50 protein-coding genes and 1 pseudogene (1 of these 51 only partly in view) are annotated in these 56,043 nt (G+C 72.5%); 24 read left to right on the top strand and 27 right to left on the bottom strand.

Annotation, left to right across the window (positions count from 1 at the left end; genetic code table 11):
* The 4 genes from BMY61_RS26235 to BMY61_RS26220 form a co-directional block, all read left to right on the top strand.
* Positions 1-659 carry the 3' portion of an ABC transporter ATP-binding protein gene (locus BMY61_RS26235; RefSeq protein ID WP_042455445.1) on the top strand. The gene continues 52 nt to the left of window position 1, outside the view, so the window shows 659 of its 711 coding nt (coding positions 53-711); its start codon lies off the left edge, out of view; it ends in the stop codon at positions 657-659.
* The gene (locus BMY61_RS26230; RefSeq protein WP_042455442.1) at positions 656-3,031 is read left to right on the top strand and encodes an ABC transporter permease; all 2,376 of its coding nucleotides are present in this window, start codon (positions 656-658) and stop codon (positions 3,029-3,031) included. The genes BMY61_RS26235 and BMY61_RS26230 overlap by 4 nt, the downstream gene beginning before the upstream one ends.
* Before the next feature lie 125 nt (positions 3,032-3,156).
* Positions 3,157-4,605 carry a WGR domain-containing protein gene (locus tag BMY61_RS26225; RefSeq protein ID WP_042455439.1) on the top strand — a complete coding sequence of 483 codons (1,449 nt, stop codon included), beginning with the start codon at positions 3,157-3,159 and terminating at the stop codon, positions 4,603-4,605.
* A gap of 156 nt (positions 4,606-4,761) precedes the next feature.
* Positions 4,762-5,550, top strand: coding sequence for an SGNH/GDSL hydrolase family protein (locus tag BMY61_RS26220; RefSeq protein WP_042455436.1), 789 nt, complete (start codon positions 4,762-4,764; stop codon positions 5,548-5,550).
* Between the two features lie 12 nt (positions 5,551-5,562).
* Here BMY61_RS26220 and BMY61_RS26215 read toward each other — a convergent pair whose 3' ends face one another.
* Positions 5,563-6,219, bottom strand: coding sequence for a CBS domain-containing protein (locus BMY61_RS26215; protein WP_042455433.1), 657 nt, complete (start codon positions 6,217-6,219; stop codon positions 5,563-5,565).
* 188 nt (positions 6,220-6,407) lie between these two features.
* Between BMY61_RS26215 and BMY61_RS26210 the strand changes: the two genes are divergently transcribed.
* Positions 6,408-7,535 carry an NADH:flavin oxidoreductase gene (locus BMY61_RS26210; RefSeq protein WP_042455429.1) on the top strand — a complete coding sequence of 376 codons (1,128 nt, stop codon included), beginning with the start codon at positions 6,408-6,410 and terminating at the stop codon, positions 7,533-7,535.
* A gap of 45 nt (positions 7,536-7,580) precedes the next feature.
* On the opposite strand, the gene BMY61_RS26205 is transcribed toward BMY61_RS26210, so the two are convergent.
* The 5 genes from BMY61_RS26205 to BMY61_RS26185 all read right to left on the bottom strand — a co-directional run bounded on the left by BMY61_RS26205 (position 7,581) and on the right by BMY61_RS26185 (position 13,478).
* The gene (locus tag BMY61_RS26205; protein ID WP_052439223.1) at positions 7,581-8,225 is read right to left on the bottom strand and encodes a hemerythrin domain-containing protein; all 645 of its coding nucleotides are present in this window, start codon (positions 8,223-8,225) and stop codon (positions 7,581-7,583) included.
* Positions 8,226-8,327: 102 nt separating this feature from the next.
* On the bottom strand, positions 8,328-9,713 hold the full coding sequence (locus BMY61_RS26200) for a vWA domain-containing protein (protein WP_082015453.1): 1,386 nt from the start codon (positions 9,711-9,713) through the stop codon (positions 8,328-8,330).
* A complete protein-coding gene (locus BMY61_RS26195) occupies positions 9,710-11,008 on the bottom strand; it encodes an AAA family ATPase (RefSeq protein ID WP_042455423.1) in 1,299 nt (432 codons plus the stop codon). The genes BMY61_RS26200 and BMY61_RS26195 overlap by 4 nt, the downstream gene beginning before the upstream one ends.
* Positions 11,009-11,160: 152 nt before the next feature.
* A complete protein-coding gene (locus tag BMY61_RS26190) occupies positions 11,161-12,504 on the bottom strand; it encodes a hypothetical protein (protein ID WP_042455548.1) in 1,344 nt (447 codons plus the stop codon).
* 74 nt (positions 12,505-12,578) lie between these two features.
* Positions 12,579-13,478, bottom strand: a complete 900-nt coding sequence (locus tag BMY61_RS26185; RefSeq protein WP_042455420.1) for an EamA family transporter — start codon at positions 13,476-13,478, stop codon at positions 12,579-12,581.
* Between the two features lie 68 nt (positions 13,479-13,546).
* Here BMY61_RS26185 and BMY61_RS26180 point away from each other — a divergent pair, with 68 nt between their 5' ends.
* The gene (locus tag BMY61_RS26180) at positions 13,547-14,431 is read left to right on the top strand and encodes a LysR family transcriptional regulator (RefSeq protein WP_042455418.1); all 885 of its coding nucleotides are present in this window, start codon (positions 13,547-13,549) and stop codon (positions 14,429-14,431) included.
* Here the strand turns inward: BMY61_RS26180 and BMY61_RS26175 are convergent.
* The 3 genes from BMY61_RS26175 to BMY61_RS26165 all read right to left on the bottom strand — a co-directional run bounded on the left by BMY61_RS26175 (position 14,386) and on the right by BMY61_RS26165 (position 16,721).
* The gene (locus BMY61_RS26175; protein ID WP_042455416.1) at positions 14,386-15,081 is read right to left on the bottom strand and encodes a GNAT family N-acetyltransferase; all 696 of its coding nucleotides are present in this window, start codon (positions 15,079-15,081) and stop codon (positions 14,386-14,388) included. The genes BMY61_RS26180 and BMY61_RS26175 overlap by 46 nt on opposite strands.
* A gap of 61 nt (positions 15,082-15,142) precedes the next feature.
* Complete coding sequence (locus BMY61_RS26170; RefSeq protein ID WP_042455413.1) at positions 15,143-16,225, bottom strand: hypothetical protein; 1,083 nt, start codon at positions 16,223-16,225, stop codon at positions 15,143-15,145.
* 154 nt (positions 16,226-16,379) lie between these two features.
* A complete protein-coding gene (locus BMY61_RS26165) occupies positions 16,380-16,721 on the bottom strand; it encodes a putative quinol monooxygenase (protein ID WP_052439222.1) in 342 nt (113 codons plus the stop codon).
* A 113-nt stretch (positions 16,722-16,834) separates the two neighbouring features.
* Here BMY61_RS26165 and BMY61_RS26160 point away from each other — a divergent pair, with 113 nt between their 5' ends.
* Positions 16,835-17,803, top strand: a complete 969-nt coding sequence (locus tag BMY61_RS26160) for a GlxA family transcriptional regulator (protein ID WP_042455410.1) — start codon at positions 16,835-16,837, stop codon at positions 17,801-17,803.
* A gap of 92 nt (positions 17,804-17,895) precedes the next feature.
* On the top strand, positions 17,896-19,299 hold the full coding sequence (locus tag BMY61_RS26155; protein WP_075004074.1) for a GNAT family N-acetyltransferase: 1,404 nt from the start codon (positions 17,896-17,898) through the stop codon (positions 19,297-19,299).
* Positions 19,300-19,366: 67 nt separating this feature from the next.
* Here the strand turns inward: BMY61_RS26155 and glmS are convergent, their stop codons facing one another.
* From glmS to lnt, 3 genes are all read right to left on the bottom strand, one after another.
* On the bottom strand, positions 19,367-21,193 hold the full coding sequence (glmS, locus tag BMY61_RS26150) for a glutamine--fructose-6-phosphate transaminase (isomerizing) (RefSeq protein WP_042455405.1): 1,827 nt from the start codon (positions 21,191-21,193) through the stop codon (positions 19,367-19,369).
* 44 nt (positions 21,194-21,237) lie between these two features.
* A complete protein-coding gene (locus BMY61_RS26145; protein ID WP_042455401.1) occupies positions 21,238-21,513 on the bottom strand; it encodes a hypothetical protein in 276 nt (91 codons plus the stop codon).
* 114 nt (positions 21,514-21,627) lie between these two features.
* Positions 21,628-23,220 (bottom strand): apolipoprotein N-acyltransferase, encoded by a 1,593-nt coding sequence (lnt, locus tag BMY61_RS26140; protein ID WP_425314708.1) that lies wholly within the window; start codon positions 23,218-23,220, stop codon positions 21,628-21,630.
* Between the two features lie 122 nt (positions 23,221-23,342).
* Between lnt and BMY61_RS26135 the strand changes: the two genes are divergently transcribed.
* Positions 23,343-23,714 carry a hypothetical protein gene (locus BMY61_RS26135; RefSeq protein WP_075004073.1) on the top strand — a complete coding sequence of 124 codons (372 nt, stop codon included), beginning with the start codon at positions 23,343-23,345 and terminating at the stop codon, positions 23,712-23,714.
* A 276-nt stretch (positions 23,715-23,990) separates the two neighbouring features.
* The gene (locus BMY61_RS26130) at positions 23,991-25,409 is read left to right on the top strand and encodes a pyridoxal phosphate-dependent decarboxylase family protein (RefSeq protein ID WP_042455396.1); all 1,419 of its coding nucleotides are present in this window, start codon (positions 23,991-23,993) and stop codon (positions 25,407-25,409) included.
* Positions 25,410-25,433: 24 nt separating this feature from the next.
* Here BMY61_RS26130 and BMY61_RS26125 read toward each other — a convergent pair whose 3' ends face one another.
* Entirely contained in the window at positions 25,434-27,020 is a 1,587-nt protein-coding gene (locus tag BMY61_RS26125) for a multicopper oxidase family protein (protein WP_042455393.1), read from the bottom strand.
* Positions 27,017-27,463, bottom strand: coding sequence for a hypothetical protein (locus BMY61_RS26120; RefSeq protein ID WP_143094529.1), 447 nt, complete (start codon positions 27,461-27,463; stop codon positions 27,017-27,019). Before BMY61_RS26120 ends, BMY61_RS26125 begins: the two co-directional genes overlap by 4 nt.
* Before the next feature lie 93 nt (positions 27,464-27,556).
* On the opposite strand from BMY61_RS26120, the gene BMY61_RS26115 reads away from it, so the two are divergent.
* A complete protein-coding gene (locus tag BMY61_RS26115; RefSeq protein WP_052439220.1) occupies positions 27,557-28,012 on the top strand; it encodes a MarR family winged helix-turn-helix transcriptional regulator in 456 nt (151 codons plus the stop codon).
* A gap of 44 nt (positions 28,013-28,056) precedes the next feature.
* Here the strand turns inward: BMY61_RS26115 and BMY61_RS26110 are convergent, their stop codons facing one another.
* From BMY61_RS26110 to BMY61_RS26100, 3 genes are all read right to left on the bottom strand, one after another.
* A complete protein-coding gene (locus BMY61_RS26110) occupies positions 28,057-28,953 on the bottom strand; it encodes an SDR family oxidoreductase (protein ID WP_042455390.1) in 897 nt (298 codons plus the stop codon).
* Positions 28,954-28,968: 15 nt separating this feature from the next.
* A complete protein-coding gene (locus tag BMY61_RS26105) occupies positions 28,969-30,468 on the bottom strand; it encodes a flavin-containing monooxygenase (RefSeq protein ID WP_042455380.1) in 1,500 nt (499 codons plus the stop codon).
* A gap of 98 nt (positions 30,469-30,566) precedes the next feature.
* Positions 30,567-31,220 carry a TetR/AcrR family transcriptional regulator gene (locus BMY61_RS26100; RefSeq protein ID WP_042455377.1) on the bottom strand — a complete coding sequence of 218 codons (654 nt, stop codon included), beginning with the start codon at positions 31,218-31,220 and terminating at the stop codon, positions 30,567-30,569.
* A 79-nt stretch (positions 31,221-31,299) separates the two neighbouring features.
* On the opposite strand from BMY61_RS26100, the gene hpnH reads away from it, so the two are divergent.
* From hpnH to BMY61_RS26085, 3 genes are all read left to right on the top strand, one after another.
* Entirely contained in the window at positions 31,300-32,304 is a 1,005-nt protein-coding gene (gene hpnH, locus BMY61_RS26095; protein ID WP_042455374.1) for an adenosyl-hopene transferase HpnH, read from the top strand.
* Between the two features lie 139 nt (positions 32,305-32,443).
* Positions 32,444-33,229: a hypothetical protein gene (locus BMY61_RS26090; RefSeq protein ID WP_042455370.1), complete on the top strand. Its 786-nt coding sequence runs from the start codon at positions 32,444-32,446 to the stop codon at positions 33,227-33,229.
* A 164-nt stretch (positions 33,230-33,393) separates the two neighbouring features.
* The gene (locus tag BMY61_RS26085; RefSeq protein ID WP_236656560.1) at positions 33,394-34,416 is read left to right on the top strand and encodes a hypothetical protein; all 1,023 of its coding nucleotides are present in this window, start codon (positions 33,394-33,396) and stop codon (positions 34,414-34,416) included.
* 6 nt (positions 34,417-34,422) lie between these two features.
* On the opposite strand, the gene BMY61_RS26080 is transcribed toward BMY61_RS26085, so the two are convergent.
* Positions 34,423-35,412, bottom strand: coding sequence for a sigma-70 family RNA polymerase sigma factor (locus BMY61_RS26080; protein WP_042455368.1), 990 nt, complete (start codon positions 35,410-35,412; stop codon positions 34,423-34,425).
* Positions 35,413-35,547: 135 nt separating this feature from the next.
* On the opposite strand from BMY61_RS26080, the gene BMY61_RS26075 reads away from it, so the two are divergent.
* On the top strand, positions 35,548-36,339 hold the full coding sequence (locus BMY61_RS26075) for an SDR family NAD(P)-dependent oxidoreductase (protein WP_042455365.1): 792 nt from the start codon (positions 35,548-35,550) through the stop codon (positions 36,337-36,339).
* A gap of 66 nt (positions 36,340-36,405) precedes the next feature.
* On the opposite strand, the gene BMY61_RS26070 is transcribed toward BMY61_RS26075, so the two are convergent.
* Positions 36,406-37,995: an MDR family MFS transporter gene (locus BMY61_RS26070; protein WP_042455363.1), complete on the bottom strand. Its 1,590-nt coding sequence runs from the start codon at positions 37,993-37,995 to the stop codon at positions 36,406-36,408.
* A 208-nt stretch (positions 37,996-38,203) separates the two neighbouring features.
* Here BMY61_RS26070 and BMY61_RS26065 point away from each other — a divergent pair, with 208 nt between their 5' ends.
* The gene (locus BMY61_RS26065; protein WP_063773354.1) at positions 38,204-39,121 is read left to right on the top strand and encodes a TrmB family transcriptional regulator; all 918 of its coding nucleotides are present in this window, start codon (positions 38,204-38,206) and stop codon (positions 39,119-39,121) included.
* On the opposite strand, the gene BMY61_RS26060 is transcribed toward BMY61_RS26065, so the two are convergent.
* From BMY61_RS26060 to BMY61_RS26035, 5 genes are all read right to left on the bottom strand, one after another.
* Positions 39,022-40,821, bottom strand: coding sequence for an AMP-binding protein (locus tag BMY61_RS26060; RefSeq protein ID WP_063773353.1), 1,800 nt, complete (start codon positions 40,819-40,821; stop codon positions 39,022-39,024). The two genes, BMY61_RS26065 and BMY61_RS26060, sit on opposite strands and share 100 nt — an antisense overlap.
* A 247-nt stretch (positions 40,822-41,068) precedes the next feature.
* Positions 41,069-41,824 (bottom strand): aggregation-promoting factor C-terminal-like domain-containing protein, encoded by a 756-nt coding sequence (locus BMY61_RS26055; protein ID WP_042455359.1) that lies wholly within the window; start codon positions 41,822-41,824, stop codon positions 41,069-41,071.
* 401 nt (positions 41,825-42,225) lie between these two features.
* Positions 42,226-42,471 carry a LapA family protein gene (locus tag BMY61_RS26050; protein WP_042455355.1) on the bottom strand — a complete coding sequence of 82 codons (246 nt, stop codon included), beginning with the start codon at positions 42,469-42,471 and terminating at the stop codon, positions 42,226-42,228.
* A 66-nt stretch (positions 42,472-42,537) separates the two neighbouring features.
* On the bottom strand, positions 42,538-43,443 hold the full coding sequence (locus BMY61_RS48660) for a MarR family winged helix-turn-helix transcriptional regulator (protein ID WP_082015451.1): 906 nt from the start codon (positions 43,441-43,443) through the stop codon (positions 42,538-42,540).
* Between the two features lie 231 nt (positions 43,444-43,674).
* On the bottom strand, positions 43,675-44,268 hold the full coding sequence (locus BMY61_RS26035; RefSeq protein ID WP_042455352.1) for a TetR/AcrR family transcriptional regulator: 594 nt from the start codon (positions 44,266-44,268) through the stop codon (positions 43,675-43,677).
* A 107-nt stretch (positions 44,269-44,375) separates the two neighbouring features.
* On the opposite strand from BMY61_RS26035, the gene BMY61_RS26030 reads away from it, so the two are divergent.
* The 8 genes from BMY61_RS26030 (at position 44,376) to BMY61_RS25995 (ending at position 52,339) form a co-directional block, all read left to right on the top strand.
* The gene (locus BMY61_RS26030; protein ID WP_042455349.1) at positions 44,376-45,392 is read left to right on the top strand and encodes a phosphotransferase family protein; all 1,017 of its coding nucleotides are present in this window, start codon (positions 44,376-44,378) and stop codon (positions 45,390-45,392) included.
* Positions 45,392-46,606, top strand: a complete 1,215-nt coding sequence (locus BMY61_RS26025) for an acyl-CoA dehydrogenase family protein (protein WP_042455346.1) — start codon at positions 45,392-45,394, stop codon at positions 46,604-46,606. The genes BMY61_RS26030 and BMY61_RS26025 overlap by 1 nt, the downstream gene beginning before the upstream one ends.
* Positions 46,607-46,646: 40 nt before the next feature.
* Complete coding sequence (gene fabG / locus BMY61_RS26020; RefSeq protein ID WP_042455343.1) at positions 46,647-47,405, top strand: 3-oxoacyl-ACP reductase FabG; 759 nt, start codon at positions 46,647-46,649, stop codon at positions 47,403-47,405.
* A 164-nt stretch (positions 47,406-47,569) separates the two neighbouring features.
* A complete protein-coding gene (locus BMY61_RS26015; RefSeq protein WP_042455340.1) occupies positions 47,570-48,751 on the top strand; it encodes an acyl-CoA dehydrogenase family protein in 1,182 nt (393 codons plus the stop codon).
* Positions 48,730-49,836, top strand: a complete 1,107-nt coding sequence (locus BMY61_RS26010) for an acyl-CoA dehydrogenase family protein (RefSeq protein WP_236656552.1) — start codon at positions 48,730-48,732, stop codon at positions 49,834-49,836. The genes BMY61_RS26015 and BMY61_RS26010 overlap by 22 nt, the downstream gene beginning before the upstream one ends.
* 149 nt (positions 49,837-49,985) lie before the next feature.
* The gene (locus BMY61_RS26005; RefSeq protein WP_042455334.1) at positions 49,986-50,726 is read left to right on the top strand and encodes an SDR family oxidoreductase; all 741 of its coding nucleotides are present in this window, start codon (positions 49,986-49,988) and stop codon (positions 50,724-50,726) included.
* Positions 50,727-51,000: 274 nt separating this feature from the next.
* The gene (locus BMY61_RS26000) at positions 51,001-51,921 is read left to right on the top strand and encodes a phosphatase PAP2 family protein (protein WP_052439219.1); all 921 of its coding nucleotides are present in this window, start codon (positions 51,001-51,003) and stop codon (positions 51,919-51,921) included.
* 43 nt (positions 51,922-51,964) lie between these two features.
* Positions 51,965-52,339 (top strand): hypothetical protein, encoded by a 375-nt coding sequence (locus BMY61_RS25995; protein ID WP_042455331.1) that lies wholly within the window; start codon positions 51,965-51,967, stop codon positions 52,337-52,339.
* A gap of 48 nt (positions 52,340-52,387) precedes the next feature.
* Here the strand turns inward: BMY61_RS25995 and BMY61_RS25990 are convergent, their stop codons facing one another.
* From BMY61_RS25990 to BMY61_RS25980, 3 genes and pseudogenes are all read right to left on the bottom strand, one after another.
* Positions 52,388-53,803, bottom strand: coding sequence for an aspartate aminotransferase family protein (locus BMY61_RS25990; RefSeq protein ID WP_042455329.1), 1,416 nt, complete (start codon positions 53,801-53,803; stop codon positions 52,388-52,390).
* Complete coding sequence (dxs, locus tag BMY61_RS25985; protein WP_042455326.1) at positions 53,793-55,742, bottom strand: 1-deoxy-D-xylulose-5-phosphate synthase; 1,950 nt, start codon at positions 55,740-55,742, stop codon at positions 53,793-53,795. Before dxs ends, BMY61_RS25990 begins: the two co-directional genes overlap by 11 nt.
* A gap of 13 nt (positions 55,743-55,755) precedes the next feature.
* A pseudogene (locus BMY61_RS25980) lies at positions 55,756-56,043 on the bottom strand (flavodoxin-dependent (E)-4-hydroxy-3-methylbut-2-enyl-diphosphate synthase); the annotation flags it as partial.

Here is a 56,043-nt window from a genome sequence, read left to right as displayed (position 1 = left end):
CCGACGCCGCCCGCCCCGCTCTGGCCGACTTCTCCCTGGAGGTCGCGGCCGGCGAGGCGCTCGCGGTACTGGGGCCGTCCGGCAGTGGCAAGTCGACGCTGCTCAACCTGATCGCCGGGCTGGACCGGCCGGACCGGGGTGTGGTGCGCATCGCCGGCACGCCCGTGCACGAACTGGGCGAGGCTGCGCTGGCCGGCTACCGGCGTGAGCGCATCGGCATGGTCTTCCAGTTCTTCAACCTGCTCGACGACCTGACCGTCGAGGACAACGTGCTGATCCCCGCCCAGCTGGCCGGCACCGGCCGTGTCGAGGCGCGGGAGCGCGCGAACGAGCTGCTCACCCGCCTCGGCATCGCCCGGTTCGCCCGCGCCTACCCCGGCACGCTCTCCGGCGGCCAGCGCCAGCGCGTCGCCGTGGCGCGGGCCCTGATGAACAACCCGCCGCTGCTGCTCGCCGACGAGCCGACCGGCGCGCTGGACAGCGAGTCCGCGGCGGAGGTGCGCGAGCTCCTCGGCGCCCTGGTCGCCGAGGGTCGCACGCTGGTGCTGGTCACCCACGACACCGGCCTGGCCGCGCAGTGCGCGACCCGCATCATCGAGCTCGTCGACGGCAGGCTCGCCCGCGACGTCCGCAACACCCCGCTGGCGGTGGCCCGATGAGCCGGAAGGGCAACAATCCGCTGGGCCGGATCGTCCGCGCGGGCGTCAGCCGTAAGCGGGTGCAGACGCTGGTGATGACGCTGACGACGATGACCGCCGTCACCGCGTCCGTCCTCGCGAGCGGGTTGCTGGTCGACTCGCAGGGCCCTTACCAGCGCGCCTTCGCCGCCGAGCACGGCGCGCACCTCTCCGTCGACGTCTCGGGCACGGCCGTCGACGCCGGGCAGTTGGCCGCGACTGCGCACGTGGCCGGGGTGACCGGGACCGCCGGGCCCTACCCGACGCTGACGCTCCACCCGCGTGTCGCCCCGGGCAACAGGTTCATGCCGGCAGGTGACCCGATGGAGGCCACGACCGTCGTCGGCCGCCCGATCGACGGCCCGCTGGACGACCTGCACGTGACCGAGGGCCACTGGCTCACCGGCCCCGGGCAGATCGTGCTCCCGGACGGCCACTCGCCGATGGCCATCGGCGACCGGATGGTCGTCCCCGACGCGCCGGGCCACCCCGTCCTCACCGTGGTGGGCCTCGCCGCTTCCGTCACCGGCACCGCCGACGGCTGGGTCGCGCCGCAGGAGATCCCCGCACTGACGCCACCGGGCACCGTCCCCGACGAGCAGATGCTCTACCGCTTCGCCCACGCCGACTCCCAGGCCGAGGTCGCGGCCGACCGGGCCGCCGTCGCGGCCGTGCTGCCGGCGGGCGCGACGCTCGGCTCCACCTCCTACCTGGACGCCGAGCAGGAGGCCGACCGCAACTCCGCGACGTTCGTGCCGTTCCTGGTCGCCTTCGGGGCACTCGGGCTCTTCATGTCGCTGCTGGTCATCGGCGTCGTGGTGTCCGGCGCGGTCACGGCCGGGCGACGCCGGATCGGCATCCTCAAGGCGATCGGCTTCTCCCCGGCCCAGGTCGTGCGCGCCTACCTCGGCCAGGCGCTGATCCCCGCCACGACCGGGGCGGTCCTCGGCGTGGTGCTGGGCAACCTGCTGTCCATCCCGGTCATGGGCATCGCCGACAAGGCGCTGCGCAGCGTGACCCTGGGCATCCCATTCTGGCTCGACCTGGCGGTGCCGCTGGTGACGCTGGCGGCGGTCACCGGCGCCGCGCTGGTGCCCGCCCGGCGGGCCGGAGGGCTGCGCACCGTCGAGGCGCTGGCCGTGGGCCGCACCGAACAGGCCGGGCGCTTCGGCCGGTCCGCCCACAGCCGCGCCTCGCGGCTGCCGCTGCCGCGCTGGGCCACCCTCGGCCTCGCGCTGCCGTTCGGACGGCCCGCCCGTTCGGCGATCACCATGGCGGCGGTGCTGCTCGGCACCGTCGGCGTCACCTTCGGCGTCGGCCTCGCGCTGTCGCTGAACCAGGTCGCCCAGGGGCTCAGCCACGATCGGCCGGGGGCCGTGCAGGTACTGCCGTTCCCGCCGCTCGGCAGCGGCGTCAAGGCACGCCTGGTCAACGCAGCCGACCTGGACGCCGCGGGGAGCGCCATCGCGGCGCAGCCCGGCACCGCCGGCTCGGTCGAGATCACCACCGCCCGCACGGCCGTCGCCGGGAAGCCGGGACAGACCCAGGTCATCGGCTACCGGGGCGACTCGGGGTGGGCCTCGATGCAGATCGTCTCCGGCCGCTGGTTCGCCGCCCCCGGCGAGGCCGTCGCGCCCAAGGCGTTCCTGAGCGCGTACGACGTCCACGTGGGCGACACCGTGACGCTGAGCGAGAACGGCCGCAGCGCACCGGTGAAGCTCGTCGGCGAGGTGCTGTCCGTCGACAACGAGCTGCTGACCGACGCGGGTTCGCTCACCCCGCTGGCGCTGCCGCTGGTGCCCGACTCGGTCACCTTCGCGATCGAGCTGAAGCCCGGCACGGACCCGGACGCCTACATCAGCAGCCTGACCCACGCGCTGGCCCCGTACGGCCTGAGCGCGATCCCCAGCGGCGGGAACATCAACATCACCGTGCTCGCCATGGACAGCCTGGCCACGATCCTGACGCTGATGCTGGTGACCGTCGCGGGCCTGGGCGTGCTGAACACCGTGCTGCTGGACACCCGGGAGCGGGTCCACGACCTGGGCGTGCTGAAGTCGCTCGGCCTGAAGCCGCGACAGACCGTGGGCATGGTGCTGGCCTCGGTCTCCGTCACCGGGCTGGTGGCCGGCGCGGTGGGCGTCCCGATCGGCATCCTGTTGCAGCGCACCGTGCTGCCCGCGATGGCGGGCGCGGCAGGCACCGAGGTCCCCGGCGCCGACCTCGACGTCTTCCACGCGCCGCTGCTGCTCGCGCTGCTGGCCGGCGGCCTGGTGCTGGCCACGCTCGGTGCCCTCGCGCCGGCGACCTGGGCGGCCCGCGCCCGGACGGCGACGGCGCTGCGGACGGAGTGACGGACCGTCCGTCCGGGCAAGGGCCGTTGTCAGTGCCCCCGCGTAGTGTCGAAGACATCACCGGGGGCGCCGGCAACGGTCTTTCGCGCCTCTCCCCTTACCTGACGTCAGCCCTGGAGGGCCTCATGTCCCCTGCCGTCTCCGCCGTCGGTTCGACCACGTACCTCGAGCTGTCCGAGGAGGGCGAGGGCGCCCACAAGTTCTACGAGGTGCGGCACGAGGGCCTGCAGGTCACCATCTCCTTCGGCCGGATCGGCGAGCAGGGGCAGGTGCGCTCCAGCAGCTACCCGAGCACGGAGAAGGCCGCCGCGGCGGCCGCGAGGAAGATCGGCGAGAAGGTTCGCAAGGGCTACGCCCCGGCAGTGCGCGGGGTGCGTCAGCGCCGGGCGGTGACGCGGCGCCAGATCGTCAGCGCCGCGTCGACGGCTCGTCAGGCGGCGGTGCTGTGGCGGTTCCGCTCCGGGGCTTCCGCGTTCGGCGTCTTCGTCGGCGAGGAGCACGCCTGGGTCGGCAACCAGAAGGGCGACGTCTTCACCCTCACCCACGACGGCGAGGTCACCGGCCGCTTCGGTCTGCCCGACGGCGTCAAGTGCATCGTCGCGGACGACTTCTGGATCTACGCGGGCTGCGACGACGGCCGCGTCTACGACCTCAGTGGCAAGGTGCCGCGTGTCGCCTACGAGATAGCCGAGGACGTCGACATCTTCTGGCTCGACATCCACGACGGCGTGCTCGGCGTCTCCGACGCGAACGGCGGGGTGACCAGCATCGACCACGAGGACGAGTTCCAGTGGCGCCGCAAGGGCGCCGGCACCTCGGCCTGGATGGTCCGCTGCGACGCCGAGGGCGTCTATCACGGCGACTCGGCGGGCGTCGCCCGCTACGGCGCCGACGGCGCGCCGCGCTGGTCCACGCCGACGGAGGGCGCGGTCCTCTTCGGCTGGCAGGAGCCGCGCGAGGTCTTCGCCGGAACCAGCCGCGGCTGGGTCTACCGCCTCGCCAAGTCCGACGGCTCACTTCTCACCCGCTACCGCTGCGACGCGGCGGTCTTCTCCTGCGCCGCATCCCCCGACGGCCGGTACGTCTTCGCCGGGGACAACCACTCCTCCGTCTACTGCTTCGCCGCGGACGGCACGCGGCTGTGGAAGCTCGGCACGGGCTGCGGCTCCGCGTACTCCATGCAGTACCGCGACGAACGCCTCTACCTGGTCACCACGGACGGCTCCCTCGCCTGCCTCGACGTGAGCGAGGCCGCGGTCCGCGCGGCGGAGGGCGGCACGGTGCCGCAGCCCGCGGACATCAAGGCCACGGGCTGGGAGCGGGTCGTCCCCTCCGAGGAGGTCACCGTCGTGACGACGGCCCCGACGAACGGCATCGTCGTGGAGTGCGTCCAGTCCGGCCCGGCCGGCCGCATGCGCATGCGCGTCGTCTCCCCTGGCTACGACCCGACCTGGCGGGTCCAGTTCCCCAAGGCGATCCGCGTCCCGGGGGCGCGGTACGTGGTCACGGAGATCCACGAGGCCGCGCAAGGCGGTTTCTACCGCACCCGGGGAGACATTCAGCGCTTGCTCTAGTTGCAACCCCAGGGGCGCGAGGAACTGCGCGACAAGCCACCCTGTGCGGATGGTCCTCAATGTGCAGGGCCATCCGCACAGGGTGGTTCCTCGCGCAGTTCCTCGCGCCCCTGGAGGTGCAGCCGCACCAACTGCCTCACCTAGAATCGTTGCACTATGAACCAGCTTCCCCGCTACCGCAGCATGGTCGCCCTCGGCGACTCCTTCACCGAAGGCATGTGCGACGACGTCCTCCCGGACGGGCACTACCGTGGCTGGGCCGATCGCGTCGCCGCCCGGCTCGCCGTCGATGCCGAGGGCGGCGACTTCCGGTACGCGAACCTCGCCGTACGCGGCAAGCTGATCGGGCAGATCGCCGATGAGCAGGGTGACGCCGCCGTCGCGCTCGGCGGGGAGCTGGTGACGCTCGCGGGCGGGCTGAACGACGTGATGCGGCCGGGCTGCGACATCGACCACGTCGAGCGCACGCTCGGCGCCCTCGCGGAGCGCCTCGCGAAGGGTGCGACGCGAGTCGTGATGTTCTTCAGCGTCGACCCGAGTCGACGGATGCGCGGCAGCGCCCGGCTGATGCCGCAGATCCTGCGACTGCAGGGCTTCGTGCGCGACTTCGCCGCCGCGCACGACAACATCGTCGTCGTCGACCTGTTCCACGTGCCGGCCTTCGACGACGCCCGGATGTGGGCCGAGGACCGCCTGCACTTCTCGGCCGAGGGTCACCGCCGCGTCGCCGAGGGGGTGCTCCAGGCGCTCGGGTACCCGGCCTCCTTCGACTGGCGTGAGCCCCTGCCGCCCGCACCGGCGACGCCGCGGCTGACCAGGCTCCGCGCCGACCTGCGCTGGGTCCGCATCCACGTGCTGCCGTGGATCGGGCGGCGGCTCACCGGAAAGTCCAGTGGTGACAACCGCCCGGCCAAGCGCCCCGCCCTGGACGCCTACCCGGGCTGAACCAAAAGGTCTTCACCGCCCGAGGGCGAACGACACGTCCACGACGCCGTCGACGCCCCGCACGGTGTCGGCGACCAGCGGGATCCGGGCCGAGTCCGCCAGTGCGCCGCCGACGGTGACCACGCCGTCGGCGACGTCGACGGTCAGGCCTGCGCAGTCCGCCGCGCCCAGCGCGCGGGTGAGGGCGCCGCGCACGTCGTCGGCCAGGGAGTCGTCGTCGCGCAGGAAGACCTTCAGCACGTCGGCCCGGCTGACGATGCCGAGGAGCACGCCGGAGTCGTCCACGACGGGCAGTCGCTTCACCCGGCGCCGGATCATCACGCGGGCCGCGTCGGCCACGGCCTCGTCGGGGCCGATCGTGACCGCCGGGGCCGTCATCAGATCGGTGGCCCGCAGGGCCGCGATCCTGGTGGCCTCGTCCGGGTCGAGCAGGGCGGACCGCATGCCCAGCCGGCGCTGCCGGTCGGCCTCCTTCAGCAGCAGGTCCGCCTCGGAGACGACGCCGAGCACCCGCCGGCCGGGGTCCAGCACGGGCAGCGCGCTGATCCGGTGCTCCTCCAGCAGCCGGACCAGGTCCTTGAACGGGGTCGCGCTCGACGCGGTCACCACCTCGGCGCTCATCACGTCCCGGACCGTCTGCGCGATCCGTCGCGGCTGCGTCGTCACCATCGGCCTCCTCCTGCTCCCCTGCCGCCGCCCTCAGCCTCGCCGAGAACCACGGGCGTCGCCACCGCACGACTGTGGCCGGGATCACACGCCGCTCGCCCCGCGTCGTGAAATGCCTCCCGCGTCGTCTCGGTTGTGACGTTCGCGCCTCACCGCGCACCGCACACCCGCACGGCACCCCGAGGAAGCCCATGACCACCGCAGCGTCCGCCGTCTCCCGCGCGGCCGAGATCCTCTCCCGGCCCCTCGCGATCAACGGGCTGACCGTCCCCAACCGCATCGCGATGGCGCCGATGACCCGCATGTTCTCCCCGGGCGGCGTCCCCGGCGAGGACGTGCGCTCGTACTACGCGCGCCGCGCGGCGGCGAACGTCGGGCTGATCGTCACGGAGGGCACCTACGTCGGCCACGACTCCGCCGGGCAGAGCGACCGCGTGCCGCGCTTCCACGGCGAGGAGCAGCTCGCCGGTTGGGCGCAGGTCGCCGACGCGGTGCACGCCGCGGGTGGCCGGATCGTGCCGCAGCTGTGGCACATCGGCATGGTGCGCCAGCAGGGCCAGCCGCCGTACGCCGAGGCCCCGGCGGTGGGCCCCTCCGGGCTGCGCATCGACGGCACCGAGGGCACCGGCCGGGCGATGACCCAAGCCGACCTGGACGAGGTGATCGGCGCGTTCGCGCAGGCCGCAGCGGACGCGGAGCGGATCGGCTTCGACGGTGTGGAGCTGCACGGCGCCCACGGCTACCTGGTGGACCAGTTCCTGTGGGCGGGCACCAACCGCCGCACCGACGCCTACGGCGGCGACCCGGTCGCCCGCACGCGCTTCGCCGCCGAGATCGTGGCCGCGGTCCGCGAGCGGGTCTCGCCCGAGTTCCCGGTGATCTTCCGCTACTCGCAGTGGAAGCAGGAGGCGTACGACGCGCGCCTGGCCGAGACCCCGGAGCAGTTGGAGGCCGTCCTCGCCCCGCTGGCCGCGGCGGGCGTCGACGCGTTCCACGCCTCCACCCGCCGCTACTGGCTGCCGGAGTTCGACGGCTCGGACCTGAACCTGGCCGGCTGGACGAAGAAGCTCACCGGCCGTCCGACGATCACCGTCGGCTCGGTCGGCCTGGACGGCGACTTCATCGGCGCGTTCATGGGCGAGGGCTCGCCCATCCAGGCCCTGGACAACCTCCTGGACCGGATGGAGAACGAGGAGTTCGACATGGTCGCCGTGGGCCGCGCCCTGCTGCAGGACCCGCAGTGGGCGGCCAAGGTGCTCGCCGGCCGCTTCGACGAGCTGGCGCCCTACGACGCGGCCTCGCTGAAGACGCTGAGCTGAGTCCTTAGGACGGCGCCCTTCGGAGGCGGGGTCGGCCCGCGTCGCTCAGTGCGGACGGAGCTGGCCCCAGCCGCCGGCCGGGGTGAACCGGTCGTGCAGGCGCTGCCGCAGGCCCGTCTCGGGCTCCGGGAAGCGGTCCTGCGGCGGTTGGGTGCCGGGCGGAGGCTTGGGCGAGGTCCGGGCCCGGCGCCTGGCGTCCCGCGCCCGGTCACCGGCGGCGTCCAGCTCGGTCTGGCTGCAGGCCTCCCGCAGCAGCGGGAACAGCCGCGCCTCCTCCCAGTTGTCGTGGCCCGTGACGTGCTCGTGCAGCACGGCGACGAGGTGGTCGAACTCGGGGTCGGTGGCCTTGTGCAGTCCGATCAGGTGCAGCGACGCCTCGGTCCGGGCGTGGTCGTCCACTCCGTGGCCGGACAACTCGCCGCCCGCGTCCTCGGGGAGTCTGCGCACCAGCGGGTACAGGCACTCCTCCTCGATCACCCCGTGCCGGACGAGGCGGGGCGTGATCTGGTCGAGCAGCGCCTTGCGTTCCGGATCGCCCAGCGGGGTGCCGAGCACGGCGCTGAACAGCATGCGCATCTCCCAGTGCTCGGAGGTGAGCTGCACCAGCAGGTCGCCGCTGTCGGCGGGGTCGAGCGCGCCGGCGTAGTCGGCGGTGGCCGTCCGGTCGGACCGGGTCTGGATGTCGGTCATGGGCTTGCCTCGTGTTCCTGGGGATCCCCCACGGTTCAGGTGCCCGTTTCCGGGCCGGGCATGCCTCGCCCGGCACTCGGATCCCGTCTCGGCCCACCCGCCTCAGGAACGGATCTCGACCACCCGCGCCCAGGCGGGCGGCCGGTCCGGCCGGTACTCGGTGGACTGCTCGTCGTCGCGGGGGCGGGGAAACAGACCCACGACCGTGCGGCACGGCGGCCGGCTCTCCGGCCAGGGGGTCTGCCCGTCGGTGAGCGCGACGACGACGTCCGGTCGGGGCTGGGAACGCAGGGCGCGGGCGAAGCCGGCACGCAGGTCCGTGCCGCCACCGCCGAGCAGTGGGATGTCCTCGGCCCGGCAGAGCGGGGCGCTGATCTGCGCCGCCGCGTCGCAGGGCACGACGGTGACCAGGTCGCGCCGCCCGCCGACGGCCCGGCAGATGGCCGCGACCTCGCGCAGCGCACTGCCGAGCTCGATGTCGCTGACCGAACCGGAGGTGTCGATGACGACGCTGACGCGCGGCGGGGTGCGACGCAGGCTGGGCAGCACGATCCCGGGCAGGCTGGTCGCACGGCGGGCCGGACGGCCGTAGCGGTAGTCGCCGCCCGCGCCGCCGGAGGTGACTGCGGAGCGCACTGCGGCGCCGAGCAACTCGCGCCAGTGCTGCGGTGGTTGGAATGCGTCCTCGGCCCAGCGGCGCCAACCTGCGGGCGCGGTTCCGGGTCGGCCGTTGATCGCCTGCGCAACCTTGAACCGGACGGCGTCGCGCTCCTGGTCGGTCAGTCCGTGCGCGCCGTCCGGGCCGAGGTCCCAGGGCCGCTCGACGCCGTCGGCGCCGCTGCCGCAGTCCAGCCAGGCCATCGCTTCCGGGGCGAGGCGCAGGTGGCACAGGTAGTCCTCCATCAGCCACCCCTCGGGCAACTTCGCCATCTGCGGCCGGACCGCGAGCTCGCCGCGCACGAGGCCGTCCCCGTAGATGTCGTCGTTGATCTCGAAGTCGGCGGCGATGTTCATCCGCAGTCGCTCGGACGGGCCGACCAGGCCGTTCACGCGGGCATACCGGTCGCTGCGGCCGTGGTGATCGCGCAGCAGGTGGGACACCTCGTGCACCCACACCCCCGCGAGCTCCTCGACGGGCGTGCGGGCGACGAAAGCGGGTGAGACGTAGCAGCGCCAGTGGCGGTCGACGGCCATGGTCGGGGTGCGTCGCGACTCCACCGGGTGCAGCGCGAAGAGGGCCGTGGCGAGGTAGGGGCGGGCGCGGACGGCCTGCAGGCGCGCGGCGTAGAGCTTGTCGCGGTCGAGGGGGAGCGCGGCCTCGGCGGCCGTCGCCGCCTGCCATGACCGCGGCGTCAGGTCGGGCTTGCGTGCCGTCAGCGGACGGATCGGCGGCCGGGGCCTCGCGGGCAGCGACGGCTGTGCGACCGGCACACTCGACGTCGCGGGCGGGCCCGGCGTCGGGGTCGGGGTCGGGGTCGGGGCCCTCATCGGGGAAGCCGGGCCGGGGCCGGGTGCAGCAATGGCGTGCTCGGGCGGGCGCCGCGCTCGCGGGCCTCGGCGCGTGCCGACGCCTGGTCCGCCTGCTGCGAGAGCGAGACCGCGCCCGCCAGCTCCTCGATCGACGGCGGCACGTCCCATCCCTCCTGGCGCAGCGAGGCGAGCGTCATCGCGGGGACCACGACCAGGTCCGGTGCCCCGGTCTCGACCGCGCGGACCAGCAGCGTCCACGCGGCGTCCCAGCGCGCGCGTTCCGGGCGGGCCCGCACCGCCGCGACGACCCCGTCGAGGACCGCCTGGCGCAGGTCGCCGCGGTCGGGCAGGACGGCGGTGGCCGGGGCGGCGAGCAGGGACTCCGGGTCGGGCAGGTCCATCCGGTCCAGGCTCGCCAGCAGTTCGAGGCCGGGGCCGTCCCCGACGGTGCCGCGGACCAGCAGCGACAGCACGTCACGGGAAGAGCCTGCGGCGGTGGCGAAGGCGACCAGCCGCAGCGTCATCTCCCAGCTGCGCGGCGAGGGCCAGGCGCCGCCGCGCCGCGTCTCGTTGTCCGGCAGCCGGTGCACCAGGGCAGGCCGGACGGCGAGCAGACCGCAGACGCCGCGGCGCGCGAAGTCGACGGCGTCGGCAAGCCTGGCCGGGTCCAGGCGCGGCAGGACGGCGCGCGGCCAGGTCCCGCCCAGGCCGCGGACCACGACCTCGTGCTCGTGGATCCACTGGAGGTGGACGAAGCGGTTGGCCAGCGGCGGGCTGAGCTCCCAGCCGTCGGCGGCCGAGGCACGCGGGTTTGCTGCGGCCACGATCCTGACGCCGGGCGGCAGTTGCAGGGCGCCGATGCGCCGTTCCAGCACCAGGCGGAGCAGGGCGGCCTGGACGGCGGGCGGCGCGGTGGAGAGCTCGTCGAGGAAGAGCAGCCCCTTGCCGGCCCGGACCAGCCGCACGGCCCAGTCCGGCGGCGCCAGCGGCACGCCCTGCCGGGCGGGGTCGTCGCCGACGACGGGCAGCCCGGAGAAGTCGGACGGCTCGTGGACGCTGGCGATGACGGTGGTCAACGGCAGGTCGAGGGCCTCGGCGAGCTGGTTGAGCGCGGCGGTCTTGCCGATGCCGGGCTCGCCCCACAGCAGCACGGGGAGGTCCGCCGCGACCGCGAGGGTCAGCGCCTCCAGCTGCTGGTCGGCGCGGGGTTCGGTGTCGGAGGCGCGGAGCAGGGCCAGCAGCTCGCCGGCGACGTCGAGTTGGGGACGGTCGGTGAGTTCGGGCGGCTCGGTGAGCAGGGTGGCGGAAGTCATGAGGCATCACCTGTGTGGTCGAGGAGAGAGCGGTGGGAGCGGAGAGAGCGGTGGGAGCGGAGAGAGCGGTGGGAGCGGAGAGAGCGGTGGGAGCGGAGAGAGCGGTGGGAGCGGAGAGAGCGGTGGGAGCGGTGAAGGAGCGTCAGAAAGGGTCAGCGGGCGCTTCCGGCACCGGGCCGGGAACTCCGCCGGTGCGCGGACCGGCCGACCCCGGCGGCCGGATGCGGCTTGGTGACGGGAGACAGTCCGGCCCGGTAGAGGCCGTGATCGATCCGCCGCAGCGCGAGTGAGCGCAGCTCGTCGCGGAGCGGGCCGGCGGGCAGCTCGGCGTCCGGGCCGAGGAGCGCCTCGATGACGGTCCGGGCGCCGGCGAGGTCGCCGTGGTCCAGCCGTCCGCGCACCTCGTCCAGTTGCTGCGGACTGCGATAGGCCCGGTCCACGGCCCGCAGACAGGGCAGCGGCGTGCCGCTGAGCGCGGCGAGCAGTTGCTCGCGACGCAGTTGCCCGGGGTCGTGGTCGAGCGGCGCCAGGGTGCCGTCGACCAGGCCGATCCGGTGCTGTTCGCCACGGCAGTCGACGAGCAGGACGCGCGCGGAGGGGCGCGCCGTCTCCTCCGGCGCCGGTCCCTCGCCCGGCACGTGCCCGGGGACGAGCGCGACCGCGACGAGCGGGTGCAGCGCGTCGGGCTCGACGAGCCCGGCCCGCAGCATCTCGACATCCGGTGGAAGAAACGTCGCCGCGTCGGGGAGCAGCAGGAGTTCAGGACTCCCGTCGGCCTCCGAGGGGACGACGGCACCGCACTCGTCGATGTCCAGGACCAGGGTGTGTCGCCCGTCGAGCCGCACCCCGACGCGGCCCGACGGGCGGCCCTCGGCCCGCAGCAGCAGGCCGGCCTCGGCCGCCCACCGGTCGACCGCCCAACTTCCGTGATCCGATGGCCCGGTGAGGTCGGCCGCGCCGCACCGCACGGGCAGTTCCGGACTGCGTCGGGCGTCCCACAGGTGCCGGTGCAGGTCGAGCCGGAAACGTCGGCTCGGGTGGGGGTGCGGGTGCCGGTCCGCGGTCACCGAGGGGCGGGCCGGATCCCACAGCGCGAGGCCGATCCGCTGGCCCGCGTCCGCCCAAGCGGGTGGGGTCCTGGCCACCAGGTGCAGCGCAGGGGCCCCGTCGGCGCGCCCGTAGCGGGCGAGGGTGAGGGTGAGCCCGGGACGCAGCAGGCCGTCAGGTGCGATCCGTGGCAGGTGCCAGCGCAGCAGGTCCGGGGCCAGGTGACGGAGGTCGGCCCGCAGGGCGGTGGCGAGCTCACGGCCGTGTCGGGCGGCAACGGCCCGCAGGTCGAGATCGACGGTGACGCGGGCGGCGGCGCAGGCACCGGCCCAGTCGCCGACGGCCCGACGGGCGGTCGCGGCGTCGATCATGGGCTGCGGCACGGCGAACTCGCGCACGCGCCGCCACATCTGGAGACGAGGATCCCCGTCCGCGGTTCGGGCGGCCATCAGCACGCACCGCTTGCGGACAGGACCCCCGTTTCGCTTCGAGGAGTCGTCATCGCGGGGAGCGTAATCCCGCCTCAGTTCCCGGCGCCAGCGGTTTTCGCGGCCGTCTGCCGCGCGCTGACGGTGTTGGCGGCCACGATCGCGCCGATCGCCGCCCAGTCGACGACCGGCAGCCGCTGCCCCAGCACGACCCAGCCGACCAGCGCGGCGCTCACCGGGTGGACGCTCATGAAGACGCCGAAGAACCGGGTCGGCACGCGGCGCAACGCGAGCATGTCGGCCAGGAACGGCACCGCCGAGGAGAGCAGCCCGGCCGCCGCCGCGCAGGCCAGCGCCCGTGCGGTCAGCGCATGGTGGGCGAAGACGAAGGCACCGACGGGCAGGTAGAGCAGCGCGGAGAGCGCGGCCGCCGCACCCGAGCCCTCGGCGCCCGGCAGGCGCGCGCCGATCACGCGGTTGAGCAGGATGTACGCGGCCCAGCAGGCCGCCGCGCACAGCCCGAGCGCGAGCCCAACGTCGTCGGTCGTGGGCCTCGGACGGAGCAGCGCCAGCACCGCGGCGCCGGCCACCAGCGCGCAGAGCAGATCGACCCTGCGGCGCGAGGCGGCCAGCGCGACGGTGAGCGGCCCGAGGAACTCCAGCGTCACCGCCAGCCCGAGGCCGATCCGGCTGATGGCGGTGTAGAGCGTCAGGTTCATCGTCGCGAACACCAGCGCCAGGCAGAGCACCGGCCACCACTGCCGCCAGGTGAACCGGTGCGGTCGTGGGCGTCCGACGGCGACGAGCACGACGGCGGCCACCCACTGCCGGACTGCGACCACGCCCGCCGGGCCGATCGCCGGGAAGGCCAGGGCGCCGGTCGCCGCGCCGAGTTGGTTGGACAGGGCGCTGCCGAGCATCATCGCGATCCCGGCGCGGCGGCCGGTGGAACGCGCCTCACTCGTGGCAGCCGGGGAGGAGACGGAGGTCGTCATGACAGCAGGGTGCGCCCCGAGCTCGGATACGCAAAATGCATGGGACGAGTCAGCTATACGCTGGACGCATGGATGTGGAACTGCGGCAGCTGCGCGCGCTGGTGGCGATCGTCGACGCGGGCAGCTTCACCGACGCCGCGCTGGAGCTCGGCGTCTCGCAGGCGGCCGTCTCGCGGACCCTGGCCGCCCTGGAGGGCGTCCTCGGCACCCGGCTGCTGCACCGCACCAGCCGCCACGTCGCCGCGACGGCCTCCGGCACCCTGGTACTGGCCCGGGCCCGGCACCTGCTGGCCGAGGCGGACGAACTGGTCCGCGAGGTGACCACCGGCCACACCCGACTGCGGATCGGCCATGCCTGGTCCGCGATGGGCCACCACACCGCGGCCTTCCAGCGCGGGTGGGCGGCCGCGCACCCGGAGGTGGAGCTGCAGTTCATCCGCACCAACACCTCGACCGGCGGGCTGGCCGAGGGGGTGTGCGACCTGGCGATCGTGCGCGGCGCCTTCGACGACGCGCGCTTCGCCGGCACCGTGGTCGGGCTGGAGCGGCGGGTGGTGGCCGTCGCGGCGGACGACCCGTGGGCGCGGCGCCGGTCCGTCCACCTGGACGAGACGCGGGCGCGGACGGTCGTCGTCGACCGCCGCACCGGCACCACCACCCCCGAGCTCTGGCCGACGGAGGGCCGTCCGGCCATGGAGTACACGCAGGACATCGACGACTGGCTCGCGGCGATCACCACGGGTCGCTGCATCGGCATCACCCCGGAGAGCACGGCCACCCAGTACCGGCGCGAGGGCATCTCGTTCCGCCCGCTGCGCGGCGCGGCCCCCGTGCCGGTCCACGTGGCCTGGCCCCGCCGCGACCCGCACCCGGCGACGACCGCCGCCGTCGCCCTGATCGCCGAGCTCTACGCCACGGGCGCCCCGGTGCGGTGGAGGGGCGCCGTGCGGTAGAGGCTGGCGAAGGCCGTGTGGGCGCGCCATCCGAGGGATTCGTAGAGCGCGCGGCCCTGCGTCGTGGCGCCAAGGACGGCGCGCGTGGCGCCGGCGGCCAGGGCCTGCTGCTGGAGAGTGCGCATGACGACGGAGCCGAGGCCGCGCCGCTGGTGCGCGGGAGCCGTGAGGATCTGGTCGGCCACCGCCACCTCGCCCGCCAGGCCCATCTGCCCACGCGCGGCGAGCGCTCCGTCGGGGGCCGCGACCAGGACCCGGACGACGTCGCCCCGCGTCCAGGTGCGCAGGCCGTAGCCGGGCGGGAGCACACCGGACGCCACGTCCTCGAGCTCGACGGACATCAGGAACGCCGCCTCGTCCGACGCCCAGCCGGGCCCCAACCACGCACAGACCTGCGCCTCCGGCGCCTCGCACGGCTCGGGCAGGAAGACCTTGAGCCACCACCCCTCCCCCTGCGCCTGTGCGGCCGCCTCGCGCACCCGCGCCTCGTCCGCGTCGACGACCACGTGCCGCGCCACCTGGGTCGGCTGCCCCACGTCGACGGTCCAGCCCCACGGGCGCGTCACGGGTTCGGCCGCGCCCCGGGAGACCACCCAGCCGGAGACCCAGTCCGCCACGATCGGCGCGTGTGTAAGTGATGAACTAGCCATGGAGCTATTACAGCAGTGGCCTGTGACAACCGCCAGGCACGACACCGCCACAGCACCCGCCCTACGTCGACGCGAGGCCCACCTGCACGCGGATGTGGCCACGACGCCGCGGGAACATCCGGGGCAGCAGAGCGTGGCCCAGCCGCTCGGCGTCGGGCAACAGCAGGCGGTAACTGCTGAACGCCAGGCCCGCGGCGCCGGCCAGTTCGGCGACCTCGCGCGCGTCGAAGCCGAGGCCCGACATGGTCAGCAGGACCCGGTCCTCGGAGTCCAGCAGGAGCACCCAGGCCTCCTGGACCGGGACCGGGTCGCCGGCCACCTGCTCCAGCACCCAGACCAGTTCCACCGGCTCGCCCGCCAGGCCACGCGCCCCGCGCAGCGCCGGCGAGGCCACCCGACGGCCGCCGATGTCGGTGACCACGAGCACGGAACCGTCCCAGCAGATGGACGCGTTGACGATCCAGCGTTCCTCGGCGAAGGACAGCATCTGCATCGCCATCCGACGGGCGATCCCGTGATCCGGCACGACCGCACAGGGCGCTCCGGGGGCTTCCGGGCGCGGGGTGTGCCGCTGCGGCACCACGCGCCCGGCATGGCCCAGCTCAGGATCGAACACCAGTTGACTGCTGCGCGCCGAACGGGCGTTGAGATCCTGGAGCTGCTCGACCAGGCCGCCGATGCGGATGTCGCGTTGCAGCGTCGTCGGGGCCAGGCGCCACAGCGCCAGCTCCGCCAGGACCGGCACGGGCGCAGCCACGGCCAGCCAGAGGGCGGCCTCGTAGGAGTCACGGGCGAACGTCTCGTGCGAGCCGGCCGCGAGGGCGAGCGCCGACGCCGCACCGACGCCGGGCACGGAGGCGAAGCGCAGGGCGATCCGCCTGCTTCGCCGCCGCAGGCGCAGTGCGTCGGGCAGGCCCTCCTCCGGGGCACGCCACCAGCGCAGCGCGACGGCGGCGGCGAAGAACGGCAGGGCGTACGGCGCGAAACCCCAGTGCGGGTGCATGGCGCTCCCGGTGGTCGCGAGGGCCAGCAGCACGCAGCCGATCGTCCCGAGCAGCAGCGGCACCTTCCGTACGGCGTCGCCGATCAGGCGCCACCTGCGGTACCGGATCCGGGACACGAGGCCCCGCCACACGACTGCCATGCGAAACCCCCGCCCGCCGCAGGAGCCTGAGCGGCCGACCGGCCACCCTGGCCCCTGGGAGCCGCCACTTGAGTCATGGGCAGGATCCCGCCACGTCCGGCACGTCCGCAACCGTCCGTCACGAACCGTTTGCCAAGTCGTTGTTGATCGTGCGTCAGAGAACGGTGACGGACTCTCCCGTGGGGAGCTTCGCCCCCAGCACGTCCACCGGCAGCACCTCGACGGGTGCGGCCAGCAGGCGCGGACCCTCGGCGCGCAGGAGGTCGCGGATGCGCCCGTGCAGGTGGGCCTGGCGGGCGTCCTCGTCGGGGAAGGCGTCGAAGACACCAAACGTGGTGGGGCCGAGGCGCAGCGGGAACCAGACCGTGGTGCCCTCCTCCGCGCGCGCCAGGTCGAGCGCGGCACCGCCCAGCAGCCGGCCGAACTCCTCGGCGTGCTCGGGCCTGGCCTCGAATCTCACCAGGTAGCCGAGGTGGACGGTGTCGGGGCTGCTCATGGGCGCGACTCCTGCCGTGTCGAAGGAAGAGGGGTTGGCTTTCCGCCCACGCTACGAGCGCGGCACTCCCCCGCCGTAGTGGCGGTTCCGGCAAATCCCTTACCGTTTCCGACATGAGGGTCTCGGTGCTGGTGATCGACGACGTCTTCGACTCGGGCCTGGCCGCGGTGCTCGACGTGCTGCGCACCGCCGACGCGCTGCGCGGGGAGCTGCCCACGCCGCCACCCGCCTGGGAGGTGCGCTGCGTCGCGCCAGGCAGTCGGGGGCAGGCGCGCACGGCCGCCGGCCACACCGTCGACGCCGCACCCGCGGCGACGGCGGGGCCGACGGATCTCCTGGTCGTGCCCGGTGTCTGGCATCCGCGCGCGGACCGGCTGACGCGGTGGGTGGCGTCCGACGCCGCCGAGCCCGCCCGGGAGGCCGTGCTCCGGGCCCGCTCGCAGGGTGCCGCGCTGGCCGCCGCGTGCGCCGGGACGTTCGTCCTCGCCGAGACCGGGGTCCTCGACGGCCTGCCGGCGACGACGAGTTGGTGGCTCGCGCCCGCCTTCCGGCGGCGCTACCCCCGGGTCGCGCTGGACGAGTCGCGGATGGTCGTCCCCACCCCGCAGGTGACCACGGCCGGCGCGGCACTCGCGCACCTTGATCTCGCCCTCGCCCTGGTCCGGTCGGTCAGTCCGGCGCTCGCCGAGCTCACGGCCCGTTACCTCGTCGTCGACTCCCGCCCCAGCCAAGCGAGTTACGCCATCCCCGGCCATCTCGCCCGCACCGAACCGCTGGTCGACGCGTTCGAGCGCCGGCTGCGCGGCCGCCTCGACCAGCCGCTGCGCATCGCTGAGACCGCCCGCGCGCTCGGTGTCAGCGAGCGCACCCTGCAGCGCACGGTCCGCGCCTGCTCGGGGCTGACGCCCGTCGGCTTCGCGCAGCGGATCCGGCTGGAACAGGCGGTGCACCTGCTCCGCACCACCGACCTGCCCCTGGACACGGTCGCCCGCCGCGTCGGCTACGAGAACGGCACGACCCTGACGACGCTGCTGCGCAGGCGCCTGGGCACGACGCCCGGCCGGCTGCGCGACCGTCCATGATGGAAATCGGACATTCCACTTCAAATCCAAGCTTTACTTCGCGGTCATGATCGGTTCGTGATCACGAAACACTGCTTCGGCAACATGACGGCATGAAGCGCTCTCATTCTTCCCAGTCCCACCCGTCCACCCGACACCGCTGGCGCCGCGACACGGTCGAACTGTCCGCCGTCTTCGCCGCCGTGGCCGTCGCCGACCTGGTCGCGAACGTCGTGGTGCACGGCCACGACGGACCGGTGCTGCTGCTCGTCTCCGCGCTCGCACTGGTCGCCACAGCGGTGTGGCACAGCTGGTGGACCCACCGGCATACCCACGCGCCGCCAGGGACGATCACCTCGGCCTCCCACGCGGCGTCCCACGCGGCCTCCGATGTCTCCGGCGCCGGCGACGTGGAGGCCCGTCCGGCCGCGCCCACCGCGGCGACGCCGCCGGAGGAGGTCGCGCTCTGGCGGGTCCGGGTCACCGTCGCCGATGCGCCCGGCAGCCTGGCCGCGCTGTGCCGGGGCCTGGCCGACATCCCCGTCAACATCGTCTCGATGCAGGCCCACCCGCTCGCCGAGGAGACGGTCGACGAGTTCGTCGTCCGCGCGTCCCCGGCCCTGCCCCCGCAGGAGCTGAGCCGTGCGCTGGTGGCCGCCGGCGGCACCGAGGTGTGGTTGGAGCGCGCCGACGCGCACGACCTGGTCGACATCCCGACCCGGGTGCTCACCATGGCCACCCGCACCGCCCACGACGCGGCGGAACTCCCTCTGGCCCTGCGGCAGTTGTTCGGCCGCTGCCGGATCCGCTCGGTGGGCGGTGAGCGGATCGACGAGGACGAGCTGAACGGCGCGGTCATGCGCCTGCGCGACCCGGCCGGCGGCGTCATCGAGCTGACGCGCGTTCAGCCGCCGTTCACTCCCACGGAGTTCGCCCGCGCCCGCGCGCTCGTCGAACTCGACGCCCAGCTCGGCCCGCGCGTCCCCGAGGACCGCGCCACGCTGCGCCTGAGCGGCGAGCGCACCGCGCACACGATGCGCGAGATCGCCGTCCGCCGCGCGGAGCCCGCGGACCGCGTCGCGGCTGCCGCGATGCACGAACGCTGCAGCTCGCGCACCCTCCGCCAGCGCTACCACGGCCCCGTCGGCGACGCCGACCGCTACCTCGGCCACCTGCTCGACCCCCGCCACGGCCAGACGCTGGCGGTGGAGTCCGAGGACGGCGCGATCGTGGCCCTCGCCCACCTGCTCTGGGACGAGGACGCAGCCGAGATCGCCGTCCTCGTCGAGGACGCCTGGCAGCGCCACGGCATCGGCGGCGCGCTGGTGCAGCGCCTGACCGAACTGGCCCGCAGCGCGGGCGTGGCCGAGGTCTACGCGGTGACGACAGCGGCGAACACAGGCATGATCTCCACCCTCCGCCGCTTGGGCGTCCCGCTGGACTACCAGGTCGAGGAGGGGACGTTGGTCATCACTGCCCACCTGTCGCCGGTCCCGGTGGAGGCCGCAGCACGCTGAGGTTGCACAGCCAAGGGGCGCGGGGGCGCAGTTCCGCGCACCCCCGCGCCCCTTGGGGTGGTTGCACCTACTCCACGGTGACCGACTTGGCGAGGTTGCGGGGCTTGTCCACGTCGCGCTCCAGGGCCACCGCGGCGTGGTAGGCGAGGAGTTGCAGCGGGATGCCCAGCAGGATCGGGTCCAGTTCCGGCTCGTTCTTGGGAACGAGGATGCAGTCCTCCGCGTACTTGGGGTCCGGCGCCGTGTGGCCGACCATCAGGACGCGGCCGTGGCGGGCGCGGATCTCGCCCAGCGTGGTGAGGTTCTTCTCGACCAGCTCGTCGTCGGGGACGACGGCGACCGTCGGGAGCTCGGGGCCGATCAGGGCCAGCGGGCCGTGCTTGAGCTCGCTCGCGGGGTAGGCCTCCGCGTGGACGTAGGAGACCTCCTTCAGCTTCTGCGCACCCTCGCGCGCCACCGGCCAGCCGCGCACGCGGCCGACGAACATCATCCCGGCGTTCTGCGCGTACTCCGCCGCCAGCTTCGCGATCGACCCCTCCTGGGCGAGGATCTCCCGGATCTGGCCGGGCAGCGCCTTGAGGCCCGCGCAGATGCGGCGGCCGTCCGCCGGGGAGAGGTCGTGGACCCGACCGAAGTGCAGCGCGATCAGCGCGAACGCCACGGCCGTCGAGGTGAACGCCTTCGTCGAGGCGACCGAGATCTCGGGGCCGGCGTGCAGGTAGACGCCGCCGTCGCACTCGCGGGCGATCGCGCTGCCGACGGTGTTGACGACGCCCAGCACCCGGCCGCCCTTGCGCTTGATCTCCTGGACCGCCGCGAGGGTGTCGTAGGTCTCGCCCGACTGGCTGACCGCGATGTAGAGGGTGTCCGCCTCGATGACGGGGTTGCGGTAGCGGAACTCCGAGGCGGGCTCGGCGTGGGCGGGGATCCGGGCCAGCTCCTCGATCAGCTGGGCGCCGAGCTCGCCGCTGTAGTACGCGGAGCCGCAGCCGAGGATCTTGACCCGGCGGAAGGCCCGCGCCTCGCGCGCGTCCAGGTTGAGGCCGCCCAGGTGCGCGGTGGCGAAGCGCTCGTCGACGCGGCCGGAGAGGGTGCGCTCGACGGCGGCCGGCTGCTCGGAGATCTCCTTGATCAGGAAGTGCGCGTGCCCGGCGGTGTCGTAGGAGGCCTCCTCCCAGTCCACCGTCGAGGGCTGCTTCGCGGTGACCCGCGCGTCCTGGGTGAACGTCGAGAAGCCGTCCGCCCGGACGGTGGCCAGCTCACCGTCGTCCAGGTGGACGACCTGGCGGGTGTAGCGGACCAGCGCGGACACGTCGGAGGCGGCGAACATCTCCTTCTCGCCGATCCCGAGCACGATCGGGCTGCCGTTGCGGGCGACGACGATGCGGTCGGGGCGCTCGGCGTCGAGGACGGCGATGCCGTAGGTGCCGACGACGCGGGCCAGCGCGGCGCGGACGGCGTCCTCCAGCTCGGCGGCGTCCTTGGCGTGGGCGGCGATCAGGTGGGCCAGGACCTCGGTGTCGGTCTCGGAGACGAAGACCACACCCTCGCTCTCCAGCTTGGCCCGCAGCTCCTCGGCGTTCTCGATGATGCCGTTGTGCACGACGGCGAAGCGCTGCGCGGTGTCCAGGTGCGGGTGGGAGTTGGCGTCGCTGGGCTCGCCGTGGGTGGCCCAGCGGGTGTGGCCGATGCCGGCCGTCCCCTTGAAGCGGGCGGGCACCGCGGCGGCGAGGTCGGCGACCCGGCCCTTCTTCTTGACCAGCTTCAGGCCGCCGGTCTTGCCGGTGACGGCGACGCCCGCCGAGTCGTATCCGCGGTACTCCAGTCGGGCGAGGCCCTCCAGCAGGATGGGGGCCGCGTCCTTGCCGCCGATGTAGGCCACGATTCCGCACATACGTACCGACTCCTCTTCCTCTGGCTTGCTCGCCCGTGTTGGGGTCACCCGTAGACCAGGCGGCGCAGCTGACGCGCGGACAGCTCGGGGGCTGCCACGCGGCGCTGCCGCAGTTCCTGGCCGACGCGGGTGAAGATCTGGTCGTTGGTCAGCCCGCGCGCCTGCAGCTCGCCGTGGCGGCGGCGCACGTACTCCTCGGTGCTCTCACCGAAGTAGGCGAGCACGTCCGCGACGACGCGGGCGGCCTCACCCGGCCGGAGCGCGGTGGTGCGGAGCAGGTGCTGCAGCAGGTCGTCGTGGGGGTGGCTGGCCTGGGACACGAGGCACGACCTTACGCACGACTCGAAGGGTTCACCAAGAATCCTGCCCGATTTCGGGCAGGATCTCGCGCTGACTGCCGCCGTTCGGGGCTGCTGGGCCCGGGGCCCGGCCGGTCAGGAACGGGGCCGGCCGCGGCGGACGGTGACCGCCCAGGCCGCGCCGCTGAGCAGCAGCACCAACGCGGAGCCCGCCGGGACCCAGTTGCCCCAGCGGTCGTAGAGCGTGCTCCCGGTGACGAGCGGCACCGTGTAGGTGGTCGCCGCCGAGGCGTCCTTGCCCAGGCTCTGGCCGACCTGGCGGCCGGAGGCGTCGTAGGCGACGCTGACGCCGGTCAACGTCGCCTGGACGACCGGGCGGCCGGTCTCCGCGGCGCGCAGCGCGGCAAGCGAGGCGTGCTGCTCGGGCGCCCAGGTGTCCTGGAAGGTCGGGGTCGCCGACTGGACCAGGATCACCTGCGCGCCGTCCCGCGCGAGGGCCCGGCTCATGTCGGGGAAGGCGGATTCGAAGCAGATCAGCGGCCCGACGCGGAGGCTCCCGCCGTCCCGCGTGGGCACGGTCATCACCACCGGGCCGCTGCCGCGCCGCCGGTCGACGGCGGCGGCCTTGGAGAGGTCCGCGACCCAGCCGAGCACCGGCCGCAGCGGTATGTACTCGCCGAACGGCACCAGCCGGATCTTGTCGTAGCGCTGCCCGGTCAGGCCCTGCGGGCCGACCAGCACCGAGCTCTTGTAGATGCCGCCCTTGCCCGGCCGGATCGCGTCCACGTTGACCAGCAGGTCCGTGCCGGTCGCGGCGGAGAGGCGGGCCAGACGGGCGGCCAGGTCGGGGCGGGCGTCGAGGTCGAAGGAGACGCTGCTCTCCCCCCACAGCACGAGGTCGGGGTGGCCCGCGGCGAGGGTCGCGGTGAGCTGCTCGCCCTTGACCGTCCGGTCCGAGACGGCGTCGTTGGCGACGCCGATACCCGGCTGGACGACGCCGATGGCGGCGGTCCGGCCGGTGGCGTGCGGCACGGGGGCCCAGACGGAGGCGGCCACCGTCCCGGCGGCGAGGCCGAGGAGGGTCAGCCACGCGACGGCCGAGCGGCCCCAGACCACGAGCAGCACCACGATCGCGGTGTTGACGGCGACGATGAGCAGGCTGTCGAGCCAGACCCCACCGACCGAGGCGAGCCGCAGTGCGAAGTGCTGCTGGTACTGGCTGGCGCCGAGCAGCCCCCACGGCCCGCCGAGGTACTGCCAGGAGCGGACGGTCTCGGTCAGCAGCCAGCCCGTCGGCACCAGCACGACGGCCGCGAGCGCGCGTCCGGCGTCCGGGGTGCCGTGCAGCAGGCGCTGCACGAGCCACCCCCACGGCGCCCACAGCACACCGAGGAACGCCGCCAGCACGACGATCGCCGGGCCGAGCGAGGGGATCAGCCAGCTCATCACCCCGATCAGGAAGCCGATGCCGCCCCACCACCCGAGCCACGCCGCGCGGCGCGGCGTCGGCGCGGCGCGCAGCACAAGCAGCAGGGGCACCAGGCACACGTACGCGAACCACCACCACCCCGGCGTGGGAAAGATCAGCACCGGCAGCCCACCACAGAGCGCCGCGAGCATCGGCCGGGCCGCCTTGCGGGCGAGGCGGTGCAGCCGGCCGCGGTGGGCGGGTGGCCCTCCCGTGTCCCGCTGCTCGCCCATCGGCTGCCTCCCAGCGACGACGCTCACGGTTCCCCTCTCCCACAGCCGACGGGTCGGACCACTCCAGTCTCCCTTGCGATCACGCGTTGAGCACGTTGTTTGCACGGGGTGACCGGTGCGATGCACCCTGGATCGGACGGGAGGGTGACATGGCATCAGACAGTGCGCAACCCCGCAGGGGCCGTACGGGTTCCGTCCACGGCCGACGCCGGCGACGCAGCACCGCGATCGGCGCGGTCCTCGTCGCCACGGCTCCGCTGTGGCTGTTCATCGGCTACCCCCTGGAACGCACGTGGGGCCGCGCGGGTGGCCGGAGCGGCGGCCTCGGTTTCGAGGTGACGCGCCACCCACTGGCGATCGCGCTGAGCGCGCCGATGCGCTTCGTCTCCGACCGCGTCCGCGGCCGCGGCGCCCGCCCGGGCCCGGACACCGGCCCCGACCCGTCCGGCGACCGCGAGCCCCGCCGGCCGAAGCGCACCCCGCCGGGCGACTCCGTCGCACTGAGCGAGCCCCGCACCTGAGCGTGCAGACACCTCAGGGGCGCGGGGAACTGCGCGACAAGCCACCGCCGAGCCGGTGGTCCTCGACGCACGGGGCCATCCGCAGGCCGGTGGTCCTCGACGCACGAGGCCATCCGCAGCCGGTGGTTTCTCGCGCAGTTCCCCGCGCCCCTGGACAGTGCACCCGCGTCCGGGAGCGCAGGTAACCGCTCGCGCCCGCGCGGCGGAGCCCCGCGGGCCGGGACCGGGCGTGGTCCCCGCCTGCCCGAGCTGATCCCGCATGCCTAGAGTGTCCGCATGACCAGCGACTTCCGGGGGGCCGCACACGGTGTGGCCGACATGCTCGCCGACTACCTCGACGGGCTGCCCGACGGCACCGTCTGGGCGCCGATGCCCTCCGACGCGCGCACCGGGCTGCTCACGCGGCCGCTGCCGGAGGAGGGCGCCGACCTCGGGGACCTCGTCGCGGCCATCGGGGCGGAGCTGCTCCCCTACCCCATGGGCAACGGTCACCCGCGCTTCTTCGGCTGGGTGAACGCCGCCCCCGCACCCGCGGGCATCCTCGGCGCGTTCGCCGCCGCGGCGATGAATCCCAGCTCGGCCGGGGGCGACCACGCCGACGTGCACCTGGAGCGCACGGTGGTCAGGTGGCTCGCGGAGCTCGTCGGGTTTCCGCACCCGCCCGGGGGTGGGCTGCTGACCTCGGGCGGGTCGATGGCGACGATCGTCGCGCTCGCCGCCGCCCGGAACCGGGCGGCCGCCGGGCTCGGGGTGAACGTCCGTGAGGACGGCCTCGCGGCGCTGCCGCCGCTCGTCGGCTACGTCAGCACCGAGACGCACTCCTGTGTGCGCAAGGCCGCCGAACTGCTCGGCCTGGGGAGTCGGCATCTGGTGACCGTCCCGGGTGACGGCGCCGGACGGCTGGACCCGCTCGCCCTGCGGGAGCGGATCCGCGCGGACCGGGCGGCCGGGCTGGTGCCGTTCCTGGTGGCCGGCTCGGCGGGGACGGTGAACGCGGGCGTCGTGGACGACCTGGGCGCGCTCTCGGACGTCTGCGCGGAGGAGAAGCTCTGGCTGCACGTCGACGGCGCCTACGGCGCTTTCGGACGGCTGGACCCGGAGGCGGCGCCACGCTACGCGGGCCTGGAGCGGGCGGACTCGCTCGCGCTCGACCCGCACAAGTGGCTGGGTGTCCCGGTGGACTGCGGCTGCCTGCTGGTCCGCGACGCCGAGCAGCTGCGCGGGACGTTCAGCCTGGTGCCGCCCTACCTGCGCGACGACGCGGCGGGCGGCCTGGGCTGGTTCTCCGAGTACGGCATCGAGCAGACCCGACCGTTCCGCTCGTTGAAGGTCTGGGCGACGCTGGCCGCGGCGGGGCGCGCGGGTGTGGTGCGGGACGTCTCCCGCTGCTGCGGGCTCGCCCGGGAGCTGGGGCGGATGGTCGCGCAGGCGGCGGACCTGGAGCTGCTCTCCCCCGTCGAGACCTCGATCGTCGCGTTCCGCTGGGCTCCGGCCGACGCGGACGAGGAGACCCGGCACCGGGTCAACGCGGCGCTCGGCGTCGCGGTCCAGGAGCGGGGCCGCGCGTTCGTCACCGGCACCGTCCTCGGCGGCCGTGAGGCGGTGCGGGCGTGCCTGCTCAACGCGACCACGACCGAGGACGACCTGCGGGTCCTGCTCGACGAGGTGCGGGCCGCCGCAGCCGGACTGCGCTGAGTCCGGCCGCGGCGGCGCACGGCGTCACTGCGTGGTGAACTCCGCCATCATCGCCATGTCCTCGTGCTCGAGGTTGTGGCAGTGCAGCAGGAACCGTCCCGCGTAGTCGGAGAAGCGGACCGCGACCTCGACGCCCTGCGCGGGCAGCACGTCGACGGTGTCCTTCCAGCCGGCGTCGTACTCACCGGGATCGGCGGCGTTCCTGCTGATCACCTGGAACGGGTCCAGGTGCAGGTGGACGGGGTGGTGGAAGTCGGTGACGAACCGCCAGACCTCGATCTGCCCGAGCTTCGGCGAGGCGAGCGAGTGACCGGGCCGGTACTCCTCCCCATTGATCGTCCAGTTCTCCTTCGACTTGTTGAAGACGAAGGTCCGGGTGGCGACGGCCTTGGCCGGGTCCAGCTTCTCGACCTCGGCCAGCGTGCCGCCGGGGACGCGCGAGTCGTCGCTCACCTGTGCGCTGCCGATGTCGAAACGCATGACCTCGGCCGTGCTGCCGCTGCCGAGCCGGTTGACCAGCCGGACGCTGCTCCCGGCCGGGTAGCGGGAGAAGTCGACGACCACGTCGAAGCGCTCGGCGGGAGCCAGCTCGATGCCGTCGTGCGCGACGGGGCGGGCCAGCAGGCCACCGTCGGAGCCGATCTGCAGCAGGCCTCCGCCACCGGGCGGCTGCGGGTCGAGCTCCAGGCGGTAGCGGCGCGCGTTGGAGGCGTTGAGGATCCGCAGCCGGTAGCGGGCGCGGTCGACCGGAGCGAAGGGCCACGGGGCGCCGTTGACCAGGATGACGTCCCCCAGCACGCCGTTCATGTAGGGGGTGGTGACGCCGGGCTTCATCTCGCTCGGGTCCAGCGCCGGGTAGGCGAACGAGCCGTCGGCGGCGAAGGCGCGGTCGGCGAGCATCAGCGGCAGCTCGCGGGCGCCCTGCGGCAGGCCGAGCGAGGCCTCCTCGTCGTCGCGGACCAGGTGGAAGCCGGCCAGACCCCGGTAGACCTGCGGGCCGGTGAAGCCCATGGTGTGGTCGTGGTACCAGAGGGTCGCGGCCCGCTGGTTCATCGGGTAGTCGTAGACGCGCTCCGGCTTGACGTTCGCCGCGGAGCCCATGCCCGCCATTCCGGCCATGCCGGAGCCGCCGGGCCCGCCGCTGCCGCCGCCCAGGGGCGCGATCAGGTCCATCGGGTAGCCGTCGCTGTCGTGCGGGGTGTGGCCGCCGTGCAGGTGCACCACGGTCGGGTGCGGCAGCTCGTTGCGGTGGGTGACCACCGTACGGCGGCCCGAGCGCGACTCGATGGTGGGCCCGGGAAAGAGCGCCTGGTAGCCCCAGACCTCGGTGTCGTGGCCGGGCACGATCCGGGCCAGGCCCGGGCGGGCGGTGATCTCGTAGTAGTCCGTGGTGCCGTCGGTGCGGACCGGCTGCAGGACGGACGGGATCGGCAGCTGCGCGGCGTAGCGCCTCGGCAGCGGCACCTGACTGGCGAGCAGCAGCCCCGGCTGGCCGCCGGGGATCAGGGCACCCAGCGCGGGCAGGCCCACCGCGACCGCACCGGCCCCGAGAACGCCCGCGGCGCCCACACCGAGGAACCTGCGTCGACTCCAAGCGTCCCGGCCGCTCATGCCTGCGCCTCGGCGGTGGCCTCGACGAGGGTCCCGGCGGTGACCTCGGCGCTCGCGGCGTCCGGCTTGGAGCGGAAGACCTCGGCGACGAACTTCTCGGCCATCACGAAGATGCCGACCCCGAGCGGGATGTGCAGGATCAGCACCCGCTCGAAGCCCAGACTGATCTGCGCGACGCAGAGGACGAGCAGCACGAAGTAGCGCAGGGCGAACGAGCTGGGACCGCCGCCGACCCGCCACACCAGCAGCGCGGCGACGACGGAGAGCAGCACGGCCGTGGCGAGGATCATCGCAGCCATCATGTGGGCGTCCAGCAGCGGATAGATCCCCTGCAGAAAGCCGCCGGCCAGGACGGGCTGCGCCAGCGCGAGCAGGGCGACGAGCGCGGCGGTGACCCGCAGCGTGACCAACGGCCAACGCGGGCGTGCAGGTTGGAGCGACATGGCGTTTCCCCCAGAGACGATCTTTCATGTCCGGGGAGATAGTCTCATATGAGATTGTTTCACGCACGCCCATTGGCGGTTAGACTGGGACCGATGGACGAGCACCCCGCCGCGCAGCACGAGTCCCTGGGACTGGCACTACGCCACGCCCACCTCCGGGCCGCCCGCCTCTTCGCGGAGGAGCTGCGGCCGCTGGACCTGGAGAACCACCACGCCGGGATCCTGCTGCACATCGGCGTGCTCGGGCTGCAGACGCAGCGCCAACTCGTCGACAGCATGGGCGTGGACAAGTCGGCCATGGTCCGCACACTGGACATCCTGGAGGCCCGCGGGCTGGTGCGCCGCGAGGCCCACCCGACCGACCGCCGGGCCCACGCCGTCGTGCTGACCGACGCGGGCCGCGCGTGCGTCGAGCGGGTCGCGGCGGCGGCGGCCCGGGCGGACGAGCGCATGACCGCCTGCTTCACCGCCGAGGAGCGGGGGTTGTTCCACTCCATGGTCGCGCGCTTCACCTGCGCACCGGACGACGAACAGGGCGAGGCCCCGTGAGGCCGTAGGCCTCACGGGGCGCAACGTCCCTCACACAACGTCCCTCAGTGGATGTGCGTTTCACGGTCCGCCGCGTCCGCGGCGCCGCCGCGGCCGACGAGGCCGCGGGGGTTCTCGGCGAACTCCGCGAGGCGGCTGCCCATCGCGCGCAGGCGCATGGGGCCGACGGCCCCCATGATCATCGGGACCAGGTACCGCTGCGGCTGCATGCCCCGCAGCCACGCCTGGGCGTAGACGTGCGCGCTGCGGCGCGCGATCCCGTCGGCGATCCGGTCCACCGCCGGACCCAGCGGATAGGTCCGGTTCAGCGGCCAGGGCAACGCCGCGCGCATGTCGCGCATGACCGGATCCTCGTCCGCGCCGCGGACCATGTCTGTGTCGGTCCAACTCAGGTACCCGACGCCGACCTTGACGCCCTTGAGGGCCAGCTCGGGACGGATGGAGTGAGCGAGGGCCTCGACGCCGCTCTTGCTCGCGCAGTACGCGCTCATCAGCGGCGCGGGGGTGATCGCCGCCAGTGAGGCGATCTGCAGGAAGTAGCCGCGGGAGAGGGCGAGCGAGGGCAGGAACGCCCACGCCGTGTTCGCACTGCCGACGAGGTTGACCTCGATGACGCGGGTCCACACCTCGGGGTCGGAGTCGACGAACGGCGCGCCCGTCGCGATGCCCGCGTTGGCGACCACCACGTCGATGCGGCCGTACCGCTCGACGATCTCCGACGCGACGCCGCGCAGCGCGTCGCGGTCGGTGACGTTGGCCTCCCACCAGCCGGCCTCGGGGCCGCACTCCTGGGCGACCTCCTTCAACTCCTCCCGCTCCAGCCCGACCAGGGCCACCTTCGCGCCGCGCGCGGCCAGCACCCGGGCCAGCTGCGCCCCGACGCCGCGCGCCGCGCCCGTGATCACCGCGACCTGCCCGGCCATGCTCTGCTTGCTCGACATGTCGATCTATCTCCCTCAGGCGTTGACGGGCTGGGCGACGGACGCGTGGATCAGGTCGTACTCGTGCAGGTCCACGGTGCGCGTCTCGCGGCGGAAGTGCGCGGTGGTGCCGGGCCACAGCGTGGTGTTGTTGCCCTTGGCGTCCAGGTACCAGCTGCGGCAGCCGCCGGTGCTCCAGACGGTCCTCGCCATCCGGCGCTGCACCTCGTCGTTCCAGCGCAGCTGCGCCGAGGCGGTCACGTCCAGCGCGACCGCGCCGCTGGCGTCGAGCTTGCGCAGGTAGTCGGCCAGGTAGTTGAGCTGCGACTCGATCATCAGCACCATCGAGCTGTTCCCGAGGCCGGTGTTCGGCCCGATGACCAGCAGCAGGTTCGGGAAGCCGCGCACGGTCGTGCCGCGCAGGCCGGCCATGCCCTCCACCCACTCCTCGGCCAGCGTCCGCCCGCCCGCGCCCACGATGTGGTCCGCGACCGGCAGATCGGTGACATGGAAGCCGGTGGAGAAGACGATCGCGTCGACCTCGTGCTCGGTGCCGTCGGAGGCCACCAGCGTGCTGCCCTTGACCTCCCTCAGACCGGCCGCGACCACGTCGACGTTCGGCTGGGCGAGCGCCGGATAGTAGGTGTTGGACAGCAGCACGCGCTTGCAGCCGAAGCGGTAGTCGGGCGTCAGCTTGGCCCGCAGCACCGGGTCCTTGACGCCCCGCTTCAGGTTGGCCAGCGCCAGCGCCTCCGCGGCGCGCAGCAGGCCCGGGCGCTTCACGAACGCGCCGACCTGGTACTCGCGCACCAGCCACAGCGCGCCGCGCAGCGCCTTCTGGGTGGCGGGGACGTGGCGGTAGAGGAAGCGCTCGGCCGCGGTGACGTTGCGGTCCATGCGGCTCATCACCCACGGCGGGGTGCGCTGGAAGAGCGTCAGCCGGCCCACCTTCGGCTGGATGGCGGGCACGATCTGGATCGCCGAGGCACCGGTGCCGATGACGGCGACTCGCTTGCCGGCCAGGTCGTAGTCGTGGTTCCACTGCGCGGAGTGGAAGATCTCGCCGGGGAAGTCGGCAATGCCGGGAACGTCGGGGATCGACGGGTCCGACAGCGGGCCGGTCGCGGCGACCAGCACCTGGGCGCTGTAGTGGCCCTGCTCGGTGTCGATCTCCCAGCGGGCCGTCCCCTCGTCCCAGCGCGCGCCGGTGACCATGTGGCGGAAGCGCAGGTGGCCGCGGAGGTCGAAGCGGTCGGCGACGCGCTCCAGGTAGGCGCGGATCTCCGGCTGGCCGGAGAAGGTGCGCGGCCAGTCCGGGTTGGGCGCGAAGGAGAACGAGTACAGGTGGGAGGGAACGTCGCAGGCGCAACCGGGATAGCTGTTGTCGCGCCAGGTGCCGCCGACGCTGTCGCCGCGCTCCAGGACGACGAAGTCCGTTTCACCCTCCTGGCGGAGCCGCACGGCGGCACCGAGGCCGCCGAAGCCCGAGCCGATGATGGCCACCTTGACGTGCTGGACCGTGGCGCTGCTCCCCATGCCGCTTCCTCTCCTCCCACAACTGTGCCAGTAATCAGTGGCGCAATCGAGAGAGTAGGGGACGCGTCCCGGCTCGGGAAGGCTTCGAACGGTGGAAGTTACGCGCCAGTACGCGACGGGTCCTGCCGCGACAGGCCGGTCAGCAGGCGCTCCAGCACCTCACCCGCCTCCTTGCGCGCCGTCTCGTGGTCCTCGGCGCGGGCGATGTAGAGGCTCGCCTCGGAGATCAGCGCGGCGAGCATACGGGTGAGCGGAGCGACCGGCATCGGCGAGATGCTGCCCTCGTCGATCGCCCGGGTCAGCTCCTCCGCGAGCAGCACGTAGCCGTGCTGCTCCACCAGTGCGTCCCAGGCGCTGTGGCCGAGCACGGCCGGGCCCTCGACCAGCACGATCCGCTGGAAGTCCGGGTCGTTGCAGGCGTCCAGGAAGGACTGGAAGCCGTGCCGCAGCAGCGTCCAGGCGTCACCCGTCTCGCTCTCGGCGCGGGCGGTCTCCTGCTCGACCAGTCGCTCGGCCATGTCCTGGGCGCACTCGCCCATGACCGCCCGGAACAGGTCGGCCTTGTCCTTGAAGTGGTGGTACAGCGCACCCCTGGTGACCTGCGCCGCCGCGACGATGTCCTCCGTCCCGGTCGCGGCGTACCCGCGCTCGGCGAAGAGGGTGCGCGCGGCGCGCACGAGCGCGCGCCGGGTGTCGGCGGTGTGTTCCGCGCGCCGGCTGCGCAACGAACGCGTCGATCGGGGTGCTGTCATACCTGCATCCTGTTCCATACAGACTGTATGTTAGAAGAGGGCCACGGACCCGTCGCCCGGGGGAACGGAGAGAGAGATCATGGGACTCCCACTCAATCTGACCGTCAAGATGGGCACATACCTCCTCAAGCAGAAGGTTCTCCGCCGCGAGAAGTTCCCACTCATCGTCGAGGTCGAACCGCTCTTCGCCTGCAACCTCGCCTGTGCGGGGTGCGGCAAGATCCAGCACCCGGCGAGCGTGCTCAAGCAGCGCATGCCGGTCGAGCAGGCGGTCGCGGCGGTGGAGGAGTCCGGGGCGCCCATGGTGTCCCTGGCCGGCGGTGAGCCGCTCATGCACCCGCAGATCGACGAGATCACCCGCCAGCTGCTCAAGCGCGGCAAGTTCGTCGTGCTCTGCACCAACGCCGTGCTGCTGCCCAAGCACCTCCACAAGTTCAAGCCGCACCGGAACTTCGCCTGGATGGTCCACATCGACGGGCTGCGCGAGCGGCACGACGAGTCGGTGAGCAAGGACGGCGTCTTCGACGAGGCCGTCGCCGCCATCAAGCAGGCCAAGGCGGCGGGCTTCCAGGTCTACACGAACTCGACGTTCTTCAACAACGACAGCCCTCAGGACATCATCGAGGTGCTGGACTACCTGAACGACGAGCTCAAGGTCGACCGGATGCAGATCTCGCCCGGGTACGCCTACGAGAAGGCCCCGGACCAGGACCGCTTCCTCGGTGTCGAGCAGACCCGGCAGCTGTTCAAGAAGGCCTTCGGCGACGGCCGCCGCAAGAAGTGGCGCCTCAACCACTCCGCCCTCTACCTCGACTTCCTCGAGGGCAAGAAGGACTTCGAGTGCACCCCGTGGGCGATCCCGTCCTACTCGCTCAAGGGCTGGCAGAAGCCGTGCTACCTGATGGCGGACGGCTACGTGGCGACCTACCAGGAGCTGCTGGACACCACCGACTGGGAGAACTACGGCCGCGGCAAGGACGCCCGCTGCGACAACTGCATGGCGCACTGCGGCTACGAGCCGACGGCTGTGCTCGCGACCATGTCCTCGCTGCGCGAGAGCCTGCGCGCCGTGACGGCGGGCTGAGTCCCGCTACCCGTAAGTAACCGCCGGGCCGCTGTGACCTCTCAGGTCACGGCGGCCCGTCCTTTTCGTCCCTGGCGTGGCGCGCCGACGCGTCACTAGCATGCCCCCCAACGAGCGAGCCACGGATGTGGGGGCGTGCATGACCGCGAACGGCAACGCCAAGGACGAGCTGGACACGTTCCACGTGCTCACCGCCCTGCTGCTGACACCTGGGCAGTTTCCGAGCGTCCTCGGCGACGACTACCCCGAGGCCTGCGCGGCCCTCGGGCTGGAGCCCTGGTCGGACGGCTACGGCCTGCTCTTCGGCCAGGACTCCACCGGCGCGCGCTGGACGGTCGTCTCCGACGACGCCGCACTCATCGGCTGCGCCATCGCCGCCTGGGACTGCGGCATGCCCTACGAGCTCTCCGCGCCCGACCGCACGGTCGTCGACACCGTCGCCGGCTGGCCGCTCAGCCTCACCGTCGCCACCCCCGGGCTCCCCGAGCCGCACGACCCGCGCTCCGCGCCCGGCGGGATGCTGCTGACCGCGCCCGACCCCAAGGCCTGGGGCCCCGCGCAGCGCCGCATGGCCGCGGACGACGTGGCCAAGCAGTGGCTCGCCTGGCGCGACCAGGTCGGTCTGCACGCCTCCTTCGACGGCACCGGCGCCAAGCCCCCCGCCCACATCCAGCGCGTCCTCGACGAGGCCATGGGCTACACCAGCGACCCGCCGCCGGCCGGCCGGGTCCGCTCCGCTCCGGCCCCCGACGGCGCCCGTATCGTCCGCGCCGACGGCCCGGGCTGGTCGCTGGCGGCCAACACCGACGACATCGCCCTGCTGCTGCTGGACGAGAAGCCCCACGAGGTCCTGCCGCTGGGCCGCGGCCCGTCCCTGCCGGGCCTGCTGCGGGCCCTTGACGAGATGGCCCGCGCCTCGGCGTAAGTTGCCACCCCAAGGGCGCGAGGAACTGCTCAGGGCCATCCGCACAGAGTGGTTGCTCGCGCCCACGCAGGGGGCACCTCCCGACTGAACCGCACATCAGCAGTTCCCCGCACCCCTGGGGTGGTGCAACCGGCGGCGGCAGCGAGAGGGTGCAGACTGGAGCGGTGGGCACCATCAGCCGGCGCAGCGCGCTCGCCCTCGGCGCGGGGGTGGCCCTCGGCGTGGCCGGGTGCACGTCCTCCAGCGGTCACCCCAGCGCGGCCGGATCCCCGTCGAGCCGCTCGGCCACGCCGGCGGCGCCCGCCCCCTCCCCCACCCTGGCATCGCCCAGCTCCAGCCCCAGCCCCAGCCCGAGCGCGTCCGCGACGCTGCACCTCACCGCGCCCTGGCGGCCGAGTCCGAACGACGTCCAGCCCGAGGTGAAGCTGCGCGCCGTCCGGCTGATCGAGGCGCTCGGCACGTGGCCGGTCGGTGGTCAGGGCCTCGCCGCCGCGCGGAAGCGCGCGGCGGACGCCGGGTACGACCCGGCTCTGGCGGATCAGGCGGGCGGGCTGCTGGTGGCCGCGCCGGAGGCGGCCGTCCAGGTGCTGGAGGCACAGTACGGCGGGATCCTCTCCGACTCGGCCAGCGTCCTGGTCGTCTGCCGCCAGTACACGCCCGGCAACGACTCCGGCGGCACCACGGTGGACGTCCGCCTCAGCGCGGCGCAGCCGCAGTGGGACGTGACCGCGCTCCACCCCGCCACCCCCGGCCCGGCGGCCGCCTCGCTGACGACCGCGGCCCGGGCCGTCCTGGCCGACGTGGAGGCCATCACGCTCCCGCCCGCCGCCCACGCGGACGTACTGAGCGGCAACGTCCACGACAGCGCGCTGAACGGGCTGCTGACCCTGGCTCGCAGCCACCGCATCATGCTGAGCGTGGTCCGCTCCGGCCACCCCCTCTACGTCTTCGGCACCACCCGCCCCAGCGACCACCCCAAGGGCCGTGCCTTCGACGTCTGGACCATCGACGGCCACCCCGTCATCGACCCGGCCACCCCTCGTGCCCTCGTCGAGTCCTTCATGCGCGCCGCAGCCGCCGCCGGCTCCTACAACGTCGGCGGCCCGTACCTGCTGAGCGGCTCCGGCAACCAGTTCTTCAGCGACGACACCCACCACGACCACGTCCACGTGGGCTTCGACTACTGAGCGGCATCACAGCGTCTCCGGGAGGCCGAACCACGGCAGCACGCTGCCCTCGAAGCGGGAGGTCGCGCAGACGCGGTCGGCGCGCAGGGTGATGACGATGAGGCCGGTGCCGCGGCGGACGCCGGAGGGGGTGCGGAGGTAGGCGCCGAAGGCGGGTTGGCCGTTGGCGCGGGTGGGCAGCAGGTCGAAGGTGCGGCCCGCGCCGAAGAGGCCGGCGAGGAAGCGGCGGACCAGGGCACGGCCCTCGTACTCGAACGGGATGGGCGGCATCGACATGAAGACGTCGTCCGTGAACAGGCCGACCAGCGCCTCCAGATCGGCCGCCTCGTAGGCGGTGACGAAGCGGGCGACCAGCGCCTCCTCGGTCGGGGAGCCGGCGGCCGGGGCCGCGGAGGCGTCGTCGGGGCGGGCACGGCGCTCCAACGTCGCGCGGGCGCGCTTGAGCGCGCTGGTGACGGAGTCGACGGACACATCGAGCATCGCCGCGACCTCGCTCGCGTGGAAGCCGAGGACGTCGCGCAGGACGAGGACCGCGAGTTGACGGGGCGGCAGCAGCTGCAACGCCGTCACGAAGGCGAGCGAGACGGCCTCCCGCTGCTCGTAGCGGGCGTCGGGACCGGGCGGCGGGACGTCGCCCAGCAGCGCGTCGGGGTAGGGCTCCAGCCAGACCGCCTCGCCGAGACGGGTCGGCTCGGGCGGGACCATGCCGGGGACGTTCCACTCGCGCGCCGCGCGCCGCTTCGCCGAACGCAGGGTGTTCAGGCACCGGTTGGTGGCGATGCGGTAGAGCCAGGTGCGCAGCGAGGCGCGGCCCTCGAAGCCGTCGAGGCCCTGCCAGGCGGAGAGCAGTGTGTCCTGGAGGGCGTCCTCGGCGTCCTGCAGCGAGCCGAGCATGCGGTAGCAGTGCACCTGCAGCTCGCGCCGGTGCGGCTCGGTCAGCTGCCGGAACGCCTCACCGTCCCCGGCCCTCGCCCGATCGATCAGGTCGGCAGTCACGAACAGATCCTCCTCCGCGAGAACAGCACTCCCGTTACCGACACCACCCGGCCCGCTAACTGGGCGGTCCGCGAGCGCCCAGTTTCCCCGTCTCCGCCCCTCTACCTCACCAGGAGCACACGAGAGGAGCGGGACATGTTGCTCAAGGACAGGATCGCCGTGGTCTACGGGGCCGCGGGCGCGATCGGGAGCGCGACGGCACGGGCCTTCGCCGTGGAGGGGGCGCGGGTCTTCCTCACCGGGCACCGGCGGGAGCCGGTCGCGCTGGTCGCCAAGGAGATCATCGCCGCGGGCGGCCGCGCCGAGGCGGACGAGGTGGACGCGCTCGACGAGCGGGCCGTCGAGGACCACCTGCGGTCGGTGGTGGAGCGGGCGGGCCGGGTGGACGTGTCGTTCAACGCGGTGGGCTTCTGCGACCGGGGCATCCTCGGCACCCCGCTCACCGAGCTGGACGCCGACGCGTTCGTGCGCCCGATCGCCGACTACGCGCGCTCGTACTTCCTGACCGCGCGGATCGCCGCCCGGAACATGCTGCCGAACCGGTCGGGCGTGATCATGACGGTGACCGCGCTCCCGGCACGGATGGGCAGCGTACTGAACGGCGGCTACGGCGCCTCGGGCGCCGCCAAGGAGGCGCTGACGCGCGACCTCTCGGCGGAGCTCGCGCCCCAGGGCATCCGGGTGGTGGGCCTGCGTCCGCACGGCCTGCCGGACACGGCGACGCTGCGTGAGGCCTTCGAGGCCAAGGCGGAGCGCTCGGGCCTGAGCTGGGAGCAGTTCGAGGAGTACATCACCGGCTCGAGTCACACCCACCGGGCCATGACGGCCGACGAGGTGGCCCGCACGGCGGCCTTCGTGGCCTCCGACGGGGCCAGTGGGCTGACCGGCACCGTCGTCAATCTCTCGATGGGCCGCCTGGACGACTGAGGCCCCGGAAACGGCAGGGTGCCCGGGCCGCCGTGCGGCGGCCCGGGCACCCTCGCCGGCAGGACCTCAGTGCGCCGGCGGCGCGTCCGGGGCCGGACCGCCCAGGGACTTGAGCGGGATCTCCTTGAGCACCAGGGCGAAGCCCAGGGCGATCACGATGAACGGGACACCGACCAGGAACAGGTCACCGATGGCGTGCGCGAACGCCGACGTGACGTGCGTCTTGATCGGCGCCGGCAGGGCCTTGATGGCCTGGACGTTGTTGGTGTCCATGCCCTTCAGCGCACCCGCGCCCTTCGGGCTGTGGGCGAACTCCTGCTTGAGGTAGTGGGACAGACGGCTGGTGAGCACCGTGCCGAAGATCGCCGTCCCGATCGAGGCGCCGATCTGGCGGAAGAAGGTCGCCGAAGCGGTGGCGACGCCCATGTCACGGAAGTCGACCGAGTTCTGGATCGCCGTGACGAGCGTCTGCATCGTCAGGCCCAGGCCCGCGCCGAAGCCGAAGGCGAAGAGGGCGACCTGCCAGTACGGCGTGGTGTTGCCCAGCGTCGACAGCAGGAAGAGCGAACCGATGATCACCAGCGCGCCGACGATCGGATAGATCTTGTACTTGCCGGTCTTGGCCATGATCCGGCCGGAGGTGATGGCGGTGGCCATGATGCCCGCGACGGCGGGGAGCATGCCGAGGCCGGACTTGGTGGCCGACATGCCCTGCACGGCCTGGAGGTAGACCGGCAGGTAGATGATGCCGCCGAACATCGCGAAACCGGCGAAGAAGCCGAAGCCGTTGCCGGTCCGGAAGACCGGGTTGCGGAACAGCCGCATCGGCAGGATCGGCTCCTTGGCCCGCTGCTCGACCAGGACGAACAGCACCGTCAGCAGCACCGAGCCGAGGCACAGGGCCAGGCCCTGCCAGCTCATCCAGCCGTAGCTGGTGCCGGCCCAGTTCAGGTAGAGCAGCAGCGAGGTGACGGCGGTGACGATGAGCGTCGAGCCGAGGTAGTCGATCGAGTGCTCGCGACGGTTGACCGGGAGCTTGAGCGCGAAGGAGCAGACGACCAGCGCGCCGATGCCGACGGGCAGGTTGATGTAGAAGATCCAGCGCCAGCCGATGGAGTCGGTGAACCAGCCGCCGAGCAGCGGGCCGGCGACGCTGGAGAGGCCGAAGACGGCGCCCATCAGGCCCTGGTAGCGGCCACGCTCACGCGGGGGTATGACGTCGCCGATGATCGCGAAGGCGAGCGACATCAGACCACCGCCACCGATGCCCTGGATGGCGCGGAAGCCGATCAGCTCGCCCATGTTCTGGCTGAGGCCGGCCAGCGCCGAACCGATCAGGAAGATCACGATCGCGGCCTGGAAGATGCTCCGGCGGCCGTACAGGTCGGAGATCTTGCCCCAGAGCGGCGTGGCCGCCGTCGAGGTCAGCAGGTAGGCGGTGACCACCCAGGAGAGCTTGTCGATACCGCCGAGCTGGCTGACGATGGTGGGCAGCGCCGTGCCGACGATGCTCTGGTCGAGAGCCGCCAGCAGCATGCCGGCCATGAGGCCGCCCATGACGACCATGATCTGCTTGTGGCTGAGGTAGTTGGGGCCGTCGGCCGGAGCCTCCGGACCGGGCGGGGTGACCGGGGTGTCGGTCGTGATCTCTGACATGGCAGGCACGGTACTGCATGGGTAGGACAACCGATACGGCGGGGCTAGCCTTACGGCAAGTAAGCTCGCGGCAACCCGGACTTCGCCTGTTCACCCGCGCGTCGTCACCCCGTTTCGTCCGGAAAAATCCCACCGGTCGGCGCGTCGGCACCCCCAACTCGCGGATGGCGCTTGCCAGCACCCGCACTCCCGCCGCTAACGTGCCAGCATGCAGACGGACGATCGACGCGCAGCCGACCTGGAGGAGCTGGGCCTCACCAATTACGAGGCCCGGGTGTACCTCGCCCTGATCCGCCGCGACGTCTTCACCGCGGCCGAAGTCGCCAGGGAGGCGGGTGTACCCCGGCAGCGCGTCTACGACGTGCTCGAGGGGCTGATCCGTCGGCAGCTCGCCGTGCTTCACCCGGGCCGCGTTGCCGGCTACTCCGCGATCGCCCCGGACACCGCCGTCGAGCGGTTGATCGAGCAGCAGCGGCGCTCGCTGGGGCGGCTGGAGCGCCTCTCCACCGAGCTCGCCCGTGAACTCACGCCCACCTTCGACAGCGGTCGCACCCACACCGACCCGCTCGACTACGTCGAGGTGCTGCGGGACGCCAACGACATCGGCGAGCGCTTCGCGCGGCTGCAGACCACCGCCGAGCGGGAGCTGCTCAGCTTCTCCAAGCCGCCGTGGTTCACCCCGCCGGAGAACCTGGCCGGCCTGGAGGCCAGCGCCCGCCTGCACGCGGCGGGCCGCACCGTGCGCTCGCTCTACTCGCGCGAGGTCCTGGAGGACCCGGCGCTGGTCGAGGTGATGCACCTGTTCGTCGACGCGGGCGAGGAGATCCGCATCGCCGACGAGCTGCCGCTCAAGATGATCATCGCGGACGGCTCGACCGTGCTCTGCGACATGCCCGACCCGGTGGCCCGCGACAGCGCGACGACCTCGCTGTGCATCCGCCACCCCTCCCTGGCCGAGGCGCTGGCGCTGACGTTCCACTCCATCTGGGACCGCAGCCTGACGCTGTCCGAGGCCCTCAAGGACCGTCAGCCCACGGAGTCCGCGGCGGGCGCCGCGACCGGGTCGGCGGCAGCGGGCTCCCTGGAGGTCTCGAAGGCCGCGGAGCCGGACGACTCCCAGGCCTGATGCTCGTCCCGCAGCATTCGGCGCAGCACCTTGCCGAGCATGTTGCGGGGCAGCGGGTCCACCCGGAACTCCACGATCTTGGGCACTTTGTAGCCGGTGAGCCGAGCGGCGCAGTACTCGATCAGCGACCGCTCGGTGAGCCGGCTCCCCGGCCTCACGATCACGCACGCCTTGACCGTCTCGCCCCGGTAGGCGTCGGGCACGCCCACCACGGCGGCGTCCGCCACCGCCGGGTGCGCCAGCAGCACTTCCTCGATCTCGCTCGGGAAGATGCTGAATCCGGAGGCGATGATCACGTCGCGCTTGCGGTCGATGACGGTCACGAACCCGTCCGGGCTCATCACGGCGATGTCGCCGGTGAAGAGCCACCGGTCGTGCAGCATGGCGGCGCTGTCCTCGCGCTCGTGCCAGTAGCCCGCGAAGACCTGCGGCCCGCGCACCACCAGCTCCCCCGCCTCGCCCGGCGGTTGCTCCTTGCCCGGATCGTCCTCGGCGACGATCCGCACCTCGGTCCCCGGCAGCGGTATGCCGACCGTGCCCGGACGGGCGTTGGCGTTCAACGGGTTGGCCAGCACCACCGGCGAGGCCTCGGACAGCCCGTACCCCTCGACCAGGTGCGCCCCGGTCAGCTCGCGGAACCGGTCCACCGTCTCCGGCTCCAGCCGCATCGCACCGGAGATGCAGTAGCGCACCGAACGCAGCGCGCGCTTGACGGCCGGGCCGTGCTGCTCGGCCTCCTTCATCAACGCCTGGTACATCGGCGGCACCCCGGGAAAGAGCGTCGGCCGCCAGCGGCGCAGCGTCCTCACGACGAGCGCGGGATCGAAGTTCGGCAGCAGCACCGTCCGCGCGCCGGCGGTCGCGGCGACGCCGAGGCACATGGTCATGCCGTAGACGTGGAACATCGGCAGGCAGGCGAGCAGCGTCTCGCGCCCCGGGCGCAGCTGCGGATACCAGGCCCGCACCTGGTGGGCGTTGGCCACCAGGTTGCGATGGGTCAGCATGGCGCCCTTCGGCGTACCCGTGGTCCCGCCGGTGTACTGCAGCACGGCCACGGCGTTGCGCGGGCTCACCGGCCCCAGCGCGGGCCCGCCCTTGCGCGGCGGGCGTCGCGGCACGTCCGCGAAGCGGACCACGTCGGCACCGGCCGGCAGCGGGGTGGACAGCTTGCCGCGCAGCTCGCGCGAGCGCGCGACGGGCAGCCGCAGCGCGAGGCGCGCCCGCAGCGGCAGTGCGTCCGCCAGGGACGCGACGACGACGTGCCGCAGCGCGGTCCGCCCGCGCACCGCGTCGACCTGCGCGAAGGCGCCGTCGTGGACGACGGCGACGACGGCGCCGCTGTCCTTGAGCTGGTGCGCCAGCTCGGACTCGGTGTAGAGCGGATTGGTCGGCACGACGACCGCACCGAGCCGCAGGGTGGCGTAGAACGCCACGACGTACTGCGGACAGTTCGGCAGCACGAGCGCGACGCGGTCACCCCGCCCCACCCCCAGCGCGCGCAGCCCCTCGGCGAACCGCGCGACCTCGCGCCCGAGCGCGCGGTAGCTGGTCCGCCGCCCGAGGAACACGAGGGCGGTACGACGCCCGTACCGGGCCACCGCGTCGTCGAGCAGGCCATGCACGGGAATGTTGGGAATGCTGAGCTGCTGCGGCACGCCGCTCGCGTAGTACCTGTGCCACGCCTGACCGTTCCGGCCCACGTGCGCCCCCTCGCTGACGCGCGGTCTCACAGAGGGCAAGATCGTGGCAGGCCTACAGCCCGCTGACAAGAGCCACAACAGGGGCGCGAGGACTTCTGCGCAATGAGCCAGTGGCAACACCCAGGGGCGCGGGGTACTGCGCGACAAGCCACCGGCGTGCGGATGTCCCCCTTGGACAGGGCCATCCGCTCGTCAGTGGTTGTTCGCGCAGTTCCCCGCGCGCCTGAGGTCGCCGCAACGGAAGGGGTCAGTACCAGCCGTTCGCCTGCCAGAAGGACCAGGCGGCGTTGGGGCTGCCGTAGGTGCTGTTCATGTAGCTGAGCGCCCAGCGGATCTGCGTGGCCGCGCTGGTCTGCCAGTCGGCGCCCGCGGAGGCCATCTTGGAGCCCGGGAGGGCCTGCGCCAGGCCGTACGCGCCGGAGGAGGGGTTGGTCGCGGAGACGTTCCAGCCGCTCTCGTGGGAGATGATCTGGTCGAAGGAGGCCAGCTGGTCCGCCGGGACGATCTGGGCGGCGATCTCCTGCGGGCTGCCGGACGGGGCCGCCGGCGCCTGCTGCTGGATCGGCTGACGCTGCTCCGAGCGGTTCGCGGCGTCCTGCGCGGCACGCTGCGCCGCAGCCTTGTCCGCAGCGGCCTTCTCGGCGGCGGCCTTCTCCGCTGCCGCCTTGTCGGCCGCGGCCTTGTCGGCGGCCGCCTTCTCAGCCTCGGCCTTCTTCTCGGCGGCGGCCTTGTCGGCCGCAGCCTTCTCCGCCGCCGCCTTGTCCGCTGCGGCCTTCTCCGCTGCCGCCTTGTCGGCGGCGGCCTTGGCCGCTACCGCCTTGGCCGAGGCCTCGTGGGAGGCCTGGGCGTCGGCGCTGGCGACCACCGCCTTCGCGTTGGGGTCGGCGACAGCCGAGGACGCACCGTTGCCCGGGAGCGCCACCGCGGCGGTGGCGGCGAGACCCACGGCGGCGACGGAGCCGGCGATGGCGATGCCGCGCTTGCGCAGGTTCAGGGAGGGCATGGAAGGCATGAAGAAAGCTCTCAATCGGTTGGCTGGGCGGCCTGCCGACCTCGCCCGCAGCACGGGACAGGTGCGCTGCGGGGTCGGCGGCTGCCGTTGGCACGCCGGTTTCGGGCTGGTGCCGGACTGCGGGCAGGCCCTGCGAGCAACCTTCGATCGCGGGGCCGCCGTGACGACTCCGCCATTGATAACAAGCCGGATACGCCGGGTTCAAAGCGCCTTCTACTACGCGGGTCCGTAGTGGAACGGCGTAGTCGCCCCAGCGTGGGTGAGCTGCGAGGAAGATCGCCAGAGCGCGTAAGCCCCATGTGAAGGCCCTGCGGACGCCTCCGGCCGCCCCGGCAAACGATCAACTATCGGCGATCGTGGAAGAGAACCCGGCTGTGGCCGGGCTCACACTCTCAGCGGTTCTTCTCCCGGTACCGGCGGCCGAACCAGCCCAGCAACACGCCCACGAGCAGCATCACCGTGAGCCAGACCCACATCGACATGGTCACCGTGGCCATGCCCCAGAGGTGGATCTTCACCTTGGCGGTGTTCATCAGGATGAACCAGACCGCCAGGACCAACAGGACCGCGGCGCCGACCGTGCGCACGTTGACGGTGACTGGGCCGATCTTCCGCGCTCTGGTCTCGCTGTTCGCCATGGAAAAAGTGTGCGGGCGCCGCTTCCGCGACGCCCGCAGTGACATGCAGGAAAAACAGGAGAGAAGTCAGCGCACCAGCAGTCGGGCGGCGAGTGCGAGCAGGGTGAGGGTCCGCTCGCGCTCGATCTCGTCCAGGGGCTCCAGCAGACGCGCCTGGACCTCGGCGACGCCGGGGTTGACCTCCTCCAGCAGGCGGGCTCCACCGGGGGCCAGCGCCAGCAGGTTGCGGCGGCCGTCGGCGGGGTCGCGCCGGCGCAGCACCAGGCCACGGCGGACCAGGCGGCTGATCAGCTCGGCCATCGTGGCCTTGTCGAGCGAGGTGCGCTCGCCGACCGTGCGCTGGTCGATGTCCGGCTCGACGGAGAGGGCGTCCAGCACCGCGTGCTGCGGCGCGGTGAGCTCGCTGGAGACCAGCTCGGTCCAGAGCCGCGTGTGCACCTGCTGGGCCACACGGATCAGGTAGCCGATGACGCGTGGAGCATCCAGCAGCGGACGGGCGTCCACCATGGTCTCCAGCGCGAGGTTCTCCATCCGCGCCATGCGCGCCAGCGCCATCATCAGCTCGGAGCGCTCGGCCTCCGTGAGCGGCACCAGCAGCTCGCGCTGGACGACGGCGACGCCGTTCGAGGCCTCCTGCATGACCTGCTCACCGTGCGGCGAGAGGGTCAGCAGCTTGCGGCGCCCGTCGGCCGGGTCGCGGCGGCGCAGCACCAGGCCACGCCTGACCAGTCGGCCCACCATCTCGGCCATGGTCGCCTTGTCCAGCGACGCGCGCTCCCCGACCGTCCGCTGGTCGGCGCCCGGCTCCAGTGCCAGGGCGATGAGCGCGGCGTACTGGGGCGCGGTCAGCTCAGCCCCGACGTGCTCGGTCCACAACCGCGTGTGAACCTGCTGGGCTATGCGGATCAGCTGACCAGGCGACTGGGACAAGCGGATCGGCGTACCCGTCATGTCGATATCCCCCAGCACCATAGGACCGTCCTGAAGTGTTCCCGACGCTTTTGTCAGCCCTGTGGGTGGGCGCGTTCGGATGATGAGTCGGCGCGACCGTGGGCAGGCACCATGTGGGGGTCCTGTGTACGGAGTTTTCGGCCGGGCAGCCGTCGGCTGCTGGCCGACACTATACAAACCAGACAGACCAGAGCGACATGGCCCAGAGGGCTGCGATCCAATCGTGATCCGAGCCGATCGTTGGTGGTCGACTCAGATCGGTTGCAGGCTCCGAAGCAAAAGCTCGGCAAAGGACCCGCCGATCGCCTGCGGGGTCAGCGCCCCGTCCACTCGGTACCAGCTGCCCAGATGGTGCACGCCGCCGAAGAACTGATGGGTCACCAGATCCGCCGCAAGATCGTCCCGGAAGACTCCCGCGGCCTGCCCCTCCTCGATCAGCGCCCGGAACCGCTCGTGGTAACGGCGGCGGTCGGCCCGCACCTGGGCCTGGCGGTCCGGCGGGAGCATGTGGATGGAGCGGAAGGAGACCATGGCGTCGTCGAGGTTCTCCAGGGTGCTCACCACGACGTCCGCAGCCGCCTCGCGCAGCCGCTCGGCCACCGGGAGCGGGCCCTCCGCGATCTCCGCGAGGCGCTCCTGCTGCACCGAGAGCAGCCGCGTGTAGATCTGCTGGAGAAGGTCGTCCTTGGACGAGTAGTAGTGGTACATCGCCCCCTTGGTGACCCCGGCCAACTCGACGATGTCCTGGACCGAGGTGGGCGCGAAGCCCCGCTCGGCGAAGAGCCGGCTCGCGGCGGCCAGCAGCCGCTCCTGCACGGGGATCGCCATGTCGACGCGGGCTGTCATCGGCGTCCTCTTCTTCTCTGTCGTGTCGGCTCTGTGGTGTCAACGTGGTGCGGGCCACGCGCGAGCCACTCTAGTCGACATACCTACTAGTCGGTATCGTGACGGCCATGAGCACTCCGACGCCCCCGGGGCTGGATCTCGACCGGCTCCGCGCCCACCTCGGCACCGGGCCGCTGACGGCCACGCTGATCTCCGGTGGCAAGTCCAATCTGACCTACCGGCTCACCGACGGCAACCACCGGTGGGTGCTGCGTCGGCCGCCGCTCGGCCACGTGCTGGCCACCGCCCACGACATGGTGCGGGAGCACACCGTCATCGCCGCCCTCGCCACGACACCGGTGCCCGTCCCGCGCGTGCACCTGCTGTGCGAGGACACCGAGGTCGTCGGCGCTCCTTTCTATCTGATGGACGAGGTGCCCGGCACCGTCTACCGCACCGCCGACGACGCCGCCGGGCTCGGCGCGGAACGGGCCCGTGCCCTCTCCTTCCGACTGATCGACGTCCTCGCCGACCTGCACGCCGTCGAGCCCGCGGCGGCCGGCCTCGCCGAGTTCGGACGCCCGGACGGGTACATGGAGCGGCAGGTCTCGCGTTGGCACCGCCAGTTCGAGGCATCCCGCAGCCGCGACATCCCCGGCATGGAGGAGCTGCAGCAGCGGCTCAGCAAGGGCGTGCCCGCCCCGCAGCGGGCGACGGTCGTCCACGGCGACTACCGCCTCGACAACACCATCGCCGCCGACGACGACAGCATCGCCGCCGTCCTGGACTGGGAGATGGCCACCCTCGGCGACCCGCTCGCCGACGTCGGCCTGATGAAGGTGTACTGGGACATCGCCGGCAACATGCCCGGCAACCCCGTCGCCGGAGCCGTCAGCCCCGCCCTCGGCTTCCCCGCGATGGACGAGCTCGTCGAGCGCTACAGCGCCACCACCGGCCTCGACCTCACTCCCCTGCCCTGGTACACGGCCTTCGCCCAGTACAAGCTGGCGGTCATCGCCGAGGGCATCCACTACCGCTTCTCCCAGGGCAAGACCGTCGGCGACGGCTTCGCCCACCTCGGCGCGATGGTGCCGCCGCTGGTCGCGCTCGCCCTGGACACCATGAACGGGAAGGCGGGCGACTGATGGACTTCCGCTACGACGAGCGGACGCTCGAACTGCAGCAGCGGCTGCTGGCCTTCATGGACGAGTGCGTCTACCCGGCCGAGCCGGTCGCCGCGCAGCAGCTGCGCGAGGCCGACGACGTCTGGGCGCGCCCGGCCGTCATGGCCGAGCTGAAGGCCGAGGCGCGGCGGCGCGGGCTGTGGAACCTGTTCTTGCCCAACGCCGAGCACGGCGCGGGCCTGACCAACCTCCAGTACGCGCCGCTCGCCGAGATCACCGGCCGCAGCCCGTACCTGGCCCCCGAGGCGCTCAACTGCGCGGCCCCCGACACCGGCAACATGGAGGTGCTCGCCGAGTTCGGCACCCCCGCGCAGCAGAAGCGCTGGCTGACGCCACTGCTGGAGGGCGAGATCCGCTCCGCCTTCTGCATGACCGAGCCCGAGGTCGCCTCCTCCGACGCGAACAACATCGCCACCCGGATCGAACGGGACGGCGACTCCTATGTCGTCAACGGCCGCAAGTGGTGGTCCTCGGGTGCGATGAGCCCCGAGTGCGAGATCTTCATCGTCATGGGCCGCAGCAACCCCGACGCGGAGAAGCACCGCCAGCAGAGCATGATCCTTGTCCCACGCGACACCCCCGGGGTCGACGTGCGGCGCGGCATGGAGGTCTTCGGCTACACCGACGGCGCCCACGGCGGCCACGCCGAGATCGTCTTCACCGACGTCCGCGTCCCGGCCGAGAACCTCATCGCGGGGGAAGGCCTCGGCTTCGCCATCGCCCAGGCCCGGCTGGGTCCGGGCCGGATCCACCACTGCATGCGCCTGATCGGCATGGCCGAGCGGGCCGTGGAGCTGATGTGCCGCCGGGTCGTCTCCCGCACCGCCTTCGGCAAGCCGCTGGCCGAGCAGGGCGTGGTCCAGGAGTGGATCGCGGAGTCCCGGGTGCGGATCGAGCAGCTGCGGCTGCTGGTGCTGAAGACCGCCTGGCTGATGGACACCGTCGGCAACAAGGGCGCCCACACCGAGATCCAGGCCATCAAGATCGCCACCCCGGCGACGGTCGAGTGGATCCTCGACAAGGCCATCCAGGCCCACGGCGCGGGCGGCATCTCCCAGGACTACCCTCTCGCCCAGCTCTGGGCCGCCGCGCGGACGCTGCGCTTCGCCGACGGCCCCGACGAGGTCCACAAGCGGTCGCTGGCGCGCCGCGAACTCAAGCCCTACCTCGCCTGACCACTCCCCTCTCACCACTCACCTCAGGAGAACCCCCCTCATGACCGAGCAGAACCGCGTCGCCATCGTCACCGGAGCGGCGCGCGGCATCGGCGCCGCCACCGCCATCCGCCTGGCCGCGGACGGCTTCGCCGTCGCGGTGATCGACCTGGAGGAGGCGGCCGGAAAGGACACCGTCGAGAAGATCACCGCCGCCGGTGGCCGCGCCATCGCGGTGGGCGCGGACGTCAGCAACGGCGAGCAGGTCGCCGCCGCGGTCGAGCGCGTCGTGGCCGAGCTGGGCGCGCCGGTGGTCCTGGTCAACAACGCCGGTGTGCTGCGCGACAACCTGCTGTTCAAGATGTCCGAGTCGGACTGGGACACCGTCATGAACGTGCACCTCAAGGGCGCGTTCCTGATGTCCAAGGCCTGCCAGAAGCACATGGTCGACGCCGGCTACGGCCGCATCGTCAACCTGTCCTCCTCCAGCGCGCTGGGCAACCGCGGCCAGGCCAACTACAGCGCCGCGAAGGCGGGTCTGCAGGGCTTCACCAAGACGCTCTCCAAGGAGCTCGGCAAGTTCGGCATCACCGCGAACGCGGTGGCGCCGGGCTTCATCGCCACCGACATGACCGCGGCGACCGCGGAGCGCGTCGGGATGGGCTTCGAGGAGTTCAAGGCGGCGGCCGCGACGATGATCCCGGTCAACCGCGTCGGCGTCCCGGACGACATCGCCCACACCGTCTCCTTCCTCGTCAGCGAGGGCGCGGGCTTCGTCTCCGGCCAGGTCATCTACGTCGCCGGCGGCCCGCTGGACTAGCACATTCAGTTGCACGACCCAGGGGCGCGGGGAACTGCGCGACAAGCCACCCACCCACGTGGCGGGCCGAACGTGGGGGACCATCCGCACACCGGTGGTTGCTCGCGCAGTTCCTCGCGCCCCTGGGGAGTGCAACCCATTCAGAGTCGAAAGGTGATCGTCTCGTGGATGCTGAACTGACCCGCGCGATCGGCGACTTGCTGGCCGCGCACGACCCCGCGACCACTCCCGTCGCGGACTTCCTCGGGGCCCGGTTCGACGCCGGGCTGGCGTGGGTGCACTTCCCCGAAGGCCTCGGTGGCCGCTCCGCGCCCAGAGCGACACAGCAGGAGGTGAACGACGCCTTCGCCGCTGCCGGGGCCCCCACGCTCGACAGCGGGCGACACGGCATCGGCCTCGGCATGGCCGCGCCCACGCTGCTCGCGCACGGGAGTGAGGAGGTACGGCGCCGCTTCCTGCGGCCCCTGTGGACCGGGGAGGAGGTCTGGTGCCAGCTCTTCTCCGAGCCCGGCGCCGGCTCGGACCTCGCCGCGCTCGGCACCCGCGCCGTGCAGGAGGAGGAGACCGGCGACTGGATCGTCGACGGTCAGAAGGTGTGGACCTCCCTCGCCCACGAGGCCGACTGGGCGATCCTGGTCACCCGCACCGACCCCGACGTGCCCAAGCACCGCGGCATGACCTACTTCGTCTGCGACATGCACGCCCCCGGCGTGGAGGTCCGGCCGCTGCGGCAGGCCACCGGGGAGGCGGAGTTCAACGAGGTCTTCCTCTCCGGCGTCCGCATCCCCGACGCGCACCGGCTCGGCGCCGTGGGGGACGGCTGGCGCGTCGCGCAGACGACGCTGATGAACGAGCGGGTCGCCATCGGCGGGCACGCCGAACCCCGCGAGGGCGGAATGATCGGCGTCCTCGCCCGCACCTGGCGCGAACGCCCCGACCTGCACACGCCCGCCCTCCAGGACGCGGTACTGCGGCTCTGGGTCGACGCCGAGGCCGCGCGCCTCACCTCGGAGCGCCTGCGGCAGCAGCTCGCCGCCGGGCAGCCGGGGCCCGAGGGCAGCGCCGCGAAGCTCGCCTTCGCCCGGCTCAACCAGCAGATCTCCGGCCTGGAGCTGGAGCTGCTCGGCGCGGAGGGTCTGGAGTACGAGGACTACTCGTTCCGCCGACCCGCCAACCCGTCGATGATCGGCGGCAGCCCCGGCTACCGCTACCTGCGGGCCAAGGGCAACTCGATCGAGGGCGGCACCTCGGAGATCCTGCGCGGCATCATCGCCGAACGGGTGCTGGGCCTGCCACAGGAGATCCGCGTCGACAAGGACGTCGCATGGAAGGACCTGCCCCGATGAGCGGCCTGGACCTGAACTACTCCGAGGTCGAGGAGGAACTGCGGGCCAACGTCCGCGCCCTCCTGGCCGACCGGGCACCCGCGAACGTGACCCTGGCCCGCACCGAGGCGGAGCAGACCACCGACCTCGCGCTCTGGCGGTCCCTCGCCGACGAGTTGGGTGTCACCGGCCTGCCGGTGCCCGAGGAGCTGGGCGGCGCAGGGGCGAGCTGGCGGGAGACGGCCGTCGTGCTGGAGGAGCTCGGCCGCGCCGTCGCGCCCGTGCCCTTCTTCGGCAGTTGTGTCCTCGCGACGGCCGCGCTGCTGGCCGTCGGCGAGCGCAAGGTGCTGTCGCAGCTGGCCTCCGGCGAGGCGGTCGGGGCGCTGACGGTGCCGTTCGCGACCGCGCCCGGCCCGGGTTTCCCCTCGGGCGTCCACGCGGACGACGGCCTGTTGTCCGGCACGGTCCGCCACGTGGCCGACGCCCTGGTGGCCGACGTCCTGCTGGTTCCGGCGCTCGCCGGGGACGGCACCCCGGAGCTGTACCTGGTGACGGGCGCTCAGGTCGAGCCGATGGTGTCGCTCGACATGACCCGCCAACTCGCCGTGGTCACCCTCGACAGGGTCGAGGGCGTCCTGCTCGCCTCCGGCGCGGAGGCCGCCGCCGCGGTCGGCCTGGCGCTGGAGACCGGCGCGGCGTTGCTCGCGAGCGAGCAACTGGGCGTCGCGGAGTGGGCGCTGACGACGACGGTCGCCTACGCGAAGGAACGGCATCAGTTCGGGCGGCCGATCGGCGGCTTCCAGGCGGTCAAGCACCGGTTGGCGGACCTGTGGGTCCTGGTCAGCCAGATGCGCGCGGTGGCGCGCGCAGGCGCGGACGCCGCCGCGAGCGGCGCGGACCTCCCACTGACCGCGGCCCTGGCCCAGGCGTTCGCCTCGGGCGCCGCGGTCACGGCGACGGAGGAGGCGGTGCAGCTCCACGGCGGCATCGGCTTCACCTGGGAGCACCCGGCCCACCTCTACCTCAAGCGCGCCAAGAGCGCGTCGCTGGCCCTGGGAACGGCGGATCGCCACCGCGCGCGGATTTCTGAGTTGATCAACCTTTAGTTGCACCATCCAGGGGCGCGGGGAACTGCGCGACAAGCCACCGACGAGCAGATGGTCCCCCAGTAGCAGGGCCCTCCGCACCGGGTGGTCCCTCGCGCAGTTCCCCGCGCCCCTGAGGAGAGCGCAACATCCCGTAGATAGGAAAGCTCATGTCCAAGGTCGCAATCGTCACCGGCGGGAGCCGGGGTATCGGGTTCGCTGCCGCCCAGGCACTCGTCGAACGCGGGGACCGCGTGGTGATCACCGGCCGCGACGCCGCGTCCCTCGACGCAGCCGTCGCCGCGCTCGGTTCGCAGAACGCTCTCGGCGTCGCGGGCAAGTCGCACGACCCCGCGCACCGCGCGGACACCGTCGAGCGCGCGATGGAGGCCTTCGGGCGGATCGACTTCCTGGTCAACAACGTCGGCACCAACCCGGTCTACGGCACCATGGTCGATCTGGATCTCGACGCCGCGCGAAAGATCCTCGACATCAACGTCGTCGCCACCCTCGGGTGGGTGCAGCTCGTGCACCGGGCCTGGCAGGGGGAGCACGGCGGGGCGATCGTCAACGTGTCCTCCGTTTCGGCCCTGGGGCCGGCCCCGGGGATCGGGATGTACGGGGCCAGCAAGGCCGCCCTGATGCAGTTGACGCAGCAGCTCGCGCACGAACTCGCGCCGAAGGTACGGGTGAACGCGGTCGCGCCGGCGGTGGTGCGGACGAAGTTCGCGGAGGCACTGTTCGCGGGGCACGAGGAGCAGGTGGTGAAGAACTACCCGCTGGGCCGCCTCGGCGAGCCGGAGGACGTGGGCGGCACGATCGCGTTCCTGCTGTCCGAGCAGGCCGCTTGGATCACCGGGCAGACGCTCGTGCTGGACGGCGGGCTGATGTTGAACGCAGGGCTGTCCTGAAAGGCCCACCGGCCGAAATAGGACGGAATGCCTCCGGTGCCACAGCGAATTCATACCTCAGGCGTCGGAGGTAAATCCGTGCGGCGCGCATTCCCACGGAATCGCGCGCCCAAACCGCCCAGCGATCAAGGATGATGCAGATCACATCCCCTGGCGGTCATCCTCGAAAAAGAGACGACACTTATTCAGATCCGACAATCCACCAGGTCACATGGTTGTCACGAAGATGACCTGGACGTCTGAGTTGAAGACGAAACACTGTAACGTCGAAGGGGTGCGTAGCCAGAGGACCGAGGGGACACTGCTCGAGCGGGGGCCCGACCAGTCGAACGAGCAGCCGCCCAGCAGAGAGCGCTGGCGGCCGCTGAGCCGTACCCACAAGATCCTCTTCGCGGTCAACCTGGTCGCCTACGCCACGATCATCGTCGCCGTCTTCTCCACCTCCCGCCTGGTCGCGCTCGACTGGGAGGTCTTCAACTGGCGGCCCTACGAGCACTGGCCCGCGCTCTGGAACTTCCTGAACTACTACGTCATAGCCGGGCAGCGCGGCCCGGTGGCGATCGTGGTCTCGGGCTGGCTCAGCTGGCGCTGCTGGCGGACCAGGTCCTGGCGCCCGCTGCTGGTGCTGGGGGTGGCGCTGGTCCTGCTGAACATGTCCGTGGGAGCGGTCAAGATCGGTACGGGTCGGCTGGGGCCGCACTACGCGCACGTCTACGGCTCCAACGAGATCTTCCTCGGCGGTGACATATTCCCGTCCGGCCACACCGCGAACGCGGTGGTGACCTGGGGGGTGCTGGCCTATCTCGCGACCCGCTGGCGCCGCACCGGCGCCGTCCTGGCGGGGTGGACGGCCATCACGGTCGGCGCGACGACGGTCTACCTGGGCACGCACTGGGTCACCGACGTCCTGGCCGGCTGGTGCGCGGGCGCGCTGGTGCTGCTGATCCTGCCGCTCTTCGAGCCGATCATCACCAGCGCCGACGAGCGGATGCGCGGGTACTGGACCACCGGGATCGCCCCGTGGCTGCGCGAGCGCTTCGGCGGACGCGGACCCTTCCGCGGCAGGCGGGACGAGCTCGACGAGCTCGACCTCTTCCCGACGCACTCCGACCAGATCCGGAAGCCCGTACCCGTGGCGCGTGATCATCGGGAGCTCGCATCCCGTAACAGTCGGTCAATTCCGATCGTATATTGACATTCCGCCTGGGCCTTCGAATGCCGCTTCTAAAGTCTCCGCCATGGCGAACATGGAAACGGCACTCAAGGACGCGATGGGCATCGAAGGCGCCATCGGCGTCGCGCTCGTCGACTACAACAGCGGCCTGGCTCTCGGGACGCTGGGCACCGGCACCGAGCTCGACCTCAACGTCGCGGCGGCGGGCAACACGGACGTCGTCCGGGCAAAGATGCGCACCATGGAGATGCTCAATCTCCACGGCGAGGCCATCGAGGACATCCTGATCACGCTGACCCAGCAGTACCACCTGATCCGCCCGCTCACGCACAAGGGCAGCCAGGGCATCTTCCTCTACCTGGCCCTCGACCGGCAGCGTTCGAACCTGGCCATGGCTCGCCACATCATCCGCAAGATCGAGGAGAACCTCGAGGTCTGACGCGCGTCGGGGGTGCGGGAGCCGGCCCCCACCCCCGAGCGACGACAGCTATCGCGCGGCGACGGCCTGCTTGATCAGCGTCTTGCCGAAGTCCCGCATCAGCCCCGTCCCACTGTGGGCCTCGTCCATGATCTCCTCGAAGGCGGAGACGAAGCGGTCCACCTCGGCCTCGCCGATGATCAGCGGCGGGATCAGCTTGATGACCTCCAGGTGGTCGCCGGAGACCTGGGTGAGGATGCGGTGCCGCTGCATCAGCGGCACGACCACCATCTGCGCGAAGAGCCCCTTCCGGGCCGCCTGGAGGGCGGACCAGCCGGTGCGCAGCTTGAGCGACTGCGGCTTGCCGAACTCGATGCCGATCATCAGCCCGCGCCCGCGGACGTCGGCCAGCATCTCGTACTTCGGCTTCAGCGCAGCCAGGCGCTCGCGGAACAGGTCGCCCACGCGGCGGGCGTTCGCGACGACCTTCTCGTTCTCGAAGACGTGCAGGGTGGCCAGGCCGGCGGTCATGGCGAGGGTGTTGGAGCCGAAGCTCGCGGAGTGGACGAGCACCCGGTCCATCGACGAGTAGACCTTCTCGAAGATCCACTCCTTGCCCAGCGTCGCGCCGACCGGGACGTAACCCCCCGACAGCGCCTTGGCCACGCAGACGAGGTCCGGCTCGACACCGGCCTCGTGCTGGTAGGCGAAGAAGTCGCCGGTGCGGCCCATGCCCGTCTGCACCTCGTCGGCGATGAGCAGCGCCTTGTACTTGTGCAACAGCTCCTGCGCGGCGCGCAGGTAGCCGTCGGGGGCGGCGTGGACGCCCTTGCCCTGGATCGGCTCGACGATCAGCGCGGCGACGTCGCCCTTCTTCAGCTCGCGCTCCAGCCGCTCCAGATCGCCCAGCGGGATGGCGGTGTCCGGCAGCAGCGGGGCGAAGCCCTTGCGGAAGCCGTCCTCGCCGTTGACCGACAGGGAGCCGGTGGTCAGGCCGTGGAAGGCGTGGTCGCAGAAGAGCACCCGCGGCTTGCCGGTGGCGTAGCGGGCGAACTTCAGCGCCGTCTCGACGGCCTCGGTGCCGCTGTTGCCGAAGAAGACGCGGTCCAGGTGCGGGGTGTAGGAGAGCAGCTTCTCGGCCAGCAGCCCGGGCAGCGGCTGGCAGTCGAAGCGGGTGAGGTCGGCCAGCTCCAGGTCGGTCACCTGGTGCAGGGCGTCGCGGACCACCGGGTGGTGCCGGCCCAGGGCGAAGATGCCGAACCCGGCCAGCATGTCGAGGTAGTCGTTGCCCTCGGCGTCGTAGAAGTACGCGCCCTTGGCGTGGTCGTAGACCTTGTCGAAGCCGATGGTGTGCAGCATCCGCGGCAGCTGGTGGTTCAGGTGCTCGGCGTGCAGCCGGTAGCGCTCCGCCCCGCGCTCCTTGAGCAGCGCCTCCACGTCGAACTTCGGGCTGGTCGGGCTGGTCCCGGTCGGCTCAGCTGCCATGGTGCTGTTCCCCTCCCACACTGTCGGGCGACAAAAGGTCGTGGCCCTCCACCAGGCCCAGGGCCTTGGCGAAGCCGGCGGTCTGGGCCGCGATGCCCGGACCGGTGAGTCCGATCTCGTCCAGGATCTCACCGCGGGCCGCGTGATCCAGGAAGCGCTGCGGAATGCCGAGTTCGCGCGTCGGCACGTCGAGGTCGGCGTCGCGCAGCGCCTGCGCGACCGCTGCACCGACGCCGCCGACGCGGCCGTTGTCCTCGACCGTGACGACGAGCCGGTGCCGGGCGGCGAGCTCGACCAGGGCCGGGTCGACGGGCTTGACCCAGCGCGGGTCGACGACGGTGGTGCCGAGCCCCTCGGCGGTCATCAGCGCGGCCGCGTCCAGACAGGCGGAGGCCATGGTGCCGACGGCGACGAGCAGCACCTCCGGCATGCGACCCGTCGGCCCCGTGCGCAGCAGCACGTCGACGCCGCCGATCCGCTCCTCCGCCTCGATCGGCGGCCCGACCTCGGCCTTCGGGTAGCGGACCACGGTGGGCGCGTCGTCGACCTCCAGCGCCTCGCGCAGCTCGGCGCGCAGCTGTTCGGCGTCGCGCGGCGCGGCGATCCGCAGGCCGGGCACGACCTGGAGGATCGACAGGTCCCACATTCCGTTGTGGGAGGCGCCGTCGGTGCCGGTGACCCCGGCGCGGTCCAGGACGAACGTCACGCCGCAGCGGTGCAACGCACAGTCCATCAACACCTGGTCGAAGGCCCGGTTGAGGAAGGTGGCGTAGACGGCGACGACGGGGTGCAGACCGCCGGTGGCCAGCCCGGCCGCCGAGACGGCGGCGTGTTGCTCGGCGATGCCGACGTCGTAGATCCGGTCCGGGAACTCGCGGGCGAAGGCCTGCAGGCCGACGGGCGCGAGCATGGCCGCGGTGATCGCGACCACGTCCTCGCGCTCCTTGCCGATCGCGACCATCTCCTTGCCGAAGACGGACGTCCACGAGACGCCCGTGGACGGCCGCAGCGGCTCACAGGTGATCGGGTCGATCGCGCCGACCTGGTGGAAGTGGTCCGCCTCGTCGAGCTCGGCCGGACGGTAGCCGCGGCCCTTCTCGGTCAGGCAGTGCACGATGATCGGCCCGCCGAAGCCGCGGGCCCGGCGCAGCGCCGACTCGACGGCGGCGATGTCGTGGCCGTCGATCGGGCCGAGGTACTTCAGGCCCAGGTCCTCGAACATGCCCTGCGGCGAGGAGGCGTCCTTGTAGCCCTTCTTCGCGCCGTGCAGGGCGTCGTAGATCGGGCCGCCGACGACCGGCGTGCGCTGCAGCGCGTCCTTGCCCCAGGAGAGGACCTTCTCGTAGCCCTGGGTGGTACGCAGCGTGGCGAGGTGGTTGGCCAGGCCGCCGATCGTCGGTGCGTAGGAGCGCTCGTTGTCGTTGACGACGATGACGACGGGACGGTCGCTCGCCTCCGCGATGTTGTTCAGCGCCTCCCAGGCCATGCCGCCGGTCAGCGCGCCGTCGCCGGTGACGGCGACGACGCACCGGTCCTCGTGGCCGAGCCGCTGGTTGGCCTTGGCCAGCCCGTCGGCGTAGCCGAGGACGGTGGAGGCGTGCGAGTTCTCGATCACGTCGTGCTCGGACTCGCTGCGGGAGGGGTAGCCGGAGAGGCCGCCGCTGGTCTTGAACCCGTCGAAGTCCTGCCGCCCGGTCAGCAGCTTGTGGACGTAGGACTGGTGCCCGGTGTCGAACAGGATCCGGTCCTTGGGCGAGTCGAAGACCCGGTGCAGGGCGATGGTCAGCTCGACCACCCCGAGATTGGGCCCGAGGTGTCCGCCCGAACGGGTGACGGCGTCGATCAGGAACTCCCTGATCTCCTCCGCGAGCCGCGGGAGTTCCGAGGGCGGCAGCAGGCGCAGGTCGCGGGGGCTGCGGATGGATTCCAAGAGGGACATCGGTCCACCTTCCCTACGGCGCCGCGACGACGGTCGGGCTGCCGCCCTCCGCCGTCTCCTGCATCTGCTCGGCCAACTTGAGGGCCTCCTCGATCAGGGTCTCCACGATCTTCGACTCCGGCACGGTCTTGATGACCTCGCCCTTGACGAAGATCTGGCCCTTGCCGTTGCCGGACGCGACACCGAGATCGGCCTCCCGGGCCTCGCCCGGGCCGTTCACGACGCAGCCCATCACGGCGACGCGCAGCGGCACCTCCATGCCCTCGAGCCCGGCGGTGACCTCCTCCGCGAGCTTGTACAC

It is taken from the genome of Streptacidiphilus jiangxiensis, assembly GCF_900109465.1.
In the GTDB taxonomy this organism is placed as follows: domain Bacteria; phylum Actinomycetota; class Actinomycetes; order Streptomycetales; family Streptomycetaceae; genus Streptacidiphilus; species Streptacidiphilus jiangxiensis.
Note: the sequence above shows the minus strand (reverse complement) of the source record. Positions and strands in the feature narration are given on the sequence as shown.

Bases quoted from the DNA above. Each gene is read 5' to 3' on its own strand.
- BMY61_RS26230 (WP_042455442.1), top strand. From the start codon at position 656: ATGAGCCGGAAGGGCAACAATCCGCTGGGCCGGATCGTCCGCGCGGGC.
- BMY61_RS26225 (WP_042455439.1), top strand. From the start codon at position 3,157: ATGTCCCCTGCCGTCTCCGCCGTCGGTTCGACCACGTACCTCGAGCTG.
- BMY61_RS26220 (WP_042455436.1), top strand. From the start codon at position 4,762: ATGAACCAGCTTCCCCGCTACCGCAGCATGGTCGCCCTCGGCGACTCC.
- BMY61_RS26215 (WP_042455433.1), bottom strand. From the start codon at position 6,219: ATGGTGACGACGCAGCCGCGACGGATCGCGCAGACGGTCCGGGACGTG.
- BMY61_RS26210 (WP_042455429.1), top strand. From the start codon at position 6,408: ATGACCACCGCAGCGTCCGCCGTCTCCCGCGCGGCCGAGATCCTCTCC.
- BMY61_RS26205 (WP_052439223.1), bottom strand. From the start codon at position 8,225: ATGACCGACATCCAGACCCGGTCCGACCGGACGGCCACCGCCGACTAC.
- BMY61_RS26200 (WP_082015453.1), bottom strand. From the start codon at position 9,713: ATGAGGGCCCCGACCCCGACCCCGACCCCGACGCCGGGCCCGCCCGCG.
- BMY61_RS26195 (WP_042455423.1), bottom strand. From the start codon at position 11,008: ATGACTTCCGCCACCCTGCTCACCGAGCCGCCCGAACTCACCGACCGT.
- BMY61_RS26190 (WP_042455548.1), bottom strand. From the start codon at position 12,504: ATGGCCGCCCGAACCGCGGACGGGGATCCTCGTCTCCAGATGTGGCGG.
- BMY61_RS26185 (WP_042455420.1), bottom strand. From the start codon at position 13,478: ATGACGACCTCCGTCTCCTCCCCGGCTGCCACGAGTGAGGCGCGTTCC.
- BMY61_RS26180 (WP_042455418.1), top strand. From the start codon at position 13,547: ATGGATGTGGAACTGCGGCAGCTGCGCGCGCTGGTGGCGATCGTCGAC.
- BMY61_RS26175 (WP_042455416.1), bottom strand. From the start codon at position 15,081: ATGGCTAGTTCATCACTTACACACGCGCCGATCGTGGCGGACTGGGTC.
- BMY61_RS26170 (WP_042455413.1), bottom strand. From the start codon at position 16,225: ATGGCAGTCGTGTGGCGGGGCCTCGTGTCCCGGATCCGGTACCGCAGG.
- BMY61_RS26165 (WP_052439222.1), bottom strand. From the start codon at position 16,721: ATGAGCAGCCCCGACACCGTCCACCTCGGCTACCTGGTGAGATTCGAG.
- BMY61_RS26160 (WP_042455410.1), top strand. From the start codon at position 16,835: ATGAGGGTCTCGGTGCTGGTGATCGACGACGTCTTCGACTCGGGCCTG.
- BMY61_RS26155 (WP_075004074.1), top strand. From the start codon at position 17,896: ATGAAGCGCTCTCATTCTTCCCAGTCCCACCCGTCCACCCGACACCGC.
- glmS (WP_042455405.1), bottom strand. From the start codon at position 21,193: ATGTGCGGAATCGTGGCCTACATCGGCGGCAAGGACGCGGCCCCCATC.
- BMY61_RS26135 (WP_075004073.1), top strand. From the start codon at position 23,343: ATGGCATCAGACAGTGCGCAACCCCGCAGGGGCCGTACGGGTTCCGTC.
- BMY61_RS26130 (WP_042455396.1), top strand. From the start codon at position 23,991: ATGACCAGCGACTTCCGGGGGGCCGCACACGGTGTGGCCGACATGCTC.
- BMY61_RS26125 (WP_042455393.1), bottom strand. From the start codon at position 27,020: ATGAGCGGCCGGGACGCTTGGAGTCGACGCAGGTTCCTCGGTGTGGGC.
- BMY61_RS26120 (WP_143094529.1), bottom strand. From the start codon at position 27,463: ATGTCGCTCCAACCTGCACGCCCGCGTTGGCCGTTGGTCACGCTGCGG.
- BMY61_RS26115 (WP_052439220.1), top strand. From the start codon at position 27,557: ATGGACGAGCACCCCGCCGCGCAGCACGAGTCCCTGGGACTGGCACTA.
- BMY61_RS26110 (WP_042455390.1), bottom strand. From the start codon at position 28,953: ATGTCGAGCAAGCAGAGCATGGCCGGGCAGGTCGCGGTGATCACGGGC.
- BMY61_RS26105 (WP_042455380.1), bottom strand. From the start codon at position 30,468: ATGGGGAGCAGCGCCACGGTCCAGCACGTCAAGGTGGCCATCATCGGC.
- BMY61_RS26100 (WP_042455377.1), bottom strand. From the start codon at position 31,220: ATGACAGCACCCCGATCGACGCGTTCGTTGCGCAGCCGGCGCGCGGAA.
- hpnH (WP_042455374.1), top strand. From the start codon at position 31,300: ATGGGACTCCCACTCAATCTGACCGTCAAGATGGGCACATACCTCCTC.
- BMY61_RS26090 (WP_042455370.1), top strand. From the start codon at position 32,444: ATGACCGCGAACGGCAACGCCAAGGACGAGCTGGACACGTTCCACGTG.
- BMY61_RS26075 (WP_042455365.1), top strand. From the start codon at position 35,548: ATGTTGCTCAAGGACAGGATCGCCGTGGTCTACGGGGCCGCGGGCGCG.
- BMY61_RS26070 (WP_042455363.1), bottom strand. From the start codon at position 37,995: ATGTCAGAGATCACGACCGACACCCCGGTCACCCCGCCCGGTCCGGAG.
- BMY61_RS26065 (WP_063773354.1), top strand. From the start codon at position 38,204: ATGCAGACGGACGATCGACGCGCAGCCGACCTGGAGGAGCTGGGCCTC.
- BMY61_RS26055 (WP_042455359.1), bottom strand. From the start codon at position 41,824: ATGCCCTCCCTGAACCTGCGCAAGCGCGGCATCGCCATCGCCGGCTCC.
- BMY61_RS26050 (WP_042455355.1), bottom strand. From the start codon at position 42,471: ATGGCGAACAGCGAGACCAGAGCGCGGAAGATCGGCCCAGTCACCGTC.
- BMY61_RS48660 (WP_082015451.1), bottom strand. From the start codon at position 43,443: ATGGTGCTGGGGGATATCGACATGACGGGTACGCCGATCCGCTTGTCC.
- BMY61_RS26035 (WP_042455352.1), bottom strand. From the start codon at position 44,268: ATGACAGCCCGCGTCGACATGGCGATCCCCGTGCAGGAGCGGCTGCTG.
- BMY61_RS26030 (WP_042455349.1), top strand. From the start codon at position 44,376: ATGAGCACTCCGACGCCCCCGGGGCTGGATCTCGACCGGCTCCGCGCC.
- BMY61_RS26025 (WP_042455346.1), top strand. From the start codon at position 45,392: ATGGACTTCCGCTACGACGAGCGGACGCTCGAACTGCAGCAGCGGCTG.
- fabG (WP_042455343.1), top strand. From the start codon at position 46,647: ATGACCGAGCAGAACCGCGTCGCCATCGTCACCGGAGCGGCGCGCGGC.
- BMY61_RS26010 (WP_236656552.1), top strand. From the start codon at position 48,730: ATGGAAGGACCTGCCCCGATGAGCGGCCTGGACCTGAACTACTCCGAG.
- BMY61_RS26005 (WP_042455334.1), top strand. From the start codon at position 49,986: ATGTCCAAGGTCGCAATCGTCACCGGCGGGAGCCGGGGTATCGGGTTC.
- BMY61_RS25995 (WP_042455331.1), top strand. From the start codon at position 51,965: ATGGCGAACATGGAAACGGCACTCAAGGACGCGATGGGCATCGAAGGC.
- BMY61_RS25990 (WP_042455329.1), bottom strand. From the start codon at position 53,803: ATGGCAGCTGAGCCGACCGGGACCAGCCCGACCAGCCCGAAGTTCGAC.
- dxs (WP_042455326.1), bottom strand. From the start codon at position 55,742: ATGTCCCTCTTGGAATCCATCCGCAGCCCCCGCGACCTGCGCCTGCTG.